Raw genomic sequence first — 54852 nt, 5'->3', positions numbered from 1 at the left:
TGAAGGTGGTCTCAATTTCAAGGGGAGCAGGATACTCTGACCTTTTCTTCGTCGGAACATCTCTGCTAGAATGCCTCACCGATAGAATGCTTCACCGATATAATGAGTATTTTTTCAACCTTTGACTGTTTAATCCTTCGAGATAGCGAAAAAAGGAGCGCTCGGATATGGCAGAGGTTTCTTGCGTGACGTGCGGACAATCTGGTGAGGCGATCACCGCTCCCCTCTTTTTGGGGAAGCTCGAGTCGGAAGTAAAAAGCAAGGTCTGCGTAAGCTGCTGGAAGAAGTGGGAAGGCATGCGGGTGATGGTCATCAATGAGTACCAGGTCAATCTCGGCGATGAGAGTGGACGTGAACTCGTTCGCAAGCAGATGAAAGCCTTCTTGAAGTTGGGCGAACAGGTCGATTCATCAAAGGTGGCCGAAAACTATCGTCCGCCGACCAGCTGATTGCGCATTTCTTACGGAAGAGTTCCCCGAGTTCGCTCCACTTTCCCTTGGATTGTCGCAGGGTTCATTGACATCACCAATTCGGAAGTGATATTGTGCCACGTTCTGCCATTCCCTCATGGCGGAAGGGAGGATTTAGTTCGGCGATGATCACGCAGATGCAGGTCAAGGGTCTCATGTTCGACCCCTATAACAATGCGTATATCGTCATCCTCCGAGACGATGATCAGTCCGAAATGCTCCCGATCTGGGTCGGAAAATCGGAAGCCAGTTCGATCAGCCTGGCGATTGAAAATGTGGCGCCTCCACGGCCCATGACTCACGACTTCACGAAAGCATATTTGGATGCCTTCAACGCCAAGGTCATCAGTGTGGTCATTACGGACCTGAACGAACATACCTATTTTGCCAAGGTGCATCTCATGTACGCAGACTCGGAATATACCGTTGACTCCCGTCCCAGCGACGCCATCGCGCTCGCGCTCCGGACCCAAGCTCCGATCTTCGCGAGTGAGTCCGTGATTCGAAAGCAAAATTCGGAAGAGCTCGATCAGTGGCTGGAGAATTTGAAGCCGGAGGACTTCGGAAAGTTGGATTCCTGACGGATCATCTGGATGGCTGTATGGAAGAGCGCGCATCTCAATCGACCGAACCGTTGATCCAGCTGACGGTCAATCGAGTGGTCGAAGACTCGAACACGGATACCAGGATCGTCGTGCTGAGCCGAGCCGACGGTGCGCCGGAGCATTTCATGATATGGGTCGGGGCATCGGAAGGTGAAGCGATCAAACGCGCCTTGGATTCATCGACCACCCCTCGACCGATGAGCCATGATCTGATCAAGAGTTTCGGCGAGCACCTCGGCATCAAAATGGAACGGGCGGTCCTCACGGACGTCAAAAGCAGCACCTACTTCGCGACCGTCTTCCTCGAGAACAAAGGAGTCGTGCGCACCATCGACTCCAGACCGAGCGACGCCATTGCATTGGCGCTTCGGTGCCAGGCGCCCATTTATGTCACGCAGGATGTCTGGAGACGGCGCAGCGGTCAAAATCTCGATGCGTGGTTGTCCAAGTTGGAAACAAAGAATATCGGTGTGCAAGAAGTTTAACCCCCTTCAAACGCTGACAGCGTTGCAGCCGTGGAGAAAACGATGAAGACGTATTTCGAGAATCCGATTGAAGTGAAAGAAACCTGGCATTTGGTGAATGCCGAGGGGAGAACCCTGGGCCGATTGGCCGCGCGGGTGGCGAGCATTTTACGGGGGAAACACCGACCGACGTTCACGCCGAATGTCGATATGGGTGATCATGTGGTCATCGTGAATGCGGAAAAGATCCAATTGACCGGCGACAAAATGGAGACCAAGCTGTACCGGCGCCACACAGGGTATCCGGGAGGATTGAAAACCGCCTCCGCCGCGCATGTGTTTCGGAAAGACCCTACGCGCCTCCTCACAAGCGCGATTGAGGGCATGTTGCCCAAGACCCCGCTGGGCAACGGCATGGCCCGCAAACTCCGCGTCTATGTCGGGCCCGATCATCCGCATCACGCTCAACGGCCTGAACCTATTGCACTCTAGAGATGTCCTCAAACAGAAGGAGACGAGTCGCATGGCAGTGGTGACACAATACGCAACGGGGCGGAGAAAGTGCGCGGTCGCCCGAGCCTGGGTCACAGGCACCGCGGGCGATATCATCGTGAACGATAAGCCGTTGGAGAAGGCGTTTCCTCGTCTCACTCTCCGGCAAATTATTCAGCTACCCCTTGAGATGGCCGGCCTGATGGGCAAGTACTCGATCAGCGCGACCGTCTATGGGGGCGGCCCGACCGGGCAAGCCGGCGCGCTCCGCCATGCCATCGCGCGGGCGCTCGTGGCGATGACCCCCTCGACCCGCAGCCCCCTGAAGAAAGAAGGGTTGCTCACGCGTGACTCACGCGTGAAGGAACGCAAGAAGTACGGGCAGAAGGGCGCGCGCAAGCGGTTCCAGTACTCCAAGCGCTAGGCGCAGGGGCCGACGATCCAGGAAAAGGGAAGGCTCTGTGCCTTCCCTTTTTTGTGTCTTCTTTGTGACCGTCAATCACCATAACGATGTGACCCATGAGTGAGACATTTCGAATCGCCATCGCGGGAGCGAGCGGATACGCCGGTGCGGAACTTGTTCGGCTTGCGGCAGCCCATCCCTATTTCACCATCACCGCCGTGACGTCTGAGAAGTCAGCTGGCCAGTCGGTCTCAGCCGTGTTTCCCAGCTTCAAGGGAATCGTCGATCTTCAATTCGAAGCTTTGGCGCCGGAAGCCTTGGCGGAGCGGGCCGATGCCATTTTTCTCGCGCTGCCTCATACCAAATCGCAGGATCCCGTGGCGGCCTGCATCAAATCCGGCAAGCCCGTCGTCGATCTCAGCGCGGACTATCGGTTGAAGGACGCCGGCACCTATGAGAAGTGGTATCACGCTCCGCATAGTCATCCACATTTACTCAACGACGCGGTGTATGGGTTACCCGAGCTCCATCGGGCCGCGATCGCGAAGTCGAGGCTGGTTGCATCGCCCGGATGTTATCCCACCGCCGCCGTCCTACAGTTGGCGCCACTGTTCGCCCAAAAGCTCGTGCAGCCGGACACGATTGTGATCGACGCAAAATCCGGCGTATCGGGAGCGGGACGGAGTCCGGCCCTGGCCTACCATTTTCCCGAAGCGCATGAATCCCTGGAGCCCTACAAAATCGGGCAACACCGCCATATTCCTGAAATCGAACAGGAACTCTCCGGCCTCATGAACCACGTCGGCTCCGTGACCGTGGCGTTCACCCCTCATCTTGTCCCGATGAATCGAGGTATCTTGAGTACGGCGTATTGCAAGTTGACGCAGCCCATGCAACTCTCCGACCTTCGGGGCCTATACCGCGATTTCTATAAAGGCGAACGATTCGTCAGACTCTATGAGGATGTCGTTCCCAATCCGCGTTACATTAAAGGAACGAATTATTGCGACATCGGCCTGTACACAGATTCGCGGGCTGGATGGGTTGTGACGGTGGCGGCCGTCGACAATCTTGTCAAGGGAGCTGCTGGCCAAGCCATTCAAGCCATGAATGTAATGCTCGGCATTCCTGAGCACACCGGCCTTACGGCAGCAGGTAGTTATCCCTAATCATCCTCTCCGACACAACCGTCACGCGACCCGAGACAGCGCATGCAACCACAACACGTCGGCATCACCGCACCGTTGGGATTTCAAGCCGCCGGAATTCATTGCGGGATCAAAAAACCAGGACTTCTCGATTTAGCCCTTTGCGTGTCCGACGTGAGCGGACCGATCGCGGGCGTCTTCACAACCAATCGTGTTGCAGCCGCACCGGTCCTTCTGGATCGGCGTCATCTTCGGTCCCGCTGCGGGCGGGCGATCATTGTCAACAGCGGGAATGCCAATGCCTGCACGGGTGAACAAGGGTTGGTGGCGGCAAAAGCCATGGCGACGACCGTGGCACAACAACTCTCCATTCCTGTGCACCAAGTCTTCGTGGGATCGACCGGTGTGATCGGTCGTGTGCTGCCGATTGATCGCATCACCGCGGCGATTCCACTATTGATCGCCCGTCTCAGCGTTCCAGGCGGCGAACACGCGGCCCAAGCGATTTTAACGACGGACTTGCGACCCAAAACCGTGACGAGACAAGCGAAAATCGGCGGTCGCGTCGTGACGGTGGGAGGCATGGCTAAGGGATCGGGCATGATTCATCCGAACATGGCCACCATGCTCGCCTATCTGACGACGGATGCGGCCATTGCTCCAGCCGCCCTCCAGCAGGCATTGAAATCGACGGTCGATCGCTCCTTCAACTGCATTACAGTGGACGGTGATACCAGCACCAATGACACGGTTCTCTGTCTGGCGAATGGCCTTGCCAAAAACCGATCCATTCAACAAGGCACGAGCGCCTATCGGGACTTCGAACGACTCTTAACTGATGCGGCTCGGGAATTGGCCCTCATGATCTGCCGCGACGGGGAAGGAGTCACGAAGGTCGTCACCATTCTGGTGGAAGAAGCCGCCACGGTGGCAGCGGCGAAACGTGTCGCGGTCACCATCGCAACATCGAACCTGGTCAAGACCGCCTTGTTTGGGGAAGATGCCAATTGGGGCAGAATCATGGCGGCCCTCGGACGATCCGGCGTTGCGATCGACCCAGACAAAGTCACGGTCCGATTCGGTCACATCATGATGGTACAGCGGGGGGTGGGAATGGGACTGGAAGCGGAACAGAAGATCGCGCAGGTCTTCAAACAAAAGGAGTTTACGATCACCGTCCAGCTTGGGCAGGGTCGCGCTCGTGCCCAGATGTGGACGACGGACCTTTCGTATGATTATGTCCGCATTAACGCAAGCTATCGATCCTAATATAAAAGACTCTAGGCAACTTGAAACCCCGACAGGACTATGGTAGCGTCCTCGGTCTGGATCTGACAGGGGGTTGTTTCCGGCACAAAGAGAGAACGGCCCCATTCAATAAAATAACCATCAGCGTCAAGACGCTGCGCGGCTTGAGATTAAGGGAAGCGATTCCCTCGCCCGATGTACGGGTGCTCTGCAAGCTTGAAGGGAGGTGAAGGCATGGGAGTGGTGGCAATCAAGGAGTTGTTGGAAGCCGGCGTTCATTTCGGGCACCAGACCAACCGCTGGAATCCCAAGATGAAGAAGTTTCTGTTCGGCGAACGTAACGGCATTTATATCATCGATCTTCAGCAAACCTTGACGCGGATGGAGCAGACCTATGCCTTCGTCCGAGACCTTGTCGCGGCTGGAGATTCCGTCCTGTTCGTCGGTACCAAGCGGCAAGCCGCGGACATCCTCGAAGAAGAGGCCAAGCGGGCCAATATGTTTTTCGTCAACCAACGCTGGTTGGGCGGGATGTTGACCAATTTCCAAACTATTCGGCGCAGTATCGACAAGATGAAGAAGATGGAAACGACGCTTCTCAACCCCAGCGAGCATGGTCTCAAAAAGAAAGAAGTCCTTCTCATGCAGAAGGATATCGCCAAGCTCCAAAAATATCTGTCCGGCATCAAGAACATGCGCAGCCTTCCGGGAGCGGTCTTTGTCCTGGACACGAGGATCGAGAAAATTGCCGTTCAAGAAGCGAACCGACTGGATATCCCGGTCATCGCGATCTTGGACAGCAATTGTGACCCGGATGACATCGCTTACCCGATTCCGGGAAATGACGACGCGATTCGCTCGATCAAGCTGATTACGTCGAAGATCGCCGATGCCTGCATCGAGGGCGCGCATCTGAAGGCCCAGCGAGAAGAAGCAGAGTTTCAAGCGGCTCCGGCCAGCGGCGAAAAGAAACCCGCCATGCGAGTTGAAAGCGTTCCCGTTTCGTGAACTGACACGATTATTCATATCAACGGCTCACTCTCATCGACGGAGCGAAGGAATAACGAACCATGGCAGGATCCAGTCAGCTCGTAAAAGAGCTTCGTGAAAAAACAGGGGCCGGCATTCTGGATTGTCAGAAGGCCCTCAATGAAAACGGGAATGACGTCGAAAAAGCCGTCGATTATCTGCGGCAAAAAGGCCTCGCGGCGGCGGCCAAAAAAGCCGGGCGTGAAACCAATCAAGGGCTGATTCATTCCTACATTCATATGGGTGGGAAAATCGGTGTGTTGATCGAAGTCAACTGTGAAACGGATTTTGTCGCGAGGAATGAGGAGTTCAAGGCGTTCGTCAACGACCTTGCTCTTCAGGTGGCGGCGGCGAAGCCGTCTTTCGTCAAGCGCGAGGATGTTCCGGCTGATCTGGCCGAAAAGGAGAAGCTGATCTACGAAGGGCAGGCGAAGGAAATGGGAAAGCCTCCCGCCGCGTGGCCGAAGATCGTCGAAGGCAAGCTGGAGAAGTTTTACCAGGAAAACTGCTTGTTGGAACAATCGTTCATCAAAGACCCCGCCGTCACCGTCAAGGACCTCCTGGCCCAGAAGATCGCGAAGATCGGCGAAAACATGAATGTCCGCCGGTTCACCCGCTATCAATTAGGCGAAGCATGAGCTCAGCCAAATACCAACGCCTCCTTCTGAAAGTCAGTGGGGAGATGTTGGCCGGTGAGCAGGGCTACGGCATTCAGCCATCCGTTTTGGAAAACCTCGCGGAAGAAATCGCTTCGGTCGTCGCCCTTGACGTTCAGGTGGCGGTGGTCATCGGCGGCGGTAATATCTTTCGTGGGATCGCGGCCAGCGCATCCGGCATGGAGCGCGCCTCAGCGGATTACATGGGGATGCTGGCGACGGTGCTCAATGCGTTGGCACTCCAAAATGCGCTGGAGCGGATCGGGATCATCACCCGCGTCCAATCCGCCATCGAGATGCGCCAGCTCGCCGAAGGGTACATCCGTCGGAGGGCGATCCGCCACCTTGAAAAAAGCCGCGTGGTCATTTTTGCAGCCGGCACGGGCAACCCCTATTTTTCGACCGATACGGCCGCCGTCCTGCGCGCGATGGAGATCAGCGCGCAAGTGATCATGAAAGGGACCAAAGTCGACGGCATCTATGACGCCGATCCTGTCACCAATCCGTCGGCGAAGAAATATGAGAGGATTTCTTTCTTGTCCATTCTCAATCAGAAGCTCAAGGTGATGGATTCCACGGCGATCAGCCTCTGCATGGACAATAAATTGCCTCTCATCGTGTTTAACCTGAAGGTCAAGGGCAACTTTAAACACGTGGCATTAGGCGAGCCGATCGGAACACTCGTCACGCTCGGCGATCGCTGATTCCATCACGAGGTATCCTCATGTCCAACGCGGCCACGATTCGACAGGCATTCATCACCCATATGGAACAAGCGCTCGAACACCTGCGGAAAGATCTGTCGGGTCTTCGGACAGGGCGGGCTTCCGTCGCGCTGCTCGACGGCATTCGTGTCGACTATTATGGAACCATCACCCCGCTCAAACAGGTCGCCAATGTCTCCACTCCTGAGGCGCGACTCATCACCATTCAACCCTGGGAGCCGAAACTGATCAAAGAAATCGAGAAAGCCATATCCAACTCAGGGTTGGGTGTCACGCCGTCAAACGACGGAAAGGTGATTCGAGTCCCTCTTCCGCCTTTGACGGAGGAGCGCCGAAAAGAATTGACGAAAATCTGCAAAAAGCACGGAGAAGAGACAAAGGTTCAGATTCGAGGGTTCCGGCGGGAAGCGAATGAAGAATTGAAGAAACTCCAAAAAGATGCCACGCTCACCGAGGATGAACTGCGCAAGGGCGAGCAAGAGACGCAAAAGCTGATCGAGCAATACGGCCAAAAAATCGATGACGTGATCAAGAAAAAGGAACAGGAAATCATGGAGGTCTGAGTCCGGCTTCCTGATTCGCTTCAACGCGTGCCCATTACGTCATCCTTCCATCCGACCGTCGCCACCGTAGATCTGACGGCACTCTCATACAATCTCTCCCAGTTTCGACGGATTTTGTCTCCCGGATGCGCCGTCATGGCCGTGGTCAAGGCCAACGCTTACGGCCATGGCGCGATCGAGACCTCCCAGGCCTTGATACGGTACGGCGTCGCTCGCCTTGCCGTCTTTTCCACCGATGAAGGCATTGCGCTTCGGCAAGCCGGCATCACGGTGCCTCTTGCCGTCCTCGGACCGGTTTTTCAAGAACAATTCAGCGAGCTTTTCACCCACCAACTCACCCCGGTGATAAGCGATCCTTCCGTGCTCACGGCGCTGGGACAGGCGGCGGCATCACGCGAGTCCCCCCACCCGATCCATCTTAAAGTCGAGACCGGGATGAGTCGGCTTGGTCTGACGCATGATGAACTCGTGAGGGTCATCAACTCGCACACATTTCCTCCCTCCCTACACCTGGAAGGCCTGATGACCCATCTGGCCGATGCCGACGGATCCGACCCGGACGTGACGGAACAACAAATCAGTCGGTTCAACAAAGCCCTGAAAGTCGTTCTGGAAGGCGGATTTCAGGTTCCTCTCGTGCATGTGTCCAATAGCGGCGGTGCCGTTCGTTTTCCATCTGCCCACTATTCGCTCGTACGGCCCGGCATCATGTTGTATGGGTACCATACTCTTCCCTCTACGATTCAAACGCCTGACCTGATGCCGGTGCTCTCCCTCAAGACTCGCATCGCTCAACTTCGGACCATCCCACCCGGAAGCACCGTCAGTTACAACAGGACGTTCACGGCAAAACGTCCGACACGCATCGCGGTTCTCCCGATCGGCTATGCCAATGGATTGAACCGCCGGCTCTCAAATCGAGGACATGTTCTGATTCGAGGGCAACGGGCTCCCATCGTGGGATTGGTATGCATGGACATGGTGATGGTGGATGTCACCAGGATACCAGGAGTTGTCGTGGGAGATGAAGTCGTGTTGATCGGGCGCCAGCAGGACGAACTCATCACGGCCCGCGACATGGCCGAGTGGGCCGGAACCATTTCCTATGAAGTGTTGTGCGCGATCAGCCCGCAGATTCCCAGGCTCTACGTCGCCTCCTGAATCCTTCCTCCGCCCCTGCTCATTCTTGTATTCGGAGATACCATACGATGTGAGATACACGGACCTTGGTTAGAAGCCGATGCGGACGGAGAGTCCGCCAGTGTGCGCCGTATTTTCGTAGAACCCGTTGACTCCCGCTCGCGGCCCGGTATTCCCCTCAACAGTCCTGGGTTCGTAGAGTGACACCTGGTACGACAGGTCCACACCGATGGTTTTCGTCTTTATTGAGCCGATTCCAAGATGTCCACATGCCACGAATCCAAAGAGCGATCCCTTTTCCCTACAGAGGAAACCAACTCCCGTTGAAACAATATGAAGATCGGCCGATGGGATCGCTGGGTTGAAGGTGGAGTCAGGGACTTGTGTTTGCAGGTTCGAATAGCCGCCCCGCACAGCGACCTCCCACCCGGGCAGCCGATCCATCTTCAGCCATCGATACTCCGTTCCGATCAAAACGGCGTAGGTGCTTTTCCAATTCTGTGGTTGTTGAAGAAAGACCGTTCCATCAGGTCGCCGAAGATCTAAGTTTCTGACCGATTTCCAGCCGATATAGTCGACGTTCAATTCGAGCTTCCATTCGCGTTCAGCATTCCGAACCGGCCACATCGCGATCCCACCGGTGATGACTTGAGGCAGGACAAAGGTCGTCGTGGTATCCTGAACCTTCACGCCGTTGAGCAACTGCACTCCGTCCAAATGGAGCGTCGCCTGGCTTCGGTAGACGACCGCAACGTTCACGATCGGCAATCCATCTCCATTCCGCAACGCCGTGTACAACGTACCGACGTTAAAGCCGAGAGCTGTGTCTTTCCCATTCAATTCAACCGTATTCCCGGGGGGGAGGATCCTTTGGAATTCGGCATGGCCTTCCCCGAAAAGACCGGAAAAGGTATAGATGTCCACACCTGCGCCGATCGAAAAATCCGGAAGAAGTTGATACGCGAACGTCGGCTTGATATCGAACAACGGCAATGCGCTGAATGTGGTGATGGCACTGAAAGGACTCGTGCTTGGCCACCTTGTTGCTGAACCGAACGGCGTGGTCACCCCCAACCCGACCGTGAGCTTCTCGAGCAGCGGGATACCAAGGCCTTGGAGATTTGCCGTAATGTAGTTATGAGCGGGAGGAGGCCACGCGACAACGCCATCGTGATCACCTGCCGTCGCAGTACCGTCCGGACTTCGATGGTCGAGCGGTCCACCGACGAGCAGCCCCCCCGCCATGATCTGCACGCCACGAAGCTGCGTCATCCCAGCCGGATTGTAATGCAACGCAGACGGATTGTCGGCCTGGGCAGCGAAGGCGTTGCCCATCCCGGATGCAGCCGCCCCCTGTCCTTGAATGCGGGGAACCTGAGCGAACGTGGGCGTGGAATGCCAGGCGGCGGTGACAAAAATCACCAGCAGGGAGAACCCGCATATGATGGAATGTCTGGATATGAACTGCTTTCGGATCTTCCTGACGGCCCCGCGGTTGCATGGACCGATCACATGGTGACGGTCATGCACGTCGGAACCACCGATCCATGGTCTGCTGAAGCTGGCCCGCGTCGAACGGTTTGAGCAGATAGGCTTGGGCTCCCAACCCGATCGCCTTCACCGCGAGTTCTTGCGATCCCGACGCCGTGATCATGATGATAGGAAGGTGTGGATTCGTCAGACGTACTCGTCGAAGCACCTCCAGGCCGTCGATCTGACCGATGCCAATGTCCAGAATCATCCCGTCGAACTCCTGTGAGTGGAGCATGGCCAGCGCTTGGTGCCCATCGAACGCCGAGTATGTCTGGTACCCTCCCGCCTTCAATCGATCTTGAAGCAGTTGCTGGATGTCGAGATCGTCATCCACCACCAGAACCTGTTGGCCCACAAGATGGGACTCTAGCAACGGGAGTACCTTCACGGCATGGATCGGGATCGTAAAGGACAGTTCTGCGCCGCCATTCGGACGGTTACGAGCCGCCACCTCCCCTCCTTGCAGCTCCACCAGTGTTTTGACGATCGACAGACCTAGTCCTAACCCTTTGGGAGCCGAGCGCTGGCCCTGCTGGACGCGGAAGAACGGATCGAAAATCTTATCCAGACATTCCGGGGCAATACCGGGCCCCGTGTCCCGAACGAGAACGGTCGCCGTGCGGTCGTTCGTCAATTCGCAAGCGACCGACACGGTTCCGCCCGGCGGCGTGAACTTGATGGCGTTTTGCACCAGATTCACGACCGTCTGAATCAAACGATCGCGATCCGCCCAGACGACAACGTCGGTCTCAGCACAATGGAATTCCAGGGATTGCTGTTTTGCCTGAGCCAACGGCTTCAGTTGCTCGATCACGTCGGCGAGACAAGGTTCGAGCTCGACATCGGCCGGATGTACTTCCAAGCGCCCCGTCTCGATACGGGTGCGATCAAGGAGATCCTCGATCATGCGAACCAGCCGATCCGAGTTTTCCGACATGCGCACGAGATACCGCTGCTGTTTGTCGTTCAGCGGGCCGGTCAGTCCATCCAACAGGTTCTGAATAAACCCCTTGATGGATGTGAGCGGGGTTCTCAGCTCATGGGACACATGGGAGAGGAATTGGGCACGCAAACGGTCGGCCCGCTCCAGCGCTTCGGTGCGCTCTTTGACCTTGACCTCCAACCCTTGATTCCACTCTTCGATCTGCTGATAGGCTGACGCATTGTCCAACGCGATGGAGACTTGACTGGCGACGGTCGTCATCAGCTCCAAATCGTCTTCCGTCACGCTTTGATTGTGCGAACGATCGACCGTCAACATGCCCCAGATACGGTCTTTGGTCTTGATGGGAACCACCACCAAGGCTTTGGTTCCGCTCAATTCGGCCAAGCGTTGATTCAGGGGATGGAGACGGCTCCGTATCGACTCGATGTCTTTGACCAAGAGGGGGCGGCCTTGCTGGACCACCGTCCCCTCGGGACTCTCTCGATCGGTGATCGGAATCCGACAGGACCGGGCGAAGGTTTCGACCTCCGGAGGAGCGCCGATCAGACGGATATGTTGGACCGTGTTCTCACAGGGGTCGAACATGGACACCATGGCACTGTTGTAGCTGAGCTCGTGCGTCAGGGCTTCCAACACCTGATGGAGCAGCGCATCCCGTTCAAACGTCGAGTTGAACGACAACCCGGCTCGATGCAACGCCGTGAGTTGGGCGATTTTTCTGCGCAACTCCACCCGCATCTGCTCCTGCTCCAGATATGCTTCGCGCAATTCCTCGTGACGAGCTTCGACGAAAGTAATTTGCTCCTGAATCAAGGCCTCGCGCCGTTCGCTTTCACGAAGCAGCCGGCGATTGACCATGATACCGACGACCAGCATCGGAGATAATCCGACCAACAACGCTTCCCCGAGGCTGACGGTCGGATTGAACACTCCGACTCCCGCCATGAGAACCAAGCCCGCCACTCCACCCCAGAGGAACCACGTAAAACTCTGCCGGGCATGGGGAGACGTCTCGATACGGCTCGCTGTCGCTCGATGGGTATCTTGAGACGGCTCTATACCGACGACTGACTCGCCGCTCGGTTGCATCGGACGGGTCGGTTCACGACGTGAAGTCCCTGGCCAGAACCGCTTCCGATACCGGCTCTCATTCTGCCATCGGATCGTCCACTGGCACCATTCATCATCATTGCCGATACAGGACGTCTCGACCGCTTCCGCCTGAGAGAGGCCGTGAATGCGATCAGCCATGGCCACCATGATGCCCTGTGCGGACTGACAGACCAGACAAGCGCACCGTCTGCGGTACGGTCCGAATTGCCGCAGCGTCCGGTCGGTAAATCGCATCCCGACCGCCGCCGTGTTGCTCGTGACTTGCGCGACTCGGAACTCGACAGACCCGGACGTAAACTTATTCCCGAAGTAGGGAAACATCGTGTAAATCTGCGAGAGGGAAAAAGGACGCGTGAGGGCCAGCATGATGGGAGACACCTTCTCCGCCCCGGCTTTGAACGCAAACCGAGGATCCCCCGAGATTTGTTCGCAGAACTCATACAGATAGGAGGTAAATTCGTATGAATAGCTGTTCCAGGGATTCTTCAGAAATTCCGGGGTCACGTGATAGACGGGGTCCTTGATGCGGTCATTCAAGAGGCGGCACAACTGCTCGACCGCTTCCTTGCCGGCCGACACTCCTCTGTCTGACGACACCAACTTCTCCAGAAAAACCGTGACGGCTCTGATACTGACTCCGCTGAGGTCTCGGATCGTCTGTCCCTCTTCATCCAAACCGAACGGGCGAAACACCATCGCGCCCTGATCGAGAATCGTTCGATCCTTGGGAAACAGTTCAATGTTCGAGAGGGACTTGGTCTCGACGATGTCCAGCGTGCTGCTTGTCATGGCATCATCCCCTAAAATGACAGGATCATGGACAGCACTGAGCGTGGTGCTTTGGGCGGATTGCCATGACGCCGACCGAGGACCGCGAAGGCGCCCCGGATTTGATCACTCGCACAATTCTCTAGACGGAGATCACGTATGGCTCGGCGAGTATATCGGCGCCCCATGAGCTTTGCAATACAAGGATGTGCCCCCTTTCGTCCGTGGGGGAAAACCGTTCAAAAGTGGGACTGTCGGTGGGACATGCCGAAAGAGCTTGCCTTCCTGGGTCGTGAGGTGGATTCCCCAGGAAAGCGTCAAGAGTATGTCCTTCTATTGTCGGACCGACCGTTTGAGTGTCTTTTCAACACTGGCCACCTTACTCTGCAAGCGTCCACTGTAGCCCTTGCGGTAGTCCACTTTGATCGTGCAGGAAATACGGTTGCAATCCTTCTTCATCCGTTCATAACATTGCTGCACCACGGAGAACACGTCTTCCCATTCACCTTCCAACACCGTTCCCATCGGGTTCAATCGATAGGCGACTCCGCTCTTATCGATGATATCGAGGGAACGGGCCACGTATTTTCCGACGCTCTCGCCCTTCCCCAACGGGGACATGCTGAATTCCAGTAGGACCATCATCACTCCTATTGTTGTGCGGCATCAGGCTGTGCACTCGTCACCCCCTGAGACCGTCGTTCCGACCAGACCTTGGGATAGCGCACCTTACCGAGAAAACGGAAACCGTCCAACGCGTCACGGAGCAGAGCCCGCCGCTTTTCAGCATCCGGCTCATTGGCCTTGGCTTGTTCACGCAGTTGCCCGAGCCACTCGACGAATTCGATGAACTCGGCATCGAGGATGTGCTCCAGATCCTCTTTTATGAATCCTGAAAGCGCCGGGGCTACCCCGCTCGTACTGATCGCAACGCGCGCATGCCCAGCCGCCACGACGGCCGGCATCGTCACACTGCTGGCCTCCGGGTAGTCGACCGACCAGAGCAGCACCCGCTTTTCCCGGGCGTTCGCCTGCAGCATCCGTGCAAAATCGCGGTCCCCTCGAATGGTATTGAGAATGAGGATGACATGTTCGAGATCCGTTTCACGGAAATGGCGTCCACGATGAATGATTTTTCCGGAGGCCGCCAGCCGACGCAACGGTTCATTCAGCGTCGGACTGATGACCGTGACCCTCGCACCGGATTCGAGCAGGCGTTGTGTTTTTTCCGACGCTTCCTCGTCGCCGCCGATCACCAGAACCGGCCAACCTTTGACGTCCAAGACCAAGGGAAAACCGGGATTGGCAGCCATGACAAGACTCCTATTCGACTGGATGGTTCAGTATCCGAGAAGAGCCCTCCATCATGCAAGGGGGATTTCGAGACTCCCAACTCGTTTCACCTTTGATCGGTCCGCCGCTATAATGCACGGCGCTCAGCAGTGGAAAGGATTTCCTGTGTGGCTGACGGTGAGTTACGCAGGATCGAATGCTACGTGTCGGCCGGATCGGCGTCCAGCTCCATGTTCCAGTAGAGATAATCGCGCCAACTTTCCGGCGTGTTGCGAATGCCGATGGTGATGGTAATGACGGGGCTCCATCGAGGTTTCACGGGCCGCTTCTTTAATTTCATGCCGGCCTCTTCCGGCGTGCGCCCGCTCTTCCGATTGTTGCACCGCCAACAGGCGGTCACGATGTTTTCCCATGTCTTTTTCCCGCCCTTGGCGATGGGCACGACATGGTCAAAGGTCAGTTCTTCCGTCCGGAACCTGTGGCTACAGTATTGGCAGCAGTACCCGTCTCGCGTAAAAATATTGATCCGGGAAAACTTGACGGCACGATGACTGTCTTTCAATTTCACCAGCTTGAGCAACCGCATGACCGCCGGAAGCTTGATCGACAGCGAAATCCCGTGGATTTCCCGGTCATAGACTTCCAAGACTTCGACTTTTCCTTGCCAGAGAAGCGCGATCGCTTTTTGCCAGTGTACGACCCGCAGGGGTTCATAGGTCGCGTTGAGCAGGAGGGTCATTTCCATGCAGGAACCTCATCCCCAAACGGGCCTCCACAGCGGCCATGCAGTGTATCCGTGGGGCAGGACTACACGATGGTAGTTCTATGCCATAAGGGGGCGTTGAAATCAAGCAAGTGTCCTTCTGATACCGGCTACAGCAATCCAAAGGAGCGCGGACGATGATGAACGATTTCGTCAGAGTGGCCTTCACGCACGAGATCCCACCCGGCACGGGACGCACCGTGGAAGTCGATGGGATCTGGATCGCGGTCTTCAACGTGGACGGAGCGTTTTACGCGATCGACAATACCTGTCCGCACGCGGGCGGCCCGCTCGGAGAAGGAAAACTCTGCGAGTCGGTGGTCGAATGCCCCTGGCATGGCTGGCAATTCAGCGTCATCTCAGGGGAACGCGTCGGTAATCCGAACTTTCAGGTCGCTCGTTGCGAGGTTCGGATCCGAGGCAACGAAGTTCAGATCGCCGTCCCTCCGGCGCTCAGAGGCCCAGTCTAACTTTGTGACGGACCGGAACGCGGAGGAACAGTTTGCTGATCGACATCGGATGCTTTCGGCGTGACTCCATCCGCCGGAAGAGAAGCGGCATTGACCTTCTTCAGATCAAGGTGGGCATGCCAAATAAACTCCCGTTCGAACCATTGGCCGCGCACGCTCTGATCCCGAAGTTGGATGCGAATCTCATAGATGTTTCCATCGACTCGTTTGACCCGCCATTCCCCGAGCCGAACCCCCTGTCCGCGATCCTTCATGCCACGAACATGCTCGTTCATGGCTTGCAGGATCGTAGGATGCCCGATCGCCGGATGATTCTGTACCATGGCCAACGCCTCAGCCTCCCGCTCGTCTCGTGACGGAGTGGCCGGCGACAACGTGGTCCATGCATAGTAGAGCACCCCCAGCAGCAAGACCGCAACGGCTGCATACTGGATGACGTGGGTGCCGGGCGATCTCGTGAAGGGACTGCTGTCGGTCATGACGATGGTCGTCTCATTGTTGGCCAATCGAATCGAGGAGCCCTGTGGAACGCGACAATGGCATGGCATCTTAGAAAGGCCCTGATGCCATGTCAATGTAGCCGTGAACGGGAGCATGGATGAGGGCGCTTGTCTGGCGAAAAGCCGGTGTGTTACAAGTACGAGCAGGCTTCGCGGCGATCGAGCGCAGAATGAGTACGGTGCATGAAGTTTTTCTTGTACGGTGATCTCCTTAATCCCTCGCAACTCACACGGCGGGCCCCGGAACACAAATTTCTTTACCTGGCGACTTTGCCGGACCACACCGTCAAATTTTGCCGATGGTCGTCACAATGGCGCTGTGGCCTCGCGAGTATCGTGCCGTCACAGGGTGAGAAGACTTGGGGCGCGGTGTTTGACCTCACGGACGAAGACGTGAAGCTCATGGACCAGTTCGAGCAAGATGTCCCACAGGGAGCCTACCGCCACCTCCAGGTCACCGTTTCGACCGCCGGAGGAGAAAAAGAACTCGTCACCACCTACGCCGCGACCCCGATCGGGAAGTTCAAACCCAAAGACCATTACCTGGACTGGGTGTTGAAAGGGCTCAAACAATGGAAGTTTCCGGATGACGTGATCCAGGAGTGGGAGTCGTATCGTCCACGATAGGTGCCATAGCTACATGTTCCATGTCGATCTTTATTGAGGAGACTATGCCAAAACCCAAATATCATATTCTTGTCTGTACCAATTCCCGTCCTCCGGGCCACCCCAAACCCTCTTGTGGGTCGGCCGGTGCCGCACAGCTGTTGATGGCATTCAACATGGGATTGATGCAAAGGTCCGTTCCGCCGGGAGAAGTACTGGTGAGCGCGACAGGCTGCCTCGGTCCCTGCGAACAGGGGCCGACGGTCGTCGTCTATCCCGACAACACCTGGTACGCCAAGGTCACTGAGGCGGACGTGGCCACGATCCTGGATGAACATATCGCCAAAGGAACACCGGCGGCTAAACTGAATCCGGATTCCGCATGGGCATGACCGGCCGTCGAGTGCGGCTCGAACGATCCGGTGAACCGAACGCTTGATCGCTGAAGCGGATGGCTGATAGCATGTCTCTAGACGTATGACTACACCGAGCCCTCACGAACATAAAGCCCATGCACCCGCTTCAATCGGGTGCATGGTCATTACCTGTAGCGATACCCGCACGCCTGACACGGATACCAGCGGTCAGCTGATTCGCAAGCTCCTTGAAGAACGAGGCCATAGGGTAGTTGGGTATCATCTCGTGAAAGACGACCCGGCGCAGATTCAGCTGTGGATCGCCAGAGGTACGGTCCACGACGCAGTGCAGGCCATCATCATCAACGGCGGAACCGGCATTTCTCGGCGTGATTCCACGTTCGAAGCGGTGGATGCCATGTTGGAGAAACGGCTTGCGGGATTCGGCGAAATTTTTCGGCTGCTGACCTATCAAGACATCGGCTCCCCAGCGATCATGAGCCGGGCGACCGCCGGGGTGATCAAAGGCCGCGTCCTTTTTTCCACGCCCGGCTCGGAAGACGCCGTTCGTCTCGCGATGGAAAAGCTCATTCTTCCGGAGCTGGGCCACGTGATTCAACAACTCTCAAAGTAATGTTCCGAACCCTGAGTGTTCGTCACTCAGAATCTCTGCTTTAATCCTGTGAGATCTTCGGTTCCGAGTAACTCACATCGGTCGAAATCTTCGACTGGGCGTACCGCTTGTAGTGCAGCAGCAGGTCGCGCACGGAGACGACACCGGAGATTTCCCCGTTGCTCGTGACGCCGAGATGTCGTACACCCAGGTCGGCCATCATATCCTGCGCGTCATCGACCGGCTGACTCCCCTCGATCGTGCAAATCGGCGTCGTCATGATCTTCTCGACGGTTAGTTTGCCCAATGGTTTTCCACTCGCCACGGCACGTCGAACGATGTCGGTATCCGTCACCACCCCGACCAATTGCCGACCTTTTTTCACGAAAAGCGATCCTACCCGCGCCGCACGCATCGTCTTGGCGGCGCTGGCAATCGACGTTTTCGGCCCTACGCTCCTGGGTTTCTTGTTCATGATCTTCGCGACGGTGGACATGCTCTTGCTCCTTTCTTCAGTGAACCATGAGTGAGAAAGCGCCGGCCACGCTTAATCTGATGCGCGCTAGAGTAGCACAGATAGGCAAGAATGCTCAAAAAGGCAGCCGGCGCGGGCACTCAACACACAAGCACAATCTTCCCGAAAAACTTCCGGCTCGCCATCAATGCGTGAGCGGCGCGGGCGTCCCGAAGCGGAAATGTACGGTCGACCACGGCGATCAACCTCTTTTGGCCGATCAATTCCGCGGCTTTCACCAGTTCTGCCCGCGTACCCATATAGGATCCTTTGATCGTCAGCTGGCGGGAAAACACCGAGCGCAAGTTGAGCTGGACCTCTCCGCCTGTCGTCGCACCGCACGTAATCAACCGACCGCCCTTTGCGAGCGATGCCAGACAACTGTCCCATACGTCCGGTCCGATATGTTCCACCACCACATCGACGCCTCGCCCTTCCGTGAGTAACTTGACCCGTTCCGAGACTTTTTCCTTGGAGTGATCGATGACGGCATCGGCTCCCAAGACAACGGCTTTGGGAATCTTGTCTTCCGAACCGACTGTCGTGATCACACGCGCTCCGGCCAGCTTGGCCATCTGAACGGCCATCATCCCGACGCCGCTTCCCGCTCCCATCACGAGCACCGTTTCTCCAGGCTGGAGCCGCGCCAAGGCGAACAGCATGTGGGACGCCGTGATGGACACGAGCGGAAATGCCGCGGCCTGTTCAAAGGTGATATTGTCGGGAATCGGAAGCACATTGCGAAACGGGACCTTCACATACTCGGCATAGCCGCCATGCACCTTGGCGCCAAGGAGATGATAGGTCCGACACATATTGTCCCGACCGGCCAAGCAGAACTCGCAATTCCAACAACTGATGCCCGGTGATACAAAGACCGGCGTTCCGATCACGATGCCCTCCACGTGAGCACCGACTCGTTCGACGATGCCCGAAACATCCGAACCTCCCACATGGGGGAAGGGAACGGCATAGGCGGGACTCCCCTGCCTCACCCACAAATCCAGATGGTTCAACGCGCAGGCCTTGACCCGAATCAACACGTCTTGCGGACCGATCTGCGGCATCGGCATCTCTTCGTACGAGAGCTTATCCGGCCCCCCATGCTCACGAAACAGTACCGCCTTCATCTTTTCACTCTCCCCTCACACATAAAGTTTTGGAATGCTTGCAGGCGACAGAAAGAACGCCCGTCTCTTTGTCCAAGCTAAAAAGGAAGGCCAATTGGTCTCCAACTGCGCGCATGCGACGAGCACAGCCCGATCTGATAAACATTTGATCAGTCCTGTGCGCGTCGCGCGAGCACGGGAGACTCGCCGTTTCAAAACCTCAACACCCCTTCCACCACCATCACACAATGCCCGCCGACCTTCACACCTTGAATCACATCGTCGTCCGATTCTACTTGGACGAGAATCCGAGAGGGCCGGTCGATCTCGTAGCCTTGTTCGATGAGAATGTCGGTGGTCGGTCCGACTTCTACGACGCCATTGTGAACCAGGTAGGCACCCAGTGCGCCGCCGGCACTGCCCGTTGCGGGATCCTCCAGAATGCCGATCTTGGGCGCAAACATCCTCGTGTGGACGGAGGCGAACGATTCAACGGTCACCGTCGTGAAGACCATGATGCCGTTGGCGCCGAACCGTTCACAGACATTGATGATGGCCGAGGCATCAGGGGTAATGGATCGCACGGCCGTCAACGTCCGCACGGGCACGATCAAGACCGGCAAGCCGGTCGACACGACTTGGAGGGGCCATTTCGTATCGGCGATGACGTGTTTTGGCAAGCCGAGGGCTCCACCGACCAAATAGACATCATCGAGGGCATCGACCGGGTCGAGAAATTCCGGTTTAGGTTGGGACATGACGACCCGTACCACACGGCTCTGTTCCGCATGCAATTCGACGGAAAACAAACCGATATTACATTCCTGCGTGACATGGGTGACGGGTTCTTGAATGGAAATCCTTCCAAGCTGAGCCAGCACATAGAACGTCCCCAACACCGGATGGCCGGCAAAGGGTATTTCCTGGGTGGGGGTGAAGATCCGCAATCTGGCCACGGCAGCGGGATCGGTCGGCGGAAAGACGAACACCGTCTCCGATAGATTCATCTCCCGGGCAATCTGTTGGAGTTCGTCGTCCGCCAGGCCGTCGGCGTCGGGAAATACCGCGACAGGATTGCCCCCGAACGGTTGAGAGGTAAAGACATCAGCCTGATAGAACTTTAGGGACCGTTGTTCAGCCATGGTCACTCCCGAACTCGTCTGGATCACACCTGAGAACCAACTCGCATCCGAGCCAACGACCGTGATCGTTTGACAGGTCTCCTTCTCTTTGGCACACTTCGCCCATGGATCGCATCACCGAGCAGGACGTCGCCCATGCGCTGGAGATTCTGGACCTCACACTTCCCATCACCACCGAAGATCTGGAACGGGCGAAGCGAGTCCAACTCTACAACTGGAACCCTGCACGCTATGCCGGCCTCACCAACAACCCAACGCAATACATGCAACAGTATCGGAAAGCCGAGGAGATGACTCGGACGGTTGAGGCCGCCTATGCACTGATTTCAGCGGTCTTTGTTCCCGACGACTCCGGGCCGTAATCCTCAACGCCGCCTTCCATTCGTCGAAGAACGGGAGTGCATCCGTCCGCTTGCGCATGATCCTCACGCCCACCCGGCATCGTGGCTTGTCACGCGCGACATTCCTTCGTCGCCCTGCGACGCGACAGGCCAAGTGATCAAGCCTGAAACCCCGTCGGTAGACCCCACCGACTGTGTCTGCCGCGCATAGATCTGCGGCAATTGGTTCGTCCCGAACTTGGAGATATACAGAAAGACATGCTCGCGTGAGTTTACCCGAACGGCCCAGGGGTGAAAATCCTGCTTGTAAAATTCTTCGCAGAGCTGCATGGCCTCAAGACACGAGAGCGAATGGGGATCATTCAAGGTGTAGTAGTAATCCAGCGGGAGATCGTACTCCTCCTGCTTGTGGATCGTGATGCCGAACTTCTCCGGATGACGCACCATCGGGGTGTGGCGGTAGGCCACGAAGTAGAACAGTTCCAGTGAGTGAATCACCGGCTGGTTCTCCAGGACAAACTGGCGCGTTTCCATCGCTTCTTCATATGTTTCGCCTGGAAACCCGTAGAAGGCCATCACATGGTTCCAAATTCCGGCCTTCGCCGCCATCTGAAGATTACGCTGGATCACGCTTTTCTTGGCGTGCTTGTCCATGAGGTTCAAGACGCGTTCATTCGCCGATTCCATCCCGTAATAGAGCGTGCAGCAGCCGGCCTTGGCCGCGAGATCCCACGTCGCCTGGTCTTGCAGCGTCTCTTCAAACCGAATGAGCGTCGTCCACTTGATCCCGACGTCTTGATCCACGAGCAGCTGAGAGACCTTCTTGAACAGGGCCGGCGGATAGGACTCATCGGAAAACAGAAAATGGCGACAGTGGTACTTATCACGCAGCGCTTTGATCTGATCGATCACCAGCTGAGCCGGCATCCCCCGATACTGGTCGAAGTAGCCCTGACCATGGTCGCAGAAGGTGCAGCGGCCCCAGTAACAACCGCGCGTCGCCAGATAGGGAAGGATCAATTCCGGGACGAAGTAGCGATCCATCGGCATTCCATCGAAGTCCGGCAAGGGGAGCGCCGTCGTCTTCTCCGTATAGACTTCAGGATTTCGATGGAGACCTGCATTATCCCGATAGATCAAGTTGGGCACCGAGGCGATCGGTCGCTGCCCATTCAAGGCTTCGATCAACCATACCAAGGCATGCTCACCCTCATACAGGATAGCCGAGTCGAACACCTCCGTGAAAAATCGTTCGTGATGCACAAGGTCTTCATGTAGTCGAGTAATCACATTGCCGCCCACGACGAGATGGATCTGCGGAAACGTCTCCTTGATCATCTTGGCGAAGGTCAGGCCGGCCAGCAGCTGCATCTGTGTCCCGATGGAAATCCCGATCACATCGGGCTTTTCTTTGGCGACTTCAGGCATGATCAATTGATTGCAGAGATCCCGATAGACGTTCACCTGCTCATCGTCCAAACAGGCGAAGACTTCGTTCGAGACACCGGGGCGATAACCGAGATTGCTTTCCATCGGGTAGAAGACGAGCGAGGCAGGATAGTAGGCGGAGGAGATGTAGGCCATGGTCTCGCGGAACGTATTCAGCGCTCCCTCTAACAATTCCGCATCGTAGAACCGCTCCCCCCGCACGATCCGCTTGGCGTCTTCCACCCGTTCGGCCAGATCAAACACATCGATGTCATAGGCCTCCTCAACCACCGCCTTCTGATCCATGTCGCGTTCAGTCAGAAGTCCGAGAAGCCCCACCTTCTCCTTGTCTTGTAACGATTTGAGCTGCATCCCCAACCGGGCCTTCACCCAGATCAGAAAGTCCATGCTGAAGAAGTGATCCCACATCCCGATATTGATATCGCGTTGAATGACCGTATGCCCCGCTTCACGCAGCACGGCCGTCAACGACGGCAACGCCAGGTACGGGGCCGTCGGGACCCACTCAGGCGGGAACAACAGCATGACCTTTGACTTTTTGCGGTCGCTGCTCTTCAGCGGGGCCAATCCATCTATTTGAACCAAGTTATCCATGCTCTGCTTTCGTGAAGCGTCGTTGGTGAAGGGCGTATCTCGCGAGATGCGAACAACGACTCATCACATTTTCCCCGCCAGGGTGGGCACTACTCCAGACGTCTTAACGGATTGATGCTGCAGATCCGGCAACTTGCTTAAACCAAATCGTGAGATATAGAGAAAGATATATTCGCGCGTGTAGAGCCGCAGATCCCAGCCGGGGTGATGATTCCGTTCGAATTGTTCGAACACCCGCTCGGCCTCTTCGATGCTCATCCCGTTCTTGACCGTGTAGTAATAGTCCAGCGCCAGGTCCCACTCCGGATTCTTGTAGGCCGTCACGCCCCACTTCTCCGGATGCTTCGCCACCGGATTGTGGCGTCCAAGATCGAACGTCCCGAACCCCAGTGAATGGACACGGTCTTTGTTCGCCTCCAGGAACTGCACCGACTGCCAGGCCTCTTCCTTGGTCTCACCGGGAAAACCGAAGAAGCCCATGCAATGATTCCAAATCCCCGCCTCGGCCGTAAGCTTCAAGTGCTTCGTCATCACTTCGGTCGTCGTCGCCTTATCCATCAGTTGCAGCACTCGCTCCACGCCGGACTCGTAGCCAAAATGGAGATAGCGGCAGCCCGACTCCTTCGCATCCTGCCAGACCTGCTCATCGAGTAGGCTCTTTTCAAACCGCATGTGCGTCGTCCAAGTGATCCCCATCTGGGCTTCAATAAGACCGCGTGTGAGCTTGCGGAACAAGGCGGGTGGATAAGACTCGTCGGTGAAGTGAAAATGCGTCACACCGTATTTGTCACGCAGAAACTGAATGTCGGCGAGAATATCCTGGATTTTCTTCGACCGATAGCCGGCCGTGTAACCTTCCCCGTGATCGCAGAACTCACAGCGCCCCCAGTAGCAACCTCGCGTCGCCAGATAGGGCAAAATCCTCGTCGGCACGAAGTATTTCTCCAGCGGCAAACCCTCGAAATCCGGCGGCGGCAGCGTCGCGAGATCCTCCGCATAACTGGTCGGCGAGGTATGGACGCCGGTCTCGTCCTTATAGATGGTATTGGGGACGTCGGCCAGGCTGCGCTTCGCCCCCACCGCCGACACTAGCTGCACAAACGCCGTCTCCCCTTCATACACCACGGCGCTATCGAAGTACTGGAATAGTTGCGACTGGGGCAGCACATCGCGCAAGCGGGTCACCGTATTCCCGCCGATCGTGACATGGATGTGGGGAAAGTGCTGTTTGATGAGGGCACAGAACGTCATGGTGGAAAACATCTGCTGCTGCAAGACGATCGAGATCCCGATCACGTCCGGCTGCTCTCGCTCGATCGCCGGCTTCACTAAATGATCGAAGACGTCGCGATAGATATTAACCTGCGTATCGTTCACCGCGTCCATGATTTCGGACGAGACATAGACCTTGTACGAGAGGTCCGTCTCCATCGGCGGCATGCAGATTCTCGCTGGAAAATAGACCATTGAAATGACAGACATCACTTCGCGAAAGACTTGAAGAGCCCATTCTAACTTATCGATATCATAGAATTGCTCACTTCGAATTACGCGCTTCGCCTCTTCGGCATTTTGGATCAACTTTGCCATCCGTTGATGGGTCACGTCGCAGAGTGCCAGCTGCAAATCCATCTCGGCTTCGCTCAGCTCTCGCTTCTTTGAAAGCTTTCGCAACCGATCGAGCTGTTGCGGCACCCGGCGCAGTACCTTCTTCAGAAAATCCTCGCTGAAGTACCAGTCCCACATCTCACAGTTGATGTCTTTTTGAATCACCGTGTGGCCGGCCTGACGGAGGACGGCGGTAAGAGAGGGAAGCGAAAGATAGGGTTCCGAGGGGAACCAATCAGGCGGGAAGATCAGCATGACCTTCATCTTCCGGCCGCTGGCGGTTTCAAATTGTTGGCGATTCAATAGGATGAGTTCTTTTGACGCCCGCTCACCTTTGGAATACTCGATCTTCACGCCGGCCTGATCCCCTTTCTTAAACTGGCTCAAACCAACAAGAAAGCCAAGGAGTTAGGCTAGAAGGCCTTCATTCTACGGGGGTGAAAGAAGGAGATGCAAGGGTGGGCGGGAACAGAAATGGCTCTTGTCAGAAAGTAGCTTATAAGCTACACTTCTCCCGTGGAGGCCACTCCGAAAGAGCTTCGGATCTATGTCACGGCAGAAGGTCGCGAGCCTTTTAATGAATGGCTGAATTCCTTACGGGACCAAAAGGCGCGTGCGAAGATTCGAGTCCGGTTAGACCGAGTCAGTGTGGGCAACTTCGGCGATGCCGTACGGTAGGCAACGGCGTATAAGAACTCCGTATCGATTATGGTCCTGGTTATCGAGTGTATTTTGGACAAGAAGGCACAACGATCGTCCTGCTTCTCTGCGGAGGCCGATAAGCATACACAGTCCAAGGATATCGAAACAGCACAATGGTATTGGAGCGAATACAAGAGTCGACCATGAAAAAGAGTAAGGCCTATCAGCCAGATCTCATCGAGAACTTGCGAGATCCACGGGAATCTGAAGAATATTTGAATGCCGCGTTGGAGGAGAACGATCCAGAGCTGTTCCTGTTGGCATTACGACACGTCGCCGAGGCGCAAGGAGGCGTGGCACAACTCGCCGAAAAAGCGAAGCTCAATCGCGAGAGCCTCTATAGGATGCTCTCAGAACGCGGCAATCCAGAATTCCGAAGCCTCAAGGCCCTCCTCCACGCGTTGGGATTCCGGCTGGCCGTTGCAGCGAATCGGTAACGTGCCGTTGGCTTCAAGCTGTCGAATGAGGTCTTTGCGCTTCACCGGAGAGTCAGCTCAGCGAGCTTCCGGACGCCGGAGATTCGCCGCTGGTGAGATCAAGGTACAGAGCGCGAAGGTGGGCTTGCAGGTCTTCCAGCGATTTTCCCTGGGTCCAGTAGTCGGGGTAGTCCTGCAGGTAGCCGAGCCGGCGGTTTTCATCCTGCCAATAGATGTATTTGATTGATTCCATGTGGGCACTATAATCTGGTTCTGAACGCCTGAAAAGCAGAGAACTTGATCCTGAATGGAATGATGGACCACAAAATGATAAACGCGTACAATACCGCGACCTGGAAACGCTGGATTTGGCGATCGAGGAAGAACAATGGAAAGGTCGGCGAAAAGAGCTCGCCCGAGCACGAGAGCTGCTGTGCGACGCGATGCTCGGCGGGAAACTCTATGGGAGTGACTTGGCCTCACTCGACCGCTATTTCTTCCACTTCGCCATGGCTGCCAGAGTTGGCCGATGAGATGCGGATGATGGAAATGCACGGAACAAGACCTGACCCTGAATTTGCACACTGACCCTGAATTTGCACACGGGTCAGTAGATCAGCCACAGTCTACTCAGTTCAGGCGTCTCTTGCCTTAGAGGGGAGCAGTATACTCCCCTTTACACGTTCCCTAATTTCATTTATAAGTATTCAGGTCTAGGTAGTTGCTCGAGATCAATATAGCCGGGGGGAGAGCATGCCCTTCGGGGATGGCCCTGCTGGAGTTTGTCAATGACGAATGCATGCCACTCTATGCTGCGACTGTCCGTAGGTCCTCCGAATCGTTGCTCTTTTCCATGATTGTCTTCCCACAGAGTGTTGGCTTAGCCGCCGCCGGATGGTCACCTGACTGCACAGCTCTCGGCCCATTCTGGTTACAGCTGAACTCCCAACACTTTCAGCTATCCACAACCGTATTGATAGAGCGGGACGCCAGCCATTCCGCCTCACTGATACCCGCTGTAACGAGCCGGATGACCAGACCAAGCGCACTTGTCTGAGTTTAGCAATAGTCTCTGTCGCGCAACGGGGATCCTAAGAAATTGCTTCACCTGAACTTAGAATAATCAAATGGATCCTGACTCTTATGGAACGACTAACATCGTCTGAGAGCATTGATATACTAGTTGTCCCACGCGATCGGTTCAGCGCGTTTCCAAAATGCCTTAAGGCGCTCTACACCCACACAGACGTCCCATTTCGAGTTATCGTTGTTACTGGAGCCACTGATATCAGGACTCAAGAGTACCTCCGTCAACTTGAGCGACAAAAAGATAACTTGAGCGTAGTGCTTGTTGACCGACTGTTGATGCAAGGTGAAGCACGTAATATCGCGCTACGAAAAGCAACCGAAAGATTTTGTGTTGTCCTGGAGAACGATACGATTGTCCACAAGAATTGGCTTTCCCCCTTGCTTCAGTGCATGCAAGAAGAAGGCGCAGCAGTAGTTATGCCATTGATATGGTGGTATGGGCGTATCCACGCTGCTGGCTGTACGTTTGAAGAACGAGAACAAGATGGGTTGGTCATATTCCGGCATAGAATCTTGTACTCAGGAATACGCCGCAAACGCACCGACTACCCAGAGTGTCACTGCATTCTTATTGATCGTCAACGCTTCAAAGACATCGAGATCTTTCAAGATGATGTGGAACCGTTCGATGTAGATCTAGGACTGACACTCAGGAAGAATGGATTGGACGTTTTTCTTGAACCGAACTCGGCAGTCACGTATGCAGCACCTCCTCCTTTGGAAGTTCACGATATCCCGCTTTACAAGTTTCGCTGGGATGCGGTGATGTGGGAAAGTCGTAATCGATTGTTCATGCAAAAATGGGGAGTCAGGTACGATCCATCATCGAAACTGGCCTCCTATCAAAGACAGTACCTTAAGTTGGGACTAGCTCGTTGGTATCCGAACCAACTTACTGTTGGACTCGCGAACCTTGCTTTTAATCCAATAAAGCGTCTTCAGTTCTTGGTTATGCGAGGGATCGCACATGAGGATAACTGAAGGTGTGCCGCGACTTCTTTTTGTCAGTAACCAGGTCGACGATTTTTTGAGATACCGAATGGAGCTTGTTCGTAAAGTACAGGAGGCCGGGTATGACGTTCATGTCGCACTCCCGCAGGAGCCAGGCTTAGAGGATATCGCTAGCCAGGGCGTTATTGTTCACATTATCCATCTCCAGCGTATGAGCACGGGACTTGTTGATCAAATACGCTACTGGGTCAGCCTGCTGCAGCTTTACCTACGACTAAGGCCGACCGTAGTACATCACATGTGCATACAGCCCGTACTCTATGGTGGCATTGCAGCACGAGTTGTCGGTGTGCCAGTAGTAATCAACACTTTCTATGGATTCGGATACCTTTTCTGTACCCACACTATTAAAGCGCATGTCTTACGACCGCTTGTCACTGTCGCACTTCGGTTTGCTCTTCAGCACGAGAACCATCGCGTCATAGTGCAGAACTCAGCTGATCGCGATTTTCTGCTCTCAAGATTCAATCTTTCAAGCGATCACGTCGTCCTTATTAAAGGGAGCGGCGTGGATCTGTCATTGTTCCTGCCAGAGGCGGAACCAGATGGACTGCCAGTGGTTTTGATGGCTTCTCGTCTATTATGGACAAAAGGTGTAAAGGATTTTGTATCTGCAGCCCAAGTAATTCGTGCCCGAGGGATCAAGGCTCGCTTTGTATTGGTTGGTGAGCCTGATCGCGACCATCCATCAGCCATCCCAACGGACACCCTCAAACACTGGAATGACGCTGGAGATATTGAATGGCTAGGATACCAATTCGACATGCCTACGGTAATTGCTCAAAGTCACATTGTCTGCCTGCCTTCGTGCTATGGCGAAGGTGTGCCTCGCATTCTCCAAGAAGCTGCGGCTGTTGGTCGTCCTGCTGTTGCCACAGAAACTCCTGGATGCCTTGAGGCTGTCCACCATGGTCAAAACGGTCTGATTGTCCCAGTAGGCGACATTGAAGCCTTGGCTGAAGCGCTAGCGCAGCTCATTGGCAATTCGCTTCTCAGAAGGTCGATGGGCAATCGCGGGCGTGAAATTGCAGTTACTGAGTTCTCACTCGACCAAGTTGTCGATGCGAACCTCTCTGTTTATCGAGCTCTGCTCTGTTCGGCCGCGGAGCGTGCGAAGTCCCATTCAGAGACGATCCATTCGTAGCTACATGCATCTCATCTATGTGACAACATCCCTACCGTATAGTTCCCAAGAGACATGGATCGTCCCAGAGATCCTAGAGCTCCAAAGGCGGGGACACCGGATCACCGTAGTCCCAGTTCGACCCGGTCGCGCGGTCATTCACAAGGATGCAGAACACTTAATTGAATTTACCATTGCGGAACCCATCCTTTCTCTGTCCATTCTCTACAACACTTTCATTGAGATTGTGAGGTCGCCTGTACTGTCATATCGCGCCGCGTTACTGTTAGCAGCGAGCAGAAATGTATGGGTTTTTCTTAAAAATCTGGCCGTTTATCCTAAGGGCTTATGGCTGGCACGCATCGCAAGAGAGCAAGGCATCACTCATATCCATGCTCACTTTGCGTCCACCAACGCGACAGTCGCATTGGTCGCTAGCCTCTTCTCAGGCATTCCCTGGAGTTTTACCGCTCATCGCTGGGACATTTCTGAGAACAATCTTCTCCGAAAGAAGGCACAGGCCTCGCGGTTTGTGCGCGCGATCAATGCAAGAGGAAGTCAAGAGCTCAGGACCTATGTGGGGGAGTATCAACATAAGGTACGGGTCATCCACATGGGCGTTGCTGCCCTCCCACTTCATACAGATGGAGAACGTAAACCACAGCAACCACTGCGAGTGCTGGTAGGTGCCCGGTTCGATGAGCAAAAGGGGCATCGCTATGCGCTCGAGGCAGTCGCACAACTCAGGAGAGTTGGGGTGAAGATTTCGCTCTGCTGTGCGGGAAATGGGCCATTGAAGGTGAAAATGGAGAGCTATGCTAAAGCACTTGGCCTATCGGACTGTGTACATTTTCCCGGATGGATTGACCATAAGGAGCTTCTGAAGCAACTCCACGAGCGACGCTGGGATATTGCACTCCTGTCCAGTCTCGAGACTTCTAAAGATTATGAGGGAATTCCAGTTTTCCTTATGGAAGCGATGGCAGCGGGAGTTCCGGTTATCGCCACCACTACGGGGGGAATTTCTGAACTACTTGATGGTGGTGCTGGAGTGCTTATCCCACAACAGAATGCAATTTCTATCGCGGACGCTCTAACTAGGCTTGCTTTCGATCATGCCCTTTGGCACCAGCTATCCGATGCTGGGATTCGAAGGGTACGTGATCAGTTCTCGACAGAATCGACTGTATCAGCTCTTTTGGATGAGATCTCTTCTAGCTCCTAATGTCCTGAGTTTAAGTCATGGCGCAGGCCTGGCGCGCCGTGCACGGATTGTGCTCGCCTGCGCCGCAGGCAAGACCAACCATACCGTGGCCGCGGAGTTCAAGACAACGGGGCAAACGGTTGGCCGCTGGCGGCGGCGTTTCGTCGAACGCCGGTTGGACGGCTTGCTCGGTGAGCCACGCCCCCGCCCCGCGACGCACCAGCGATGCGGCAGTGGAGCGGCTCCTGGCGCTGACGCTGGGCAGAAATAGGGACAGCAACTGTCTTTCGAGTCAAGGGNNACCTGCAGCGTCTGCATCGCCAGAGCAAAGCGCGCCGACAACCTGAAAGCCCGATACGGTTACCGAGCGCCTCGGTACACCAGAAGCCCCACGTCACTCCTGACGCCTAATACGCTGCAACGAGGGTTTACCGTCCCCCGGCCCAACACCGCCTGGGTTACCGACATTACATACGTGCGCACATGGGAAGGCTGGCTCTATTTGGCTGTTGTGATGGACCTGTACTCTCGCCGCATTGTCGGCTGGTCCACCAAGCCCACGCTGGCTCAAGATCTCGTGCTGGACGCACTCCTCATGGCTGTGCGCCGACGCAAGCCTCAGCATGTCCCGATTCACTCCGATCAAGGCTCTCAATTTGGCAGCGATGCGTGGCGGCGCTTCTGCCGGGCACATCACCTCGAACCCAGCATGAGTCGACGGGGTAACTGCTGGGACAACGCGGTGGCTGAATCCTTTTTCAGCAGCTTAAAGAAGGAGCGGATCAAGAAGCGCATCTACATAACGCGAGCGATGGCTATAGCCGATATCGCCGAGTACATCGAGACCTTCTATAATCGCATCCGGCGACACAGCCATCTCAGCGGAGTCAGTCCAGAGGCATTTGAAGAAGTGTCGAAAAATGCTTAGAGATGTGTCCGCAAAACCCTGGGAAGTCCAGGCTACTTATTCAGTGATTTTCGTGGGCCGAGCAGGGCAGCGATCCTCGCTTGCCAGTCCGCTGTGCCAAACGGTTGTTGACGGTTCACGCAGGTCCGGAGCGTGGTCAGATCATAGCCGAAAATAGGGACAGCAACTGTCTTTCGAGTCAAGGGCTGAATTGAACATTTTGGATGCATCTGCGAAAAAATATCGCACACATTTGGTCGAGGAACGGCGATCTCATGACCGTCCCGGTTCTCCTATACCCCATATACCCCGGTGCCAGCCGGGTCCATCCCCTCACGCCAGGGCGTTCGATGTTTGAGCATCGCATTGACGATCGTCAGCAGCTTGCGCATGCACGCCACCAAGGCCACCTTTTTGGCTTTGCCGGCCGCACACAAGCGCTGATAGAACCCGCGAATGACGGGATTGAAGCGCGCGGCCACGATCGCGGCCATGTAGAGCGCGGCCCGCACCTGCGCGCGTCCGCCCCAGACCGCCCGCTTCCCTCGCAGCGTGCCACTATCGCGATTGAGCGGGGCCACGCCGACGAGGGCGGCAATCTGTTTGTGCGTCAAGGTCCCCAACTCTGGCAAATTCGCCAACAGCGTGGTGGTCAACACCGGGCCGATGCCCGGCACACTCCGCAACAGCTCCTCTTTCTCACGCCAGAGGGGACTCTGCCGAATAGCTTCGGCCAAGTCGGTGTCGGCCTGATCCAACGCTCGCTCCAGCCAGGTGATGTGGGCCCGCAACTGCTTGCGAACGACCGTGCGGGCACTGGCCAAACGGTTCTTCTCGGCCGTGAGCATCTCGATGAGTTGGCGACGTCGCGTGACCAAGGCGGCCAACTCCTGCGTCTGTGCATCGGGCAGCCGGCGGGGCTCTGGGCGCACCACGTCCGCAAAGTGGGCCAACACCTGGGCATCGAGCGCATCCGTTTTCGCCAACTGCCCAGTGGCTTTCGCAAAGTCTCGGATTTGGCGTGGATTGACGACCACGACTGGCAGGCCGGCAGTAGCCAGGGCCCCGGTCAACGGGAGTTCGACTCCACCGGTGGCCTCCAGCACGATCAAGGTCGGCGGCTCTGCAGCCAGACGGGCGAGCAACTGCGTGACGCCCGCCTCGGTGTTCGGGACGGTAAACCGTCCCCCTGGGCGCTGCGCCACATCCAACTGTGCCTTCGACACATCGATCCCGACAAAGAGAAGGGGCTGAGTCATCGGATCCTCCGTGGTAGCCCTGCCTTGCATGATACGGGCTTGGGGGCCCTCGCAACTGTGCGGGCTTGTCCGGTGAAGAGCGTGACGACCCACGCTGTCCCGCGGTCTCGACGACCTCGGCTAAGACGGTCTATCACGCTCAGGGTGCATGTCTGCTGCAGCATGGCTCGGTCAGACGCAAGATACAAGGCTGGATTTTCAATGATGTCCGTAACTGAACGAGAATCGATAAGTCCGCGCGATTTGGTGATGCGACCGATCGCCTTACGGCTCTGATCGATCCACGCGGCAAGAGCACCACCTTTACCTACGACAATCTGAATCGCGTCATGCAGATTCAAGACTCCATCAACGGCATCACCGCATTCACCTACCTCTGACAATGTCAACCTGGTTGAACGCGCAGGCCACCACGAGTCTCCGGTTCAGAGCCGGGAGGACGCCGAGTGTGCCGCGGCTGGCGGTGAGGGCTCTGGAGACTCATGACGAATTGGTGCACAGTCGGGTCGCTGGCCACCAACAATTCCGGCATTCTCGTGCGCCATGTCGTGACGACCCTAACCTCGATCACCGCCACGTTTCAGATTGCACTTGATGGTGGGGCTTACTCTCGTTCAACGGGTCTCGCAACCCTTCACAAACCGCCCCATTCTACTTTCTGCAAGGACACCAAGAAGCGTTGCCTTTTCTAGACCGACTCCATAATATACGAAGAATCACTCAGCATCTCCACTACCAGCGGTTCATTGAGGCGGGAGGTCGATACCTATGCGAGTGGGTGACAAGCTTCCATCATCGTTCCATCCCACAGTCAATCCGGCTCTCGATGCTCTGAATCAGGCTCGAGTCGTGGATCGGCTGTGGGCGAAGGATCACCGACTCTGGAAGCCGGATCCCAAGGAGATCGCGGATCGTCTGGGATGGTTGACGGTACAGGACCAGATGCGTGAACAGCTCGGCCGACTGCAACGCTGTGTTGCCGCCGCCAAGGAGTTGAAGGTCAAAGACGTCGTGCTCCTGGGCATGGGAGGGAGCAGTCTTGGGCCGGAGGTGTTCCGGACCTTGTTTGGGTCTCAGAAGGGTTTCCCGCGTCTGTGGGTCCTGGACTCCACCATTCCTGGCTGGGTCCGGCAGGTCACGAAGGCGATTTCTCCATCCCGGACACTCTTTCTCGTGGCCAGCAAGTCCGGGGGCACCATCGAAGTCATGTCGCTCTTCGCACACTTTTGGAAGCTTGTGACGAAGGCCAAGGGGAATTATGGAGGAAAGCAGTTTGTCGCGATCACTGATCCTGGCACCGGTTTAGAAAAGATGGCGCGCGACCATGGATTTAACGAGATCTTCACCAACCCGGTCGATATTGGTGGACGATATAGCGTGCTTTCTCTGTTCGGTCTCGTCCCCGCGGCATTTCTGGGCCTCGACATCGCCAAGCTTTTGGACCGCGCATCCGATATGGCGGCGCAATGCCGTCACAACAACATCGAGGCGAATCCAGGTGCCTATCTCGGTGCGGCGATGGGCAGCCTTGCTCAAACTGGACGGGATAAAGTGACCGTCATTGCATCGCCATCACTCTCGACGTTTGGGCTCTGGGTCGAGCAACTCCTTGCTGAAAGTACAGGCAAAGAGGGAACGGGCCTCATCCCCATCGCGCAAGAACCAGTTTTGAAGCCAGGCGCCTATGGAACCGACCGATTTTTCGTGTATCTCAAACTGAAAGGGGACAAAAACCAGAAACTCGACGAAGCGGTTCATGCGCTCATCAAGGCCAAACAACCGGTTCTCCGGTTCGACCTCCGTGACCGCTACGATGTCGGTGCGGAGTTCTTTCGATGGGAATTTGCGACGGCCATTGCCGGACATCTACTTGGTATTCACCCGTTCGACCAACCAAATGTGCAGGAGAGCAAAGACAACACGAATCGGGTCCTCGAGACGTTTCAATCCACCGGGCGGCTACCGGAACAGTCGAGCAGCCAACCCCAAGACGCCGCTCGTAATCTTTCCGGTCTGCTTCAGCCTGGCACGTACGTGTCGATTCTTGGGTACACGACTCCATCGCGTCCGCTCGAAGCCGCCGTTGGTCGGCTCCGCCGAGCCCTCATGTCGAAACACCGCGTTGCGACGACATTTGGCTACGGGCCGCGCTATCTCCATTCAACCGGACAACTTCACAAGGGTGGTCCCAACACCGGTGTCTTCTTGGAATTGGTCGATCGTATGGCCCCGGACCTGCCGATTCCTGGAAAGCCGTTCTCGTTCGGAACGTTGGCAAAAGCACAGGCCACCGGCGATATCGAATCACTCGGCGCGCATCATCGCCCTGCCGTTCGCGTTGAATTGGGCCGCGATCCAGCCGCCAGGGTGAACGCCATCACCGCGGCATTGACGGGGACAAGATCTTTCAGGCGACGCACAGTCTCAAAGAAGCGCCGGCGGACTACTCGCCGATAATATGTCCGTCATCCCGGAAATCCGCATTGCGAGTAACCTTCACGAATGGGCTCGGGACGCCGCGGCCCTCATCCTTTCCGTCGGTGAACGCGCCCTGCGTACCAACGGCCGTTTCATCATCGCCCTGTCGGGAGGATCCACGCCGAAGACGCTCTATCAAGTCTTGGCGACTCCAGAATGGAAGGCGCGGTTCGATTGGTCACGTGTCTTTTTCCTATTCGGTGACGAGCGCTGCACCCCTCCTGACTATCCGGAAAGTAACTACAAGATGGCCTATACCACGTTGTTTCAACCGCTGAACATTCCCCGAGAGCATGTTTTCCGGATGAAAGGCGAGTCCGAGGACCCGGCGACCGCCGCCCAAGAATACGAGGAGGCGATTCGCGGACTTACCAGAAGTCTTTCACCTCAAATGCCTATTATTGACCTCGTCCTGCTCGGTCTCGGAGACGATGGGCATACCGCCTCGCTCTTTCCCGGAACAGCAGCCTTGCAGGAAGACCAGAGGCTCGTCACCGTGGGCCACGCCCCCACCGGTATCACATTTCGTCTGACGTTGACCCTAGGTGTGTTGAATCATGCGGCTATGGTACTGTTCCTCGTGACAGGACCCGGGAAAGCTCGAATAGTCCGAATGGTTCTTGAACCGGAATCTGAAGCCGAGCGTTCCTTGCCGGCGGCCAGGATATCGCCGAAGTCAGGTCGGCTCGTGTGGATGCTCGATCAAGCCGCCGCACAACAGCTTGGTCCAACACCGCTGCACAGAGGGACTCGATGATTCTCGCGGGGGATATCGGAGGAACGAAAACCAACCTGGCCCTTTATGACTGGACCACCGAGCGAGTTGAACCACTACGCTTGGAAAGTTTTCATAGTGCGGATTACAAATCGCTGGAAGAGATCCTCGTCGAGTTTCTCACACCACCGAAACCACCCGCCGCCGGCTCCTTGGAAGCAGGGCAGAGAGAACGCGAAGAGAAGCCTCTTAAACGGTCGGCCGAACCGCCGAAACTGGCGGCGGCCTCTTTTGGAATCGCCGGACCGGTGATCGATAATCGTTGTCAAACGACGAATCTTCCCTGGATTGTCGATGGTCGAGCCATCGCCGACCAATTCGGGATTCCACGGGTTCAGCTCCTCAACGACTTGGAAGCGACCGCCTATGGGCTGCTGTGGCTGCGCTCCGACGAGCTGGAAGTGTTGAACGGAGGCAATCCACCCAAAAAACGCCAAGCCTTGGCTTTGATAGCCGCAGGCACCGGATTGGGCGAAGGTATCCTGTTTTGGGACGGCAAGTCGTATCGACCCATGCCTTCGGAGGGCGGGCATTCGGATTTTGCGCCGAACAATGAGCAGGAGATCGAATTGCTCCGTTACCTCAGAGGGCAATACCTCCATGTGAGTTATGAACGAATTCTTTCCGGGCCGGGGCTCCACGCGATCTATGAATTCTTGAGGGACACCAAGAAGAACGAACCGACATGGCTTGCCGAAAAGATCAAAGCCGGCAATCCTGCCGCGGAAGTCGCTCAGGCCGGGTTGCAAGGTCAAGCCGAAATCGCCACACAGGCACTGGAAATCTTTGCGTCGATTTACGGGGCGGAAGCGGGGAATCTCGCCTTGAAGGCGCTTTCCCTCGATGGAGTCTATATCGGCGGAGGGATCGCGCCAAAGCTCATCACCAAACTGCAGGATGGGACGTTCATGAAAGCCTTTAGCAATAAGGGTCGTTACAAACGATTGATGAGCCAGATGCCGGTGAAAGTCATCATGAACCAACAAACGGCCCTGATCGGCGCCGCATCCGTCGCCGGAGCCTTGTCCCTTGCTCCCGCATCATGACCTCGCACAATCTTGATCGTCTCAAGCAAGAGGCTGCGTTACGAGCCGTTGAATTCGTCCACGATGGGATGGTCGTCGGTCTGGGGACAGGTTCGACGGCCAAACATATGGTCCTCGCGCTTGGAGAAAAGGTCCGCCGTGGGATGAAATTACGCGGTGTGCCCACGTCGGCGGAAACGGCCGCGCTCGCCCGACAGGCCGGCATTCCCTTGATCGACACGGAGAATCGTTGGGAGATCGATGTCGCGATCGACGGAGCCGATCAGGTCGATCGAGACTTCAACCTGATCAAAGGCGGAGGCGGAGCGCTCTTGAAAGAAAAGATCGTGGCGGCGTCGGCGAAGCAATTCATTGTCATGGTCGATCACACCAAACAAGTGGCGGTGCTGGGAGGATCTTTTCCGTTGCCCATCGAGGTGATCCCCTTTGGCTGGGGGAGCACGGCACGGGAAATCGAATCGCTCACCAAGAGCCGGGTCGTGTTGCGTGAACGCAACGGCGTTCCGTTTAGAACCGAGGCGGGAAACCTGATCGTTGATGCCCATATCGACCGCATCGAACGACCCGGTGAATTGGAAACAGCGTTGAACCTCATTCCGGGTGTGGTTGAGACCGGTCTCTTTGTCGGGCGAACGAACGTCCTGATCGTCGGTACACCGCAAGGCGTTCACACCGTCAATGTTCCGAAGAAATGAACCCTCGTTCAGTAGACGAGAAATTCTGTTGGACTTCGGCCGACGAGTCCGCTTTCTTCTGACCGTCCCGATCGCGTATACACTTTTTCCATCCGAATCGGCGGACGCTCTGACCACGACGAGACCCCAAGGTGAAGACATGAGTATCGACGACGTTTCCGGGAGTAACGATCCCTATCGGCTCCCCCGGCATGTGATTCCGACCCGATATGACTTACGGCTCGAACCGGATCTCGCCACCGGACGTTTCGCGGGCCAAGCGACCGTTCTCATCTCAGTCAAGCACGCGACAAGGACCATTCTCCTGAACGCCGTCGATCTTACGATTCAGTCAGCTGTGGTGGAAAGGCCGAACCGACAGTCCCGCAAGGCATCGATCGAAGTGGAGCAACAGACTCAACGGGCCAGGCTGTCATTTCAAGAGACCATTGATCCGGGCGAATGGAAACTCGCCGTTTCATTTGAAGGAACACTGAACGATCAGCTCCGCGGGTTCTATCGGAGTACGTACAAGGATGCGTCCGGGGCCACGCATACCCTGGCTGCCACGCAATTCGAAGCCACGGATGCTCGCCGGGCATTCCCCTGTTGGGATGAACCGGATTTTAAAGCCGTCTTCGCGGCGACCTTGGTCATTGATCCCCGTCTCACCGCCGTGTCGAATACCACGGTCGTTGCTGAATCGATGGAGAACAACAAGAAGGTCGTCCGCTTCGCCGACAGCATCATCATGTCGACCTATCTGGTGGCCTTCATTGTAGGGCGAATGGAAGCGACGAAGCCAATCTACGTCGGTAAGACGCCGCTTCGACTTTGGACGATCCCGGGAAAACAGGCGCTCACACCCTTCGGGCAGGATATCGCCGTGGCGTCCTTGAAGTTTTTCGAGGACTACTACGGGGTGCCGTATCCGGGAGACAAGCTGGATCTTCTGGCCATTCCGGACTTTGCGTCCGGGGCGATGGAGAATCTCGGCGCCATCACGTTTCGGGAGACCGCGTTGCTCGTGGATCAACGTTCGGGAACCCATGCGGAGCTCGAGCGGGTGGCCGACGTGGTGGCCCATGAGAACGCCCACATGTGGTTCGGCGACTTGGTCACCATGTCCTGGTGGAATGGGTTATGGCTCAATGAAGCATTCGCCACGTTCATGGAGATGCTGGCCGTCGATGCCTGGAAACCGGAATGGAAACGATGGGAAACATTCTGTGTCGCTCGGGCAGCCGCATTCGCCTTTGATGGGCTCATGAGCACCAGGCCGATCGAATTCCCGGTCCAGGCACCCAAAGACGCAGACGCGATGTTCGATATCCTGACCTATGAGAAAGGCGCGTCGGTCCTTCGAATGTTGGAACAGTACATCGGTCCGATCATGTTCCGGAACGGGGTCCGGCAATACCTTCGTACCCACGCCTATGGGAATGCCGATACGAAGGATCTTTGGACCGCGCTTGGCTCGGTCGCCCATCAACCGGTTCCGGAGTTGATGAACGGCTGGATCTTTCAGCCCGGCTTTCCGTTGCTCACAGCGGACATGCGCGGCGGGGAGTTGCGGCTCTCACAGCAGCGCTTCACCTATCTCAAGCAAGAGCCGGCGCCGGAGCAACTGTGGCAGGTTCCGGTTCAGATTCGTCTGACCATCGGCGAACGCACAGAACATCGACGACTGTTGCTCACGGAGCATGAGACGACAATCGAACTGCCGGTGGGGGTCACCTCCATATTGGTCAATGAGGGAGGCCATGGATTTTATCGGGTCCGTCATCGTGGCGGGCTCCTTCGGCAACTGCTCGATCAGGGCCTCGATCGCCTCGCCGCGATCGAACGGTTCAACCTCATCAGCGACGCATGGGCCACCACCATGGCGGGGCTGACGCCCCTTTCCGAGTATCTTCAACTCACCGCGCGGTTCAGGGACGAGCGAGACAGGAACGTCTGGACCGTCGTACTCGACTCCTTGTCTTTCTTGAACAGGATCGTCACACCGAGTGATCGGGCGGCGCTTGAAGCGCTTGTTCGTGACCGGGTGAGACCGGCCGTGGAGGAGCTTGGGTGGGATCCGACGCCGGGGGAATCAGATCTGGTCAGACAATTGCGAGGGGACTTGATCGGGGCGTTAGGTAAACTCGGCAACGACCCGCTCACACAACAGCAAGCGGCGGAACGGTATCAGCGATACCGAGCAGATCCGACGACCGCCGATGCGAATGTCGTCCCTGCTCTGGTGGCTATTCTCGCCCATATCGGAGATGAAGCCCGTTACAATGAATTCTCTGAGCGCTTCCGCACGGCTCGCACCCCACAGGAAGAGCGGCGCTATTTGTTCTCGCTAGCCGCATTTCAGCTTTCAACATTGCTGGGACGTACGCTGGCTCGGACGATCAACGGGGAGATCCGCACCCAAGATGCTCCTTTTATCGTGGCGGCCACGATGATGAGCGTGTATGGGCGTGAACTCTCGTGGGAATTTGTAAAAGCCAACTGGGATCAGATGGATCGGTTGTTTCCGAAGCAAGGCCTCAGGCGGATGTGCGGAGGCATCGTGGGACTGGCAACCCCGGACCTTGAGCACGACGTACGAGCATTCTTCGCCGCCCGTAAGATTGATTTAGGCGGGAAGACGCTGGATCAGTATTTGGAACAACTTCGTGTCGCAGTGGCAATTCGAGAGCGAGAAGGGCGCACGATACAAACGACACTTGCGAACTCACTGCGGACTGAAAGTCTAGAGAGTTAGCACGCATGACTCTGCTCGAGGGGAGGGCTCTGAGGGTGGCTGACGGATGCTCTTCTCACAACTCCAATGAGGCCGTACTCGTGCCAGACCCGACAATCTATATGCCGACACTCAGACATTCGCCAACAGACTAATTCATCAAGGCAAGACGCGAACCCACCACACTCACACCTCAATACCCGACGCGAATGGCTTCCATTGCAAATGAAAGACTACAGGAAAATCTGTGATTAATTTCTTCCCGACATTGCGGCCGGGCTTTTACACAGATTTAATTTCCTCCTGAGCATCCGTTGTCGTTCATTCTGAATCAATGGCCGCAAAAGGATGGAACGCATTTCTCCGAATGCCATAGGAGCCACGATAATCCGCCGTGTTCGATATTGACATGAAGCTAGGAGAGAAGCCTGTTCAGGACCAGAGTTATTTGATGGTCAGGCCTAGTCATTTCCCCAGCTTGTCGGCTGTTTCGCGGCAGGCTACAATGCCGTTCAAGTTTGGATTGGGAAGTCCAATGTCCATTCTCCGTTGTCCGGCATGCGGGGCGAGCAAAATTCGTCCCGCGGCCCGAAAATCAATCTCTGATGTTCTCTTAAGCGGTCTGACGATTTATCCGTTTCGGTGCCAGCTGTGTGCCGATCGCTTTAGAACATTTCTCGGCCGCCGTACGCCTAATCCTCGTCGCAGTTTCGAACGTGTCGAAGTGTCTTTTTCGGTCTGGTTTAGACTACGCAGGTCCGCCCATCCGGAGGAGATGGGCCATGAAGGGGTGATAGAGAACCTCTCGATACGGGGATGCCGGATTCGTTCATCAACTCCGGTCGCCATCGGTTCGCGACTCGAACTGGAATTCCAGCATTCCCCCGATTCTTTCCCGATTACGATTGAAGAGGCCGTCGTACGATCGTCAGCCGACGGCATGATCGGCCTCCGCTTCACGCGACTTCGCCGAATTGATGAACGGCGGATCCGTCAGATCATCGATGTGTGGTTACCGGAGCTCCTGCCCACAGCCTAGTTGGGAAGACCTTTGCCTCCACCGATGGCCGTTTACCCACATTATCCAAAATCGCAACCTATCTGTTTCCTCCTCGCTTCCCAATTCTCTCGACCCAGCCTCTAAGACTGAAGCGGACACTCACCGCTATATGGGCGTTCAATCTCATAGGACTGCCCCGCAGAGAGGACGTCTACAGTTTATCGTGGCCGCTACTCGTGGCGCAGCACCGCCAACGGCGGCTGGCCGAGTATCCGATAGGTGCTGAGAAATCCAACCAGCATGGTGAGAGTGATTGTCACTGCAAAGCCCATGGCCAGGACGGCTGGTTGGAGACTCCAGGAGAGGTCGAACACTGTCGACAACACGGCCCAGGACAGAGCACTGGCCAATGCGCACCCAAGAAGCCCGCCCAATGCTCCCAAGAATGCGTATTCGGCCGCAAACGAACGCACGATCACGCCGCGAGTCGCTCCCAGGGCTTTCAAAATGACGGATTCGTACAACCGTCGATAGCGCGTCGCCGCCAAAGCAGCGGCCATGACCAGGCCTCCGGACAGGATACAGAACAAAGCCACGGCCCGAATGGCGAGCGACAGCCGATCAAGCACCCGAGCAAAACTGTCAAGGACCTCCCCCATGTTGATGGCCGTCACATTAGGAAAAGATGCGACGACCGCTTGCTGTAACGCGACTTCTTCAGACGGAGCGACATGAAGAGTGGCCACATAGGTATGGGGAGCGCCATCGAGGGAGCCCGGTGAAAAGATCATGTAAAAATTCGTCGAGAAGTTTCCCCACTCCACCTGTCGAATGCTGCTGATCTCTCCAGTGATGGGGACACCTTGTATGTCGAGCTCAACAGTGTCTCCGACCGAGACGCCTAGTTGCTTCGCCGCATCTTCCTCGATCGAGATCAGGGGTTTGGTGAAAACTTGTCCCGCTTTCCACCACTCGCCCTGAACGACCTTATTGTCTTTGGGAAGGTCCTCGAGGAACGTCAAAACGTACTCGCGTGTCAGGTACCACTTTCTCCGCCGATCCTCCTTCTGGGCCGCTTTCTCTTTCTGCTCTTCCTCGTCAGACGTCGCTTCAACCTTCACCGGCTCGCCCTTCACGGCGGAGAGCCGGGATCGTACCAGCGGCGTCAAGCGAGGGTTGGGATCACTGGACCGCTGGCGCAGAAGAGCCGCCATCCCCTCAGCCTGATCCGGTTGGATATCGATGAAGAAAAACGTCGGGGCATCGGTCGGCCGGTTGTCCCCCACTTGTGCGAGGAGCGAGCGCTCGACGAGCGACACGGTCGTGACAACCATGACGGCGATGCCGATCGCAATCGTGATGCTCACGGCCTGACTTCCCGGTCGTACGACGTTGCCCAAGGCTTGGCGCAGGACAAGGGGTCCAGGCCGAGGGGATTTCTTCAGCACCATGAGCACTCCCCGTGCCGACGCACCCAACAGCAGGACCGCCGTCGCAAAGGCCAGGACGAAAAGGAGACCGACTTTCCAAGACCCAGCTTGCCATACCGACAAGAGTGCCAACCCAGAGCCGATCCCGATCGACACCAGGATCTTGACCCTGTCAATTTCTCGCCAAGCCGACCACCATCGCTTCCTTCGATGCTTTGTCGTCGGGATCAGTGGAGCGATCTCACGCCTGAAGATCCGAGCCGGCTTGATATCGCGAATCGTCAACAGCGGCCACAACGTAAAGAGCAAGGTGGATAGCATGCCCAATGCCAACCCCTTCGCTAGAGGAGCCAGAGAAATGTTCGTCCCGCTCTTCGCAAATCCCAATTGGTCAAGGAGATCCGATGCCATCAGGGCCGCAATCATCCAGGGAAGTCCTTGGTTGAGCAGCACACCGAGCATCAGGCCGACTACGCTTCCGACCAGCCCGAGGATCATCGCCTGTAACCCATAGGTCCGAATGATCGTGGCAGATTCGGCTCCGACTGTCTTCAAGATGGCGATCGTAGTCAACTTCTCTCGCACAAAGGCATGCACCGACGTGGCGACGCCCAGGCCTCCCACAAACAACGCCGTCAATCCAATCAAGCCTACGTATCGGGTCAACTGTTCCAAAGACTGCTTCAATTGTGGTTGCGCGTCTCGGTAGCTCGACACGCGGGCAGCGTCGGGCGCAAGCCGTCCCCTCAACTCGTAGAGCAGAGGTTCTGGAATCATCGTACTTGGGATTTTCAGGAGATATCGCTCCCGAATCCTGCTGCCGATCTTGATCAGCCCTGCCGTGTGAAGTCCTTCGCGTGACATCAGGACACGAGGGCCGAGGCTGAAAGCGTTTGCCATCCGATCCGGTTCCGTTTTGACCACCCCGGTGATGATGAACAGACCTTGTCCGATCTTCAGTCGATCTCCTACTGTGAGTCCCATCCGGATCAGGAGAGATTCCTGCACGACCACTCCAAAACAGTCCGGACATCGGCGAGTTTGTCGGCGAAGAAGCTCCGCTACGTCGTCGTGTGGTTCCAACCGGAGCGTGCCGTACAGGGGATACTGAGGTTCGACGGCCTTGAGCTCGATGATCTGCGTCGGTTGCCCGTTGCCGGTTGACTCGACTCTCGCGGCCATGGCGACGAGTTCGCTGACGTGGGTGAGCGCGACTCCACGATCGAGCAACGAGTCCAATACTTCCTGACCTTGCGAACTGATCGGCCGGGAGAGTCGGACTTCAAGATCCCCTCCAAGCAGGCCGCGTGCTTCTTTGGCCACGGCCCGTTCAACCTGCGTTCCGAACAGAGAGACTCCCGTCAATGCCCCCACTCCAATCGCGATACAGACCAAAAAATAGAGAAAGTGTCGCCACGCCGCGCGGGTCTCTCGCCATGCCATGTTAAAGACGAAAGAAGTCATGATCAAAAGGCGGGGAAGGAATCCGAGGAAAGCCCATCGGTGGAGAGCGTCCGCTCCGTACATGAAGAGGCGGCCGAGTCGACGGGGAACTCCGAATATCCGGGCAGGCTGTCGGACTCCAGGCGTCCGTCGTGGAGGGACAGGACACGCTGCATCGAGGAGGCCAATGCCGCGTCATGTGTCACCAGCACGAGGGTGGTGCCGTAATCACGGTGGAGTGAGAGCAGCAACTCGATGATGTGGGAACCGGTAGAACTATCGAGGTTCCCCGTCGGCTCATCCGCCAGTAAGATGGGTGGTCGACAAGAAAAAGCCCGAGCCACCGCGACACGTTGTTGTTCTCCGCCGGATAGCTGAACCGGATAGTGCCCCATACGGTCTGACAGCCCGACCGCCGCAAGCAGTTCCGCCGCCCGATCACCGGCTCGGCTCACTCCGCTCAGTTCCAGGGGAACGGCGACGTTCTCGAGCGCCGTAAGGGTCGGGATAAGGTGAAACGATTGGAAGATATAGCCCACCTTTTCGCGTCGGAAGCGGGCCATCTGGCTCTCACCCATAGTCGTGATGTCTGTTCCATCCAGCTGAATCGCCCCAGTCGTGGGGCGATCGAGACCGGCCATCAAACCAAGCAAGGTCGACTTCCCACTTCCAGATGGTCCCACGATGGCCACTGTTTGTTTGGCCGGGATTTCAAAGGTGAGATGGTCCAGGATCGTAACGGAACGATTCGCCGCCGCCAAGACCATCGACACATTCTTTACAGTGATCATTAAAAACTTCGTCGGCCTTCCACGATGAGAGGATCAGGAATATTATACTGTATAGAACGAGTGAGCGAGTATTACTTCACAGCATAAACATATCGTCGATGCAACGACTACGTGACATGCTGCTGCCGGCCTTCTTGATGCTTCTGTGGCCGTTTACCTCGGGAGTCGACCCTTCTTCAGCATCGGACCCTAGACCCCGCATCGTGGCGTTTGGCGATAGTCTTACCGCCGGACTGGGGGTGCAGTCCGATGAAAGCTATCCGGCTCAACTTCAGCATCGACTTGATGGTCTCGGTTACAACTATCGGGTGATCAACGCCGGTGTGAGCGGTGATACGACGGCGGGTGGACTTCGACGCGTACCGTGGATCCTCAACAACAAACCAGAGCTGGTGATTCTCGAATTGGGCGCGAACGATGGACTTCGAGGACTTCCTGTCGACCAAACAAGAAGTAATCTTCGTCAGATCATTCAACAGTTGCAAGAATCCGGTACGACGGTGGTCTTGGCCGGGATGAAGCTGCCGCCGAATTACGGAGAAGACTACACCGCGAGCTTCGAAGCCATGTACCGGATGCTGGCCGAAGAATACCGGCTTCCCTTAATTCCCTTTTTCCTCGAAGGGGTGGGAGGATCATCCTCGTTGAATCAGGCTGACGGGATTCATCCGACCAGGGAAGGTTACGAGATCATCGTGAAGCAAGTGCTCAAAGTGCTCATGCCGGTACTAAATGAACGGGCGCACAAGCCCGCTGCGACCCACAAGCAGAGCTGAAGGCGAACCGTCTCGATCAGAACCCGCTGACTGGAAGACAAATTGATGTAAGACGGGTCAACGAAGCGTTATTTGTTACGACTTCTTAAAAAATGTGTCGTAGACACCGTAGGCGAGGACTATCGCGATCAGCACATAGTACAGGGCGGTAATTCCGCTGTAATCCGGAGGCCCTCCCCCTTCCGGAGCGTTCGCCAACGCCGGCCACGCTTGAACCAGCAAGGTCCCTGTTAACAGACCCGTTCGTGAAAGTAGCCGTTTCATTTCTGCCCCCTTCTTAAAAGTACGGAAACGAAAGAGTGGGGCGTATTCTACTGGATCAGGACGAAGAGGCGCAAGAGGAATCAGATCATGGAAGGGAGGCGGTTATGGGTGGGGAGGCAACGTGACAGCTGATTGGAGTGCCTCGGCGACATCCTTAAAAGAGCTCACAAGCTTATCGAGCTTGGAACTTTTCTGGAGCATGTCGCCCGTGACGGCGCGCATTTGCCCGGCATGCCGCACGACTTCGGCGGTCAGCTCGCTGACTCTGGCCAGCATCTCCTTGTAAGAAGCCACTTCCCGTTGCAGTTCCTGCGCGGTAGTTTTTGCGGTAGTGCTCTCTCGCTGAGAAAACTGAAGTTGTTGCGTGAGATGCCCAACGTCCGTGTCTCGGTCCTTCAATTGAGATTCAAGGCTCGTCATGACCTCTTCACTTTCCCGACGTCGATCCTCAAGGTTCCTAATGGTGTGAATCCACGTCAGGACCGCTCCCGGATCGAGTGGGGGAGGCTCGGGAAGCGGCTCTTGCTTTTCAAGCGCTTTCGCAGCCGGTTGTAACCATTCCAAAAAAACCATGATCTCGCTCAGCTTGAGATCGGACGTGAGCGACGTCAGGGTAGCCCTGTTCCCATTCTCCGATGTGGGGATCGGAGGTGCCATGATGGGTTCTTTCGCAGGACGGGGGGTGCGCGTTTGCTCGGGCTGGGCCCAGCGCTGGTATTCCAATAAGACTGCGATGCAATGGCGACACATGGGCTCTTCAGGAAACGTGCAGGAACATTTCGAGACGAGTTTGCCGTCTTTCAGTCGGATATCCTGCTCATACAGACCGGAATTGCCGACGACGGCCGACAGGATCTGTGCCTCATCAGCCTCTGCGATACGGACGCGATTGGCAGTCAAGTACTGGTGGGCGATTTGAAAGGCAGACGGATCCGTGACTGCCTGGATCATTTGAGGAGTCAATAGTCTGAGCCGTTGGGCACTACAAGTGATGGTGTTTCGCATCTACACACGCCGGGCTCTTGTGCGATCATCATTCCATGACGGCCACAGTGTGACGAGCGAGTCGAATGGTGTCAAGCCGCCTTTGGTATTGTGCACCCCTGCCTTGGCGGGACTCTGCGCCTGTAGGGAATAAGTTACCGGCAGGGTTTGGCCGAGCTGGACTTGCCCATGGGTGTCAACCAAACATAGTCCGCAATGGGTTTCTGTATGAGGGCTCGAACGTCGGCCGATTTATCAGGTTCAAACGAGATCATGTAAACCGTAGTCTGTTTAATGTCACCATCCAGGCGTCGGGCGACCCGTTTCGGGACGGGAAGGTTATATTGAACATGGCCGCCTCCCGTATAACTCACAATCATCCGACGGGGACCGCCGTTCTCGCGGCGGGATTCCTCCTGCCTCGTGACAAGTGTTCTGGCCATGCCTTCGTCTCGGACCATCGAAGCCTCATACATCGTTCGGAAGTGCTCGTCGCTGCCTCCATGGCACCGTCTCAACTGATCGACAATCCTTTCGCGATACGGTGGGTCGTCGATGATATCCTCCTGGAGAATTCCCCACGGCTCCCATTCCGGTTCATGTCTGGCCTGAGTGAGCCCCACTTTCACGACACGACGAATCAATGGTTTGGGTGGGTTCATTGCGCGGACGGACAAGTGCTTATCGCGAGCGAACGTGACCAATGGCGCATAGTCTTCAAACGCACCGCCCCAATTTTGCTTCCATCGCACTTGTTCTAAAAACTCCTTGGTGGCCGGCTGAGGTGTCGCAACGTAGTCATCGAGTGCCGGTTGACCGTCCCAGCCGAACATTTCCATTCCGATGGTGGGTTCAATACCATCGGCCACCAATTGATCCAGCACTTTCAATGCCGCTTGGATATGGTACGGATTGTGATGTTCCTCCCCTAGATACACAATGTCATGCCGTTCCAGATTCGTCATGAATTCTGAAAACGGAACCACGCGGCCGGTTTGGGTATCAAGAATCTGCCAGGGTTGCCATCCCTCATCGGCGGCAGGGGGAAGGCGGCCATCGAGTTCAGCCGTACCCGCCATTGGAAGGGCGAGCAGACCGACAAACAAACCCGCCGTCATAATCAACAGTCGGCTCATAGTATTGGTTTTCCCGCCAGAAATCGCCTTCTCATCAACTCACTCCTACCATACCGAATGAACGCGAACAAGCGGACTTGACGCTGAAGTTTGAAGGTTACTATGCTTCCTCGTGATGTCCCGTTGACACCCTCTTCATACAGGCAGCCGATCGCCGATTTCCATGAATCTCGACCCACTTGCCGAATTCCGCCGAGACGTAAGCGTTCGCGCGCGTCAGGATTCCGCACAATGGGAGGCATCTCGAAAATTGCTGGATGAGGCTACCTTCCCCTCTACCGTAGCCCGATTGTATGAGGCCGTTCAAAGCCAAGATCTTCAGGCTTTGGTGAAAGAGACCTTGTTGCGCCTGTTCGGACGGCATGCACCGCGGCGCGTCCGGGATCTCGACGGACAGAGCCTAAAGTCCGTCACCGGTCTTCCTCCGGCCAAAGCGCTCCGTGCGCTGGCCGTCTACTTTGAGTTGGTGCCGGCAGCCATCCCCGCGTGGCCCGTGACGCTCTTGTCAAGCGAGGAGGTCGAAAAGGCCGTGCGCAAGCTGGATAATCCCTTCGACCTGCTTCGCCAGGCCGACGTGGCGTCGGTGCTGGAGATCGGGGCGGGCGATCTCTCGTTTGCCGAGGAGTTAGCCGACCTGTACGGTTTCGAGTTCAAGCCACGGCACCGCCCATTAATCCTCCATTGCCTGGACCGGCTTGATCCCCGCTCGGAACTGAGCGGTCCGCTTCATGTGAATCGAGAGAGACTGCAAAAGTTACAGCGGATGGATGGAGTATCGTTCTCCTTCTTCGGCAATCAAGACATGTTTGCTCTTGGGAGCCTTGATGAACAGCAATTATTGGTCCGACGATATACCATCGCGACCTGTTGGGCGCCGGCCACACCGACCTTTGCCTACGAGCCCACCAGGCTCTCTGAGGCGTTCATTCGTGGTGATCTGGAACGTACGAAAGGAATATTTCGCCTGATACGCTTTGGAAAAGAGCAGGCGCTCGAAGTCCACCATGCCGGCCGCGCTCTTCTCTTCCCACCGTGGAAGTTCGAAATCGTCGGTCCTCTTGCTCTCCTAAACTTGCTCGCCCGCCGCGGATGCTTGTGTGTGCTGGGATCAGTGGACGCTCAAGTGTTTTGGGAAATCCTCGCACAGTTACTCGATGAACCCCGCTATCGGCCCCAAGACAAACCGTTTACTGCTGCCAGTCTGCCCGAAATCTTCGGCGAGGTGTATCATATCCTCGCCCGCCTGCCGGTCGGCGAATCAATTGACCTGGACGAAGTGGCGCCTCTTCGAGGCCCTTATCTCCGATCAGACTCGTCGAGGGATGACGTTCCCGGGCATTTTCGGCATGTTCGAGTCAGAAGGGGCGCTACTTTCCCCGGCATGCCCGCGAGCAGCACCGCACGAAAGTTCGTGTCCATGACCGAAGAGGTTCCTCCCTGGTTCGTGACGCTGGTTCCGGCTTGAGTCTCAAGCTCTATGTCCGGACATCGAGGCCTGGTGGCGCAAAACATCTGAAAAATTGACCGTTTTTAGGTCCTTTGTTAGACTTCGTCGGTGTCCGATCACCAAGTCATTCTTCAGCGCTATCCCGCACCGTAGCTCATCATGAATTCCACGGAAACCATTCGAGCCGTTCAGGAGAATATTGCACGTGTGATCAAGGGCAAACCGCATGTGATCGAGATGAGCATCGTCGCCCTCTTGGCGCGCGGCCATCTCCTTCTCGAAGATGTACCGGGAGTCGGCAAAACGACGCTTGCGCATAGCTTGGCGCGATCGCTCGATTGCTCCTTCAAGCGCATTCAGTTCACGAGCGATCTCCTTCCCTCCGATATCGTGGGCGTCTCGATCTTCAATCGTCAGAAGCAGGCCTTTGAGTTCATGCCGGGCCCGATTTTCGCCAATATCGTGCTTGCGGATGAAATCAATCGCACGACGCCGAAAACACAAAGCAGTCTGTTGGAGGCGATGAGTGAAGCGCAGATTTCTTTCGACAATAAGACCTATCCTCTGAACCAGCCCTTCATGGTCATTGCGACGCAGAATCCCGCCGAATACCATGGCACGTTTCCTCTTCCGGAATCACAGCTGGATCGTTTCTTGATGCGGCTTCGCATCGGCTATCCCTCGCAGGAAGAAGAAAAAAAGGTCCTTGAACGCCGGCCATCGCTCCATCCGGCCGAAGAACTACAGCCCCTACTGACGGCCCAGGATGTCCTCCTACTCCAAGAACGGGTCGATCACGTTCTCATGGAAGAAAGCATTACAGACTATCTTTTGGCCATTGTTCAAAGCACGAGGCAGTCGGATCTGTTGTCGTTGGGGGTGAGCACCAGAGGCGCATTGGCCTTGAGTCGGGCCGCCAAAGCGTTGTCACTCGTCCGCGGTCGGACCTATTGTCTACCGGACGATATCAAGGAACTGGCCCCGATCGTGTTGTCCCATCGCATCATGGTGGCTCGCACGCAAGAGTTGCGTCAACGAAGCTTCGAGCAAGCTGAGCGAATCATCCGGGACTTGGTCGACGCGATGCCAGTCCCTGTCTAAGCGGTTCGCGCAAGTTGGGTTCCGGCGCGGAGCTGGTGGTGCATGCTGCCTCAATCTCCCTCCTTCTTTCGCCGATTGTTTCGCCATCGGTCGACGAGTGTGACCGCAGAAGGCATTCAATTCCTGATCTTTACCCTGGCGATCGGCATCGCGGCGGTCAATACCGGCAACAATCTCTTCTATCTGTTGCTCGCGATGATGTTGAGCCTCGTGCTGATCTCGGGAATCATGGCGGAATACTGCCTGCGACAGTTGGAATTCCATCGTCATCTTCCCGATCATCTCATCGTCAATGAACCGGCTACCGTCACGCTGGTCGTGAAGAACCGGAAAATGCGGCTCCCGAGCTTTTCATTGGAGGTGCTTGATGTCAGCGACGGCCGGACGCTGGATCGAGGTGCGGAGATTCGCCACCTCGTTTCCGGCGCGAGCCAGCTGGTGTCGTATTCACTCGTCGCTCCGCGGCGTGGTCGGTTGAGGTTGGACGGTGTTTGCGTCAGAACGGAATTTCCGTTCGGGCTCTTTAGGAAACAGACGTTTTACCCGATCGAAGAAACGATCATTGTCTGCCCAGAGATCAAGCCGATTGACGAGGGCCTATTGCGGGGGTTCTTCACGGCCGGACCAGAACAGAGCGTTCACCGACGGGGGCAGGGCAATGACATGTACAACTTGCGCCAGTATCAAGCCGGGGATGACTCGCGAAAGATTCATTGGCCGACGACGGCACGAACGTCTCAATTGATGGTCCGAGAGACCGAAGCCGAAGACCAACGTCGAGCCGTCATTTATTTGCCGACCCTCGCTCCAGTGAGCCACGATGCCTTGTTCGAACAAGCCGTCCGCCTCGCGGCTTCCATCATCGAGCATCTGGCGCATAGCGGTTATACGCTCCAATTGCGCGTGGGGTCGTCTCGCTCGCCATTTGTGCAAGGCAACCTCCACCGCTGGGATCTTCTTCGAATGCTTGCCTTCTGCGAGCGGTGCTCGCCATCCACGGAGTCTGCCGTGACGGAGGAACTGCTGGGCGACACATGGGAGATCGAAGGGGGAACGATGATCGTCGTGCAGTCCTGGCGGGGGCCAAGTGATATCAAACCCGAACACCCCACCATCTTGATTGATGGAACGATCATCGCGGGAACGTCGTATGCCGTGTGATCAGGCTCTTCGGTTCACGTCGATTTGTCTGGCCGCCACGTCCTTCGTTGGGTTGACGCTTGGAGCCAGTTTGCCGGGCTGGCTGGTTGCGCTGACCGGAGTCGCGTTGATCATGGCTCTCCTGCTTACTGTCGGAGGGGAGCATGGAGGACTCGCCAGCGTTACGCCTCTCTCAGTCGCCGGATGGAATCTTCTTGTTATCGCCGGCTTTCTTGGGTTTTTGGCGGACATGTTATGGGTCTCAGGTGAACTCCTTCCGGCTGGAGTTCACTTCCTCATGGTCCTCATGATCATCAAGCTGTTCACGCTCAGGCTTCGTCGCGACTACCTGCATCTCTATGCCATCAGTCTCGTCGCGATCCTGGCTTCGGGGTCGCTCACGACCGATCTCTGGTACCTTCCGATTTTCTTGCTCTACCTTTTGGCCGGGGTATGGACGCTGCTGTTGTTTCAGCTGACGAAACATTCTGAGGAAAGCAAAACCCATACAATATGGGCCCCCAACAAACCGGAACCTTCGGCATCGGTCGGCTGGGTGACACCGCAACTCTTCTGGCTCGCCAATGGACTGGCGGTTGCTGCCTTTGGGCTGACGTTGGTGATCTTCTTTACGATTCCCCGAGCCAGTGTGGGGTTCTACCAAAAAGGCATGGGGGAGAACATTCGCACGTCGGGATTCTCCGAAACGGTGAACTTGGGAGAGATCGGACCTATCAAGCGAGATCCCAGCGTCGTGATGCGAGTCGAATTGGTCGATGGGGCTCCGCATGAAGCGGGGCGGTTTTACCTGCGAGGCGTCGCATTCGACCAATACGACGGCAAGACTTGGACGAACCGGCTGAACTACCGCCGGAGCGTGAGCGACGACACGACCGGGACGTTTGTCCTGCGCGGTGGTCGATCTCCAGCGTTATCCCGTATTGGTGAAACTATTCGCCAGAACATCCTCTTAGAGTCGCTGGACACCCCCGTTCTCTTTGCAGCTCCTTTTGCAGAGAGGGTCAGCGGAAGGCTTCCGAGCGTCCAATTCGACCGAACCGGTTCGGTCTATCTTCCGTTTCCCAGTTCATCGCGGATCGAATATTCGGTCTTATCCCGATCCAATCCGGTAGTACCTGCCGATCTAGGTTCGGAACCCGGTTCCTACGCTGAATCGTTCACCAGACACTTTTTGCAAGTTCCTGCACAATCCGAGCGGATCGCTGTCCTGGCTCAGGAAGTTACCGCCGTCCAACGCACAACCTATGAAAAAGCCAATGCGATCCTATCGTTCCTGACGCACAACTTCCGTTACAGCCTTGATGCACCTCTGGCGGAGCAAAACCAACCGCTTGAGGAATTTCTCTTCACTCGCAAGACCGGGTATTGCGAACACTACGCTACGGCCATGGTGATCATGCTGCGGACGATCGGAATTCCGGCACGCCTCGTCACGGGGTTTCTCGCCACCGAATGGAACGAATACGGTAACTACTATCTGGTCAGACAGCAGGACGCCCATGCTTGGGTGGAGGTGCACCTGCCTCATTCCGGGTGGATTACGATGGATCCGACTCCCCCTTCGACCACCGGCGGCCGCGAGTCTTCAGTATGGCGTGCGTGGGAACGAATGATGGATAGGATCAGGCTCCAGTGGAGCCGATTTTTTGTACAGTACAGTGCGGCCGATCAGGCTGCCGTTGTACGGGAGTTGAAAGCGGGGGGTACGTCGGCCACAAACAAAGCGATCGATTCTATGGGTGCGATCTTCAGCCCGTTCATGGCGATGCTCACCGGGATCACCCAGTACGCATATCAAGGAACGATACAGTCCTTGGCGGCTGTGATGGTCTCCTCGCTGGTCGGCATTGCCATTCTCGCATGGATAGGAATCAAGCGGCCCTGGGCCAAGGGCATGGCCGGCAAAAAGACGACTCGCGACGAGCAGGTGATTGTGCAACTCTATGGAAAGATGGTCACACATCTTGCTGGGAAAGGCATTTTAAAACCCACCGCCACAGGACCCCTCGAATTTGTTTGCATCGCTCAAGCGAAGTGGGCCGAGGCGAATTCCGCGGTCGCAGCCATTACAAAGCTCTATTGCCGAGCCCGATTCGGCCGGATATCCCCCACCAGAGAAGAACTCTCCCTCGCCGAAGGCCATCTTCGCGACCTGATGGCTCTCGACAAACCGTAACTCAGTGGAGAAGCGGCCCTCCTTCGTGCACATCGTGAGAGTGTCTGGGAAATCTGTTGGAGGAGATGACCTCGATGGAGCGGGAAAAGGGATTTGAACCCTCGACCCTCGCCTTGGCAAGGCGATGCTCTACCACTGAGCTATTCCCGCTCGCAAGGTTTGAGTTGCGGAGTGTACTGAGCTCTACGGATGCTGTCAAGCCAGGACGCAACTTATGATCAGGAGTTACTTCAATCAATCTGTTACATAATGGTAGCGGCTAGAGATTGTCAGGATGACTTGAGTTCAAAGCATTGATAATAAATCATAATCAGTCTTAACACATACTCCAGGCTGAATTTGAATGATAGAAAGCTGCTACTGATACTACTCATCTAATTGTCAATGGATATGTCCAAAGTCCAATAAATGAACTCAATAATTTATCGGTTTTCCATAACTTAGAATGACCAGACTAAGAAGAACTCTAAACTGGCAAGATGGCTTAAATATTGCGAATGGCTTAGTGGGAACCCTATATGGGAGAGTTTGTTATATGCTCCCCAATTTTTTAACAAGACTCCGAGCAGAGTTGGGAGTTCAAGTTGTGGGCTTCTGACTCGGAATGAAGTTAGAAGTCGCGATATTGTTATTTGTATGTATCGGTCAAATATGAAGACTGAACAGGGGAATCTGGCTCGTTCAAGTTCATAACGTTGAGGAGGTATCCACAATGTTTCTGTCACGTCGACAATTCTTAAAGGTCTCTGCTGGCACTGTCGCTGCTGCGGCTGTGGCGGACAAAGTCCTGGCCTTGACGGCATTGCAGCCCGTCATCGAAGTGGGGAACCCGCTGGGTGATTATCCCGACCGGTCGTGGGAGCGGGTCTATCACGACCAGTATCGCTACGATTCCTCCTTTACCTGGGTCTGTTCCCCCAACGATACGCACGCATGTCGTGTACGCGCCTTCGTGCGCAACGGCGTGGTCATGCGCGTGGAACAGAACTATGACCACCAGACCTATGAAGATCTGTACGGCAACCGGGGCACGTTCGCCCATAATCCGCGCATGTGCTTGA

General features: G+C 56.0%; 49 protein-coding genes, 1 tRNA gene and 3 pseudogenes. 34 read left to right on the top strand and 19 right to left on the bottom strand.

Features of this window, described 5'->3' with window-relative positions:
• Positions 1-167 precede the first annotated feature (167 nt).
• The 12 genes from A4E19_21440 to A4E19_21385 all read left to right on the top strand — a co-directional run bounded on the left by A4E19_21440 (position 168) and on the right by A4E19_21385 (position 8964).
• Positions 168-449 (top strand): hypothetical protein, encoded by a 282-nt coding sequence (locus A4E19_21440; GenBank protein ID OQW36791.1) that lies wholly within the window; start codon positions 168-170, stop codon positions 447-449.
• A gap of 146 nt (positions 450-595) precedes the next feature.
• On the top strand, positions 596-1051 hold the full coding sequence (locus tag A4E19_21435) for a hypothetical protein (protein ID OQW36790.1): 456 nt from the start codon (positions 596-598) through the stop codon (positions 1049-1051).
• Positions 1052-1071: 20 nt separating this feature from the next.
• Positions 1072-1560 (top strand): hypothetical protein, encoded by a 489-nt coding sequence (locus tag A4E19_21430; GenBank protein ID OQW36789.1) that lies wholly within the window; start codon positions 1072-1074, stop codon positions 1558-1560.
• A gap of 42 nt (positions 1561-1602) precedes the next feature.
• Positions 1603-2031, top strand: a complete 429-nt coding sequence (locus tag A4E19_21425; GenBank protein OQW36788.1) for a 50S ribosomal protein L13 — start codon at positions 1603-1605, stop codon at positions 2029-2031.
• Positions 2032-2062: 31 nt separating this feature from the next.
• On the top strand, positions 2063-2455 hold the full coding sequence (locus A4E19_21420; GenBank protein OQW36787.1) for a 30S ribosomal protein S9: 393 nt from the start codon (positions 2063-2065) through the stop codon (positions 2453-2455).
• A 95-nt stretch (positions 2456-2550) separates the two neighbouring features.
• Positions 2551-3603 carry an N-acetyl-gamma-glutamyl-phosphate reductase gene (gene argC, locus A4E19_21415; protein ID OQW36786.1) on the top strand — a complete coding sequence of 351 codons (1053 nt, stop codon included), beginning with the start codon at positions 2551-2553 and terminating at the stop codon, positions 3601-3603.
• A gap of 42 nt (positions 3604-3645) precedes the next feature.
• Complete coding sequence (locus tag A4E19_21410; GenBank protein ID OQW36785.1) at positions 3646-4851, top strand: hypothetical protein; 1206 nt, start codon at positions 3646-3648, stop codon at positions 4849-4851.
• Between the two features lie 213 nt (positions 4852-5064).
• Positions 5065-5838: a 30S ribosomal protein S2 gene (locus A4E19_21405; GenBank protein OQW36784.1), complete on the top strand. Its 774-nt coding sequence runs from the start codon at positions 5065-5067 to the stop codon at positions 5836-5838.
• A 62-nt stretch (positions 5839-5900) separates the two neighbouring features.
• Positions 5901-6497, top strand: coding sequence for an elongation factor Ts (gene tsf / locus A4E19_21400; GenBank protein ID OQW36783.1), 597 nt, complete (start codon positions 5901-5903; stop codon positions 6495-6497).
• The gene (pyrH, locus tag A4E19_21395) at positions 6494-7219 is read left to right on the top strand and encodes a UMP kinase (protein ID OQW36782.1); all 726 of its coding nucleotides are present in this window, start codon (positions 6494-6496) and stop codon (positions 7217-7219) included. Before tsf ends, pyrH begins: the two co-directional genes overlap by 4 nt.
• 20 nt (positions 7220-7239) lie before the next feature.
• Complete coding sequence (frr, locus tag A4E19_21390; protein OQW36781.1) at positions 7240-7803, top strand: ribosome recycling factor; 564 nt, start codon at positions 7240-7242, stop codon at positions 7801-7803.
• A gap of 27 nt (positions 7804-7830) precedes the next feature.
• Positions 7831-8964, top strand: coding sequence for a hypothetical protein (locus A4E19_21385; GenBank protein ID OQW36780.1), 1134 nt, complete (start codon positions 7831-7833; stop codon positions 8962-8964).
• 69 nt (positions 8965-9033) lie between these two features.
• Here the strand turns inward: A4E19_21385 and A4E19_21380 are convergent, their stop codons facing one another.
• The 5 genes from A4E19_21380 to A4E19_21360 all read right to left on the bottom strand — a co-directional run bounded on the left by A4E19_21380 (position 9034) and on the right by A4E19_21360 (position 15341).
• Entirely contained in the window at positions 9034-10473 is a 1440-nt protein-coding gene (locus A4E19_21380) for a hypothetical protein (GenBank protein OQW36779.1), read from the bottom strand.
• Positions 10466-13324, bottom strand: coding sequence for a hypothetical protein (locus tag A4E19_21375; GenBank protein OQW36778.1), 2859 nt, complete (start codon positions 13322-13324; stop codon positions 10466-10468). The genes A4E19_21380 and A4E19_21375 overlap by 8 nt, the downstream gene beginning before the upstream one ends.
• 312 nt (positions 13325-13636) lie before the next feature.
• Positions 13637-13945 (bottom strand): hypothetical protein, encoded by a 309-nt coding sequence (locus tag A4E19_21370; protein ID OQW36777.1) that lies wholly within the window; start codon positions 13943-13945, stop codon positions 13637-13639.
• 8 nt (positions 13946-13953) lie between these two features.
• Positions 13954-14616, bottom strand: a complete 663-nt coding sequence (locus tag A4E19_21365; GenBank protein OQW36776.1) for a siroheme synthase — start codon at positions 14614-14616, stop codon at positions 13954-13956.
• A 179-nt stretch (positions 14617-14795) separates the two neighbouring features.
• A complete protein-coding gene (locus tag A4E19_21360; protein ID OQW36775.1) occupies positions 14796-15341 on the bottom strand; it encodes an HNH endonuclease in 546 nt (181 codons plus the stop codon).
• A 158-nt stretch (positions 15342-15499) separates the two neighbouring features.
• On the opposite strand from A4E19_21360, the gene A4E19_21355 reads away from it, so the two are divergent.
• Complete coding sequence (locus tag A4E19_21355; GenBank protein OQW36795.1) at positions 15500-15829, top strand: nitrite reductase; 330 nt, start codon at positions 15500-15502, stop codon at positions 15827-15829.
• Here the strand turns inward: A4E19_21355 and A4E19_21350 are convergent.
• Positions 15826-16308, bottom strand: a complete 483-nt coding sequence (locus tag A4E19_21350) for a hypothetical protein (protein OQW36774.1) — start codon at positions 16306-16308, stop codon at positions 15826-15828. The two genes, A4E19_21355 and A4E19_21350, sit on opposite strands and share 4 nt — an antisense overlap.
• A gap of 204 nt (positions 16309-16512) precedes the next feature.
• Between A4E19_21350 and A4E19_21345 the strand changes: the two genes are divergently transcribed.
• The 3 genes from A4E19_21345 to A4E19_21335 all read left to right on the top strand — a co-directional run bounded on the left by A4E19_21345 (position 16513) and on the right by A4E19_21335 (position 17925).
• Positions 16513-16956, top strand: a complete 444-nt coding sequence (locus A4E19_21345; GenBank protein ID OQW36773.1) for a hypothetical protein — start codon at positions 16513-16515, stop codon at positions 16954-16956.
• Positions 16957-17000: 44 nt separating this feature from the next.
• Entirely contained in the window at positions 17001-17327 is a 327-nt protein-coding gene (locus tag A4E19_21340; protein ID OQW36772.1) for a ferredoxin, read from the top strand.
• 85 nt (positions 17328-17412) lie between these two features.
• Positions 17413-17925 (top strand): molybdenum cofactor biosynthesis protein, encoded by a 513-nt coding sequence (locus A4E19_21335; GenBank protein ID OQW36771.1) that lies wholly within the window; start codon positions 17413-17415, stop codon positions 17923-17925.
• A 40-nt stretch (positions 17926-17965) separates the two neighbouring features.
• Here A4E19_21335 and A4E19_21330 read toward each other — a convergent pair whose 3' ends face one another.
• The 3 genes from A4E19_21330 to A4E19_21320 all read right to left on the bottom strand — a co-directional run bounded on the left by A4E19_21330 (position 17966) and on the right by A4E19_21320 (position 20669).
• On the bottom strand, positions 17966-18400 hold the full coding sequence (locus tag A4E19_21330) for a hypothetical protein (GenBank protein OQW36770.1): 435 nt from the start codon (positions 18398-18400) through the stop codon (positions 17966-17968).
• 119 nt (positions 18401-18519) lie between these two features.
• On the bottom strand, positions 18520-19548 hold the full coding sequence (locus tag A4E19_21325; GenBank protein OQW36769.1) for an alcohol dehydrogenase: 1029 nt from the start codon (positions 19546-19548) through the stop codon (positions 18520-18522).
• A gap of 191 nt (positions 19549-19739) precedes the next feature.
• On the bottom strand, positions 19740-20669 hold the full coding sequence (locus A4E19_21320) for a phenazine biosynthesis protein (protein OQW36768.1): 930 nt from the start codon (positions 20667-20669) through the stop codon (positions 19740-19742).
• A gap of 113 nt (positions 20670-20782) precedes the next feature.
• Between A4E19_21320 and A4E19_21315 the strand changes: the two genes are divergently transcribed.
• A complete protein-coding gene (locus A4E19_21315; GenBank protein OQW36794.1) occupies positions 20783-21031 on the top strand; it encodes a hypothetical protein in 249 nt (82 codons plus the stop codon).
• A gap of 63 nt (positions 21032-21094) precedes the next feature.
• On the opposite strand, the gene A4E19_21310 is transcribed toward A4E19_21315, so the two are convergent.
• Together A4E19_21310 and A4E19_21305 are read right to left on the bottom strand one after the other, a co-directional pair.
• The gene (locus A4E19_21310) at positions 21095-23053 is read right to left on the bottom strand and encodes a B12-binding domain-containing radical SAM protein (GenBank protein ID OQW36767.1); all 1959 of its coding nucleotides are present in this window, start codon (positions 23051-23053) and stop codon (positions 21095-21097) included.
• A 63-nt stretch (positions 23054-23116) separates the two neighbouring features.
• The gene (locus tag A4E19_21305; protein OQW36766.1) at positions 23117-25015 is read right to left on the bottom strand and encodes a B12-binding domain-containing radical SAM protein; all 1899 of its coding nucleotides are present in this window, start codon (positions 25013-25015) and stop codon (positions 23117-23119) included.
• A gap of 491 nt (positions 25016-25506) precedes the next feature.
• On the opposite strand from A4E19_21305, the gene A4E19_21300 reads away from it, so the two are divergent.
• Complete coding sequence (locus A4E19_21300) at positions 25507-25800, top strand: transcriptional regulator (protein ID OQW36793.1); 294 nt, start codon at positions 25507-25509, stop codon at positions 25798-25800.
• A gap of 52 nt (positions 25801-25852) precedes the next feature.
• On the opposite strand, the gene A4E19_21295 is transcribed toward A4E19_21300, so the two are convergent.
• Positions 25853-26032, bottom strand: coding sequence for a hypothetical protein (locus A4E19_21295; protein ID OQW36765.1), 180 nt, complete (start codon positions 26030-26032; stop codon positions 25853-25855).
• Between the two features lie 890 nt (positions 26033-26922).
• On the opposite strand from A4E19_21295, the gene A4E19_21290 reads away from it, so the two are divergent.
• The 4 genes and pseudogenes from A4E19_21290 (at position 26923) to A4E19_21275 (ending at position 31134) form a co-directional block, all read left to right on the top strand.
• Positions 26923-27849 carry a hypothetical protein gene (locus A4E19_21290; protein ID OQW36764.1) on the top strand — a complete coding sequence of 309 codons (927 nt, stop codon included), beginning with the start codon at positions 26923-26925 and terminating at the stop codon, positions 27847-27849.
• Complete coding sequence (locus tag A4E19_21285) at positions 27836-29023, top strand: hypothetical protein (GenBank protein OQW36763.1); 1188 nt, start codon at positions 27836-27838, stop codon at positions 29021-29023. Before A4E19_21290 ends, A4E19_21285 begins: the two co-directional genes overlap by 14 nt.
• Before the next feature lie 4 nt (positions 29024-29027).
• Positions 29028-30227 carry a hypothetical protein gene (locus A4E19_21280; GenBank protein ID OQW36762.1) on the top strand — a complete coding sequence of 400 codons (1200 nt, stop codon included), beginning with the start codon at positions 29028-29030 and terminating at the stop codon, positions 30225-30227.
• Positions 30228-30522: 295 nt separating this feature from the next.
• Positions 30523-31134: pseudogene (locus tag A4E19_21275) on the top strand (transposase).
• A gap of 272 nt (positions 31135-31406) precedes the next feature.
• Here the strand turns inward: A4E19_21275 and A4E19_21270 are convergent.
• Complete coding sequence (locus A4E19_21270; protein ID OQW36761.1) at positions 31407-32372, bottom strand: transposase; 966 nt, start codon at positions 32370-32372, stop codon at positions 31407-31409.
• A gap of 768 nt (positions 32373-33140) precedes the next feature.
• Here A4E19_21270 and A4E19_21265 point away from each other — a divergent pair.
• The 6 genes from A4E19_21265 to A4E19_21240 all read left to right on the top strand — a co-directional run bounded on the left by A4E19_21265 (position 33141) and on the right by A4E19_21240 (position 41121).
• Positions 33141-34829 carry a glucose-6-phosphate isomerase gene (locus A4E19_21265; protein ID OQW36760.1) on the top strand — a complete coding sequence of 563 codons (1689 nt, stop codon included), beginning with the start codon at positions 33141-33143 and terminating at the stop codon, positions 34827-34829.
• A 1-nt stretch (position 34830) separates the two neighbouring features.
• Positions 34831-35607: a hypothetical protein gene (locus A4E19_21260; protein OQW36759.1), complete on the top strand. Its 777-nt coding sequence runs from the start codon at positions 34831-34833 to the stop codon at positions 35605-35607.
• Entirely contained in the window at positions 35604-36671 is a 1068-nt protein-coding gene (locus A4E19_21255) for a hypothetical protein (protein ID OQW36758.1), read from the top strand. Before A4E19_21260 ends, A4E19_21255 begins: the two co-directional genes overlap by 4 nt.
• Positions 36668-37366: a ribose 5-phosphate isomerase A gene (locus A4E19_21250; protein OQW36757.1), complete on the top strand. Its 699-nt coding sequence runs from the start codon at positions 36668-36670 to the stop codon at positions 37364-37366. The genes A4E19_21255 and A4E19_21250 overlap by 4 nt, the downstream gene beginning before the upstream one ends.
• Positions 37367-37394: 28 nt before the next feature.
• Positions 37395-40103, top strand: a complete 2709-nt coding sequence (locus tag A4E19_21245; protein OQW36756.1) for a hypothetical protein — start codon at positions 37395-37397, stop codon at positions 40101-40103.
• A 754-nt stretch (positions 40104-40857) separates the two neighbouring features.
• The gene (locus tag A4E19_21240) at positions 40858-41121 is read left to right on the top strand and encodes a hypothetical protein (GenBank protein ID OQW36755.1); all 264 of its coding nucleotides are present in this window, start codon (positions 40858-40860) and stop codon (positions 41119-41121) included.
• A gap of 191 nt (positions 41122-41312) precedes the next feature.
• On the opposite strand, the gene A4E19_21235 is transcribed toward A4E19_21240, so the two are convergent.
• Together A4E19_21235 and A4E19_21230 are read right to left on the bottom strand one after the other, a co-directional pair.
• The gene (locus tag A4E19_21235; GenBank protein ID OQW36754.1) at positions 41313-43976 is read right to left on the bottom strand and encodes a hypothetical protein; all 2664 of its coding nucleotides are present in this window, start codon (positions 43974-43976) and stop codon (positions 41313-41315) included.
• 104 nt (positions 43977-44080) lie between these two features.
• Positions 44081-44746 (bottom strand): annotated as a pseudogene (locus A4E19_21230) (ABC transporter).
• 137 nt (positions 44747-44883) lie between these two features.
• Here A4E19_21230 and A4E19_21225 point away from each other — a divergent pair.
• Positions 44884-45522 (top strand): arylesterase, encoded by a 639-nt coding sequence (locus tag A4E19_21225; protein OQW36792.1) that lies wholly within the window; start codon positions 44884-44886, stop codon positions 45520-45522.
• Positions 45523-45597: 75 nt separating this feature from the next.
• Here the strand turns inward: A4E19_21225 and A4E19_21220 are convergent, their stop codons facing one another.
• From A4E19_21220 to A4E19_21210, 3 genes are all read right to left on the bottom strand, one after another.
• Positions 45598-45786 (bottom strand): hypothetical protein, encoded by a 189-nt coding sequence (locus tag A4E19_21220; GenBank protein OQW36753.1) that lies wholly within the window; start codon positions 45784-45786, stop codon positions 45598-45600.
• Positions 45787-45888: 102 nt separating this feature from the next.
• The gene (locus A4E19_21215) at positions 45889-46737 is read right to left on the bottom strand and encodes a hypothetical protein (protein ID OQW36752.1); all 849 of its coding nucleotides are present in this window, start codon (positions 46735-46737) and stop codon (positions 45889-45891) included.
• Positions 46738-46925: 188 nt separating this feature from the next.
• Positions 46926-47906: a hypothetical protein gene (locus tag A4E19_21210; GenBank protein ID OQW36751.1), complete on the bottom strand. Its 981-nt coding sequence runs from the start codon at positions 47904-47906 to the stop codon at positions 46926-46928.
• A 163-nt stretch (positions 47907-48069) separates the two neighbouring features.
• Here A4E19_21210 and A4E19_21205 point away from each other — a divergent pair, with 163 nt between their 5' ends.
• From A4E19_21205 to A4E19_21190, 4 genes are all read left to right on the top strand, one after another.
• Entirely contained in the window at positions 48070-49371 is a 1302-nt protein-coding gene (locus A4E19_21205; GenBank protein ID OQW36750.1) for a hypothetical protein, read from the top strand.
• 141 nt (positions 49372-49512) lie between these two features.
• Positions 49513-50454 carry an ATPase gene (locus A4E19_21200; protein ID OQW36749.1) on the top strand — a complete coding sequence of 314 codons (942 nt, stop codon included), beginning with the start codon at positions 49513-49515 and terminating at the stop codon, positions 50452-50454.
• Between the two features lie 42 nt (positions 50455-50496).
• The gene (locus tag A4E19_21195; protein ID OQW36748.1) at positions 50497-51615 is read left to right on the top strand and encodes a hypothetical protein; all 1119 of its coding nucleotides are present in this window, start codon (positions 50497-50499) and stop codon (positions 51613-51615) included.
• Positions 51605-53791 (top strand): hypothetical protein, encoded by a 2187-nt coding sequence (locus A4E19_21190; protein OQW36747.1) that lies wholly within the window; start codon positions 51605-51607, stop codon positions 53789-53791. Before A4E19_21195 ends, A4E19_21190 begins: the two co-directional genes overlap by 11 nt.
• A 75-nt stretch (positions 53792-53866) precedes the next feature.
• Here the strand turns inward: A4E19_21190 and A4E19_21185 are convergent.
• A tRNA-Gly gene (locus tag A4E19_21185) sits at positions 53867-53941 on the bottom strand.
• A gap of 562 nt (positions 53942-54503) precedes the next feature.
• Between A4E19_21185 and A4E19_21180 the strand changes: the two are divergent.
• Positions 54504-54852, top strand: a pseudogene (locus A4E19_21180) (hypothetical protein).

This window comes from Nitrospira sp. SG-bin1, from assembly GCA_002083365.1.
Lineage (GTDB): Bacteria > Nitrospirota > Nitrospiria > Nitrospirales > Nitrospiraceae > Nitrospira_D.
The sequence above is the reverse complement of the archived record's forward strand: the minus strand, read 5'-3'. Positions and strand labels throughout refer to the sequence as shown.

Bases quoted from the DNA above. Each gene is read 5' to 3' on its own strand.
- argC (OQW36786.1), top strand. From the start codon at position 2,551: ATGAGTGAGACATTTCGAATCGCCATCGCGGGAGCGAGCGGATACGCC.
- A4E19_21265 (OQW36760.1), top strand. From the start codon at position 33,141: ATGCGAGTGGGTGACAAGCTTCCATCATCGTTCCATCCCACAGTCAAT.
- A4E19_21310 (OQW36767.1), bottom strand. From the start codon at position 23,053: ATGGATAACTTGGTTCAAATAGATGGATTGGCCCCGCTGAAGAGCAGC.
- A4E19_21225 (OQW36792.1), top strand. From the start codon at position 44,884: ATGCTTCTGTGGCCGTTTACCTCGGGAGTCGACCCTTCTTCAGCATCG.
- A4E19_21355 (OQW36795.1), top strand. From the start codon at position 15,500: ATGAACGATTTCGTCAGAGTGGCCTTCACGCACGAGATCCCACCCGGC.
- A4E19_21200 (OQW36749.1), top strand. From the start codon at position 49,513: ATGAATTCCACGGAAACCATTCGAGCCGTTCAGGAGAATATTGCACGT.
- A4E19_21215 (OQW36752.1), bottom strand. From the start codon at position 46,737: ATGATCCAGGCAGTCACGGATCCGTCTGCCTTTCAAATCGCCCACCAG.
- A4E19_21335 (OQW36771.1), top strand. From the start codon at position 17,413: ATGACTACACCGAGCCCTCACGAACATAAAGCCCATGCACCCGCTTCA.
- A4E19_21240 (OQW36755.1), top strand. From the start codon at position 40,858: ATGGGCCATGAAGGGGTGATAGAGAACCTCTCGATACGGGGATGCCGG.
- A4E19_21210 (OQW36751.1), bottom strand. From the start codon at position 47,906: ATGAGCCGACTGTTGATTATGACGGCGGGTTTGTTTGTCGGTCTGCTC.
- A4E19_21260 (OQW36759.1), top strand. From the start codon at position 34,831: ATGTCCGTCATCCCGGAAATCCGCATTGCGAGTAACCTTCACGAATGG.
- A4E19_21295 (OQW36765.1), bottom strand. From the start codon at position 26,032: ATGGAATCAATCAAATACATCTATTGGCAGGATGAAAACCGCCGGCTC.
- A4E19_21250 (OQW36757.1), top strand. From the start codon at position 36,668: ATGACCTCGCACAATCTTGATCGTCTCAAGCAAGAGGCTGCGTTACGA.
- A4E19_21440 (OQW36791.1), top strand. From the start codon at position 168: ATGGCAGAGGTTTCTTGCGTGACGTGCGGACAATCTGGTGAGGCGATC.
- A4E19_21345 (OQW36773.1), top strand. From the start codon at position 16,513: ATGAAGTTTTTCTTGTACGGTGATCTCCTTAATCCCTCGCAACTCACA.
- A4E19_21330 (OQW36770.1), bottom strand. From the start codon at position 18,400: ATGTCCACCGTCGCGAAGATCATGAACAAGAAACCCAGGAGCGTAGGG.
- A4E19_21270 (OQW36761.1), bottom strand. From the start codon at position 32,372: ATGACTCAGCCCCTTCTCTTTGTCGGGATCGATGTGTCGAAGGCACAG.
- A4E19_21280 (OQW36762.1), top strand. From the start codon at position 29,028: ATGCATCTCATCTATGTGACAACATCCCTACCGTATAGTTCCCAAGAG.
- A4E19_21325 (OQW36769.1), bottom strand. From the start codon at position 19,548: ATGAAGGCGGTACTGTTTCGTGAGCATGGGGGGCCGGATAAGCTCTCG.
- A4E19_21290 (OQW36764.1), top strand. From the start codon at position 26,923: ATGGAACGACTAACATCGTCTGAGAGCATTGATATACTAGTTGTCCCA.
- A4E19_21255 (OQW36758.1), top strand. From the start codon at position 35,604: ATGATTCTCGCGGGGGATATCGGAGGAACGAAAACCAACCTGGCCCTT.
- A4E19_21190 (OQW36747.1), top strand. From the start codon at position 51,605: ATGCCGTGTGATCAGGCTCTTCGGTTCACGTCGATTTGTCTGGCCGCC.
- A4E19_21340 (OQW36772.1), top strand. From the start codon at position 17,001: ATGCCAAAACCCAAATATCATATTCTTGTCTGTACCAATTCCCGTCCT.
- A4E19_21220 (OQW36753.1), bottom strand. From the start codon at position 45,786: ATGAAACGGCTACTTTCACGAACGGGTCTGTTAACAGGGACCTTGCTG.
- A4E19_21300 (OQW36793.1), top strand. From the start codon at position 25,507: ATGAAAAAGAGTAAGGCCTATCAGCCAGATCTCATCGAGAACTTGCGA.
- A4E19_21375 (OQW36778.1), bottom strand. From the start codon at position 13,324: ATGACAAGCAGCACGCTGGACATCGTCGAGACCAAGTCCCTCTCGAAC.
- A4E19_21420 (OQW36787.1), top strand. From the start codon at position 2,063: ATGGCAGTGGTGACACAATACGCAACGGGGCGGAGAAAGTGCGCGGTC.
- A4E19_21350 (OQW36774.1), bottom strand. From the start codon at position 16,308: ATGACCGACAGCAGTCCCTTCACGAGATCGCCCGGCACCCACGTCATC.
- A4E19_21370 (OQW36777.1), bottom strand. From the start codon at position 13,945: ATGGTCCTACTGGAATTCAGCATGTCCCCGTTGGGGAAGGGCGAGAGC.
- A4E19_21365 (OQW36776.1), bottom strand. From the start codon at position 14,616: ATGGCTGCCAATCCCGGTTTTCCCTTGGTCTTGGACGTCAAAGGTTGG.
- A4E19_21425 (OQW36788.1), top strand. From the start codon at position 1,603: ATGAAGACGTATTTCGAGAATCCGATTGAAGTGAAAGAAACCTGGCAT.
- A4E19_21195 (OQW36748.1), top strand. From the start codon at position 50,497: ATGCTGCCTCAATCTCCCTCCTTCTTTCGCCGATTGTTTCGCCATCGG.
- A4E19_21430 (OQW36789.1), top strand. From the start codon at position 1,072: ATGGAAGAGCGCGCATCTCAATCGACCGAACCGTTGATCCAGCTGACG.
- A4E19_21405 (OQW36784.1), top strand. From the start codon at position 5,065: ATGGGAGTGGTGGCAATCAAGGAGTTGTTGGAAGCCGGCGTTCATTTC.
- tsf (OQW36783.1), top strand. From the start codon at position 5,901: ATGGCAGGATCCAGTCAGCTCGTAAAAGAGCTTCGTGAAAAAACAGGG.
- A4E19_21205 (OQW36750.1), top strand. From the start codon at position 48,070: ATGAATCTCGACCCACTTGCCGAATTCCGCCGAGACGTAAGCGTTCGC.
- pyrH (OQW36782.1), top strand. From the start codon at position 6,494: ATGAGCTCAGCCAAATACCAACGCCTCCTTCTGAAAGTCAGTGGGGAG.
- A4E19_21285 (OQW36763.1), top strand. From the start codon at position 27,836: ATGAGGATAACTGAAGGTGTGCCGCGACTTCTTTTTGTCAGTAACCAG.
- A4E19_21435 (OQW36790.1), top strand. From the start codon at position 596: ATGATCACGCAGATGCAGGTCAAGGGTCTCATGTTCGACCCCTATAAC.
- A4E19_21320 (OQW36768.1), bottom strand. From the start codon at position 20,669: ATGGCTGAACAACGGTCCCTAAAGTTCTATCAGGCTGATGTCTTTACC.
- A4E19_21360 (OQW36775.1), bottom strand. From the start codon at position 15,341: ATGGAAATGACCCTCCTGCTCAACGCGACCTATGAACCCCTGCGGGTC.
- A4E19_21235 (OQW36754.1), bottom strand. From the start codon at position 43,976: ATGACTTCTTTCGTCTTTAACATGGCATGGCGAGAGACCCGCGCGGCG.
- frr (OQW36781.1), top strand. From the start codon at position 7,240: ATGTCCAACGCGGCCACGATTCGACAGGCATTCATCACCCATATGGAA.
- A4E19_21410 (OQW36785.1), top strand. From the start codon at position 3,646: ATGCAACCACAACACGTCGGCATCACCGCACCGTTGGGATTTCAAGCC.